Here is a 57,671-nt window from a genome sequence, read left to right on the forward strand (position 1 = left end):
CGCCCCATGTGGTCCCCCAACCCCATGTAGCGCGATCAGAGGATGATGCCCGTGGAAGTGGCCGCCGATCGATGTCCCGCGATGTACGCGAAGGTCGATTAGGCTTCCATTCCGGATCACTACGGACACGCCCGCGCCCGTTCGAACATTGGCGCGTTCGTCCGCGCATGCCGCGATCCTTGTCGCCTGCAGCGCAGCGTTTGCACGCAACCTCGCGCTGGGGAACGTTCGCGACAGGCCGCGCCGGGAGCAGGGGAGCCCTGTCCGGACCAAGTTCCCGTTGCGCGCGTTCCCCGCGTGCGCTATCCGGCCGGAAAGGTCTGAGGCGGCTTCGATTTTTCCGCCCGGCTCAAGCCAACCCGAGGACGGAAACCGCCATGCCAGCCTATCGCTCCCGCACCACCACCCACGGCCGCAACATGGCGGGCGCCCGCGGCCTCTGGCGCGCGACGGGCATGAAGGATGCCGATTTCGGCAAGCCGATCATCGCCGTCGTCAACTCCTTCACCCAGTTCGTGCCCGGCCACGTCCACCTCAAGGACCTCGGCCAGCTCGTGGCCCGCGAGATCGAGCAGGCCGGCGGCGTCGCCAAGGAGTTCAACACCATCGCCGTCGACGACGGCATCGCCATGGGCCATGACGGCATGCTCTACAGCCTGCCGTCGCGCGAATTGATCGCCGACAGCGTCGAATACATGGCCAACGCACATTGCGCCGACGGTCTCGTCTGCATCTCCAATTGCGACAAGATCACGCCCGGCATGCTGATGGCCGCGCTGCGGCTCAACATCCCCGCCGTGTTCGTCTCGGGCGGACCGATGGAGGCCGGCAAGGTCAAGCTCCAGGGCAAGACCAAAGCCGTCGACCTCATCGATGCCATGGTAGCCGCGGCCGATTCCAAGGTCAGCGACGAGGACGTCAAGGTGATCGAGCGCTCGGCGTGCCCGACCTGCGGCTCGTGCTCGGGCATGTTCACCGCCAATTCCATGAACTGCCTGACCGAGGCGCTCGGTCTCGCGCTGCCCGGCAACGGCACGGTGGTCGCAACCCATGCCGACCGCAAGCGCCTGTTCGTCGAGGCCGGCCATACCATCGTCGATCTGGTCCGCCGCTATTATGAGCAGGACGATGCCAGCGTGCTGCCGCGCAACATCGCCAACTCTAGGGCGTTCGAAAACGCCATGACGCTCGACATCGCGATGGGCGGCTCGACCAACACCGTGCTGCATCTGCTCGCCGCTGCCCATGAAGGGCAGGTCGAGTTCACCATGCGCGACATCGACCGGCTCTCGCGTCGTGTGCCGGTGCTGTGCAAGGTCGCACCATCCGTCGCCGACGTGCATGTCGAGGACGTGCATCGCGCCGGCGGCATCATGGGCATTCTCGGCGAGCTCGACCGCGCCGGGCTGATCGACACCTCGGTCTCGACCGTGCACGCCCCGACCATGAACGATGCGCTGGAGCGCTGGGACATCAAGCGCAGCAAGAGCGAGGCGGTGCGCACCTTCTATCGGGCCTCGCCCGGCGGCATCCCGACCCAGGTCGCCTTCAGCCAGGAGCGCCGCTACGACGAGCTCGATGCCGACCGCGAGAAGGGCGTCGTGCGCGACCTTGAGCACGCTTTCAGCAAGGACGGCGGCCTCGCCGTGCTTTACGGCAATCTCGCGCAGGACGGCTGTATCGTGAAGACCGCCGGCGTCGACGCCTCGATCCTGAAATTCTCCGGCCCCGCGCGCGTGTTCGAAAGCCAGGACGCGGCGGTGGAAGGGATCCTGGGCGGCAAGGTCGTTGCGGGTGAGGTCGTTGTGATCATCTACGAAGGCCCGCGCGGCGGCCCCGGCATGCAGGAGATGCTTTATCCGACCAGCTATCTGAAATCGATGGGTCTCGGCAAAGCCTGCGCGCTCGTCACCGACGGCCGCTTCTCCGGCGGCTCGTCCGGCCTGTCGATCGGCCACCTGTCGCCGGAAGCGGCCGAAGGCGGCAATATCGGTCTCGTGCGCGACGGCGATCGTATCGCCATCGACATCCCTAACCGCAGCATCAGCCTGCAGGTCTCCGACGAGGAGCTGGCCAAACGCCGCGCCGCGGAGGAGGCGAAGGGCGATGCCGCCTGGCAGCCGCAGAACCGCAGGCGCAACGTCTCGACCGCGCTGCAGGCTTACGCCGCGCTCACCACCAGCGCCGCGCGCGGCGCCGTGCGCGAGGTGAAGCGGCGTTCGAGATAGCGCCTGATCGACGCGCCACCGGCTGGGCGGAGTCTTCCGGAATGACCCGCGGTCTCGACGCGAGCGGGCGGGCGTACTGTTGCGGGACAGAGAGCCGGGACAGCGGTCGCAAAAGAAACGGCCCCGCCTCCTGGGGTGTGGGCTTTTGGGGGTGGAGGCGGGAGCCGTTTTGCAAAGTGGGCACCCGACGTGCGGGCTCGCCCGCCAGGCCCCTGTGAATTTAGTGTCTTTGCGCCCATTTTGCCATTTAATTTTTATTTATTTGTACTTTGTTTGTGATTTAATCGCGCCACTTAAGAAAATAGCCGAAATCCATTTTTCCGAATCCGGCCGGGCGGACGCCGTATCCTCCGCAACGGTCCGGATTGCCAGTAGCGGGGTAAGCCATGAGTCACTCTCCATCGCTCGTGCCGCACATTGCGACAGACCGGGACGTCTATCTCGTACTTGATGATTTCGGCCGGCGGCTGGGCCGCGCCTGGTGTGAGACGGCTGAGGAGGACGCCAATCGGGCGACCCTGCTCAGGAATCTCGTCGAGGGGCAATATCTCCATCCAGTACGTGTCGTGGCTTTCAATACCGCGGAAGGATGGTCACGAGATGCCACCGCAGAAATCGCAGACGAACTGCGCCGCCGCTTTGTCGAATTCGAGGAGACCGATCCCTCGCTGCTGGAGTTTTTGGAAAGAGCAGCGAGGCGCTGAAGCGCGAGCCGTCGGAGGCGGATGAACGGCAAGCGCACGTCGCGCGTTAATGCGCGTGGTCAATGAGTTCTTACCTGTCGGCCGCGATTGGCCGTTCGCATTAAGGATGCCCCGACGAAGTTCGGCAGCCCAGGATTTTGCGGCATATACTGCTAGCGACCTTCGCACATCCATTTCGGGCAACTGGGGCACCACGCAATGTCTCGTACTTTCGCCGTTGTTTTCTCCACCGCGGTCGCCGCGATTTCCATGGCGGGCGCAGCCTCCGCCGGCTGCTACAATTGTTATACGCCGCCGCCGTGCACGACCTGCTACCAGCAGCAATACGTCGCGCCGCAATACCGCACTTTCGACGAAACCGTGATGGTGTCTCCCGGTTCTGTGGTCGCGCACCGCACGCCGGCGCAGTACCGCACGGTAATGGTGCCGCAGACCGTGATGGTGGCCCCGCCCAGCGTCCAGTACGAGCGCATCCCCCCGCAATATGCCACGCGCCAGCGCGTCGAGATGGTGTCGCCGGGCTATTCGTATTACGCGCCCGTGCAGATGGGCTGCGCGTCCTGCGGGTACTGAGCTGGCGCAACGAAGACAGTCTCGCGCGGCGCTCCTTGCGGGGCGCCGCTTTCTTTTGCGCATCAGCAAACGAGGCCCGGATATGGAGACGAATCCAACCGGGCCTCGCAACCGGCAACGCCCTGGGAGATGTCGCCGGTATCTGGGATTGCCGAGACGTCGGCGCGTGGCGGCGCCGAACCTGCGCCAAGCTAGCGGAACAGGCTGACACTCGCCTGACAGAGGGCGGGCTGAAGGGGTTGAGGCGAGAGTGCAAACTTCGCATTGCCTTGCGCGGTGACTGCGTTAAGCGACACCCATTCCAGGCTTGGACGGGTGGCCGAGTGGTTTAAGGCACCGGTCTTGAACTTTAACTCTGAAAATGGTCGGTAGAATTAAGCTCCTAGGAGCGGGCGATCTCGTCATGGGAAAGGGTCAGCTCGGGAAGTTTTCGGGTCCCATATGACCAACCGGGCCCCTGCGACCGGCCGCGCGGGCGGACCATTGAGCGGCCGCCGACTGAGGCGGCGCCCTTCAGCAAGCTAGTGAGAAGAAGAAACCAGCGCAGCCATGCCGAACGCTAGAGCGCCTAGAGACCACAGGGCAATAGCAGCCTGCTTCGACCTGGAAAATGAACGCTGATCGCTAGGCACGTTCCTACGCCAACCAAGTTGGCCTTGCTTCGCTTACTCATCATTTTTGCTCGCTTCGTCCGCTCTCACGTTGCGAGCCGGCAATCTCGACAATGGTGTTCAGTTCCTCTCCAGGCGGGTCCGGAAGTTCACAACTCTGTCCATGTCGCTGGAAGCTGATTGCCTAGCTTGTTGCTTCACCACCTGCTCGAGTTCAAGAGCTTCTATTGCAAGCTCATCTGCCAAGCGTCCGAAGAGTTCGCGCTTTTCCGGATCGCTTGCCCGCCTGCTCATAAGGGCCAAATCCGCGGCATCGGCGCGGAGTTTGTCCAATCTCTTTTTGAGGTCCGCCATTATCGGCATGTCCTAAACCCACCTCGTGTCGCGGTGGGGTGCAAGTCAACGGCGGAATATTCTATTGGTTCTTCGTTAACCGTTGATTAGGCCGACAGGCGTCGCGAAGAAGACCCGCCAGCGTGAACCGGCGGGCCAGGATCCCGGTCGCGAATCCTTTGCCGGGATTTCGGACCAAAGCGGAGTCAGATCAGCGGCTTAGCCCGCGATTTCACTGGCGCTCGGCGCGATGCCGGGCCCACCGGTGGAGCACCCACAGCGGGCGGATCAGACGCATTTGGTTAGCAACAGCCACGCCAGCCATATGCTGGCCTCGAATATCCATTCCAAGATCGTGCAGCAGCGGCTAGGCCATTCCTCAATCGCGATCACGATGGAGATTACAGCCACCTGAGGCCGAACATGCAGGGGGAAGCCGCCGCAGCGGTTGACGTCGCCATGCGCGCCGCCATAAACAAGCGAACCGAAGCGACGAAAAGCTAAACAACTTCCAGACTTGGAAGGGTGGCCGAGTGGTTTAAGGCACCGGTCTTGAAAACCGGCGTGCCCGCAAGGGTACCGTGGGTTCGAATCCCACCCCTTCCGCCACAATCCAATAAAATCAACCGCTTAGATGCGGTTTCAGACGTGGCGTCCAACTCAACAGAGAATACGGCCTCTCGTTACCGCGTTCAGCTGAGCTCGACGTAGAGGGCGCAATCGCGGATGAGTTGAAGCGAGACGAAATCTTGTCGGCCTCGCTGCGCCGCTCGAGATCGCAACTCCAGGCGAGGCGGGCCTGGTGTGCCTTAGCTGTGTTCCGCGGACGATTGATCATCCCAGAGCAGTTCACCGCACCGGCATTGATAAACCCGGATGAAGCGGGCTGCCTTCATGTCCCATAGCTTCTCCGCCAGGCTGAGCGGTTCGCGGCATTTGGGGCAGCGGAGCAGGGTTGGGCTCGGGGGCGTGGCTGGAGGCATGGGCACGTCTCATTTTTTCAGAAGACGCGAAAGCGCAGCAAGCGTTCCTGGACATGATCCGGAAAAGTGTGAAGCGGTTTTCCGAAAAGATCGGGCTCAAACACAACGTCAAGCGCGATGACGATTATTCCCAATCTCATTGCGCTTTAGCTCCGGTGGAGGCCGTTGCAAAAATAGGAACGCTTGCGGCCCACGTACTTTGATCCGCATGCGCTTAGGCGCATCAGGCTATCTAACCCGTAGCCCGAGCGGCCCCAGCCCTGGGTCCTTGATCCAGGCCTGGGTCGTTCTTTCTCCCGCAAACGGCTGCGCGTGGACCGGCGGGCCTTCGTTGAAGGACCAGGCCTCCAAGCTGCACGTGCGAACGAGCGGCGCCTGTGGCGGAGGTATCGCTCGATATCGGCCAGCGGCATTGCGTTCAGCACCCGCTCTGCGGGGACGCCGCCTTTTCGCGCCATCTCGACGCCCCAATGCATGTGATCGAGCTCGGCGATCGAGTGCGCGTCCGGATTGATGCTCAACATGCAGCCATATCCGAGCGCAGCCTGATGCCAGCGCCAGTCCAGATCGAGCCGCCAGGGATGAGCGTTGATCTCGACTGCAACGTCGTGCTTGGCGCAGGCGCGCAGCACCTTTTCGACATCGATCTCATAGCCTGGACGGCGCTGAAGCTGGCGGCCGGTCATGTGGCCGACGATGGTGGTGTAGGGGTTGGCGATCGCCCGCAGCAGGCGTTCGGTCTGTGCCTTCCGATCCAGCCTGAAACGCCCGTGGATGCTGGCGACCACGAAGTCGAAGCCGTCGAGCACCTCGTCCGGATAGTCCAGCGATCCGTCCGCCAGGATGTCGGATTCGACGCCCCTCAGGATCCGAAAGCCCTTGCCAAACTTTCTGTTGAGCCGCTCGGCCTGCCGATGCTGCTCCTTGATCTGCTCGAGCGAGAGACCCCCGGCGTAGTGCGCCGACTGCGAGTGGTCGGCGACACCGAAATATTCGAAGCCGCGCTTCAACGTTGCCTTTGCCATGGTCTCGAGCGTCTCGGTCCCGTCGGAGGCGTCGGTATGGCAGTGCAGGATGCCGCGCAGGTCCTGGTCGGTGACGAGCCTCGGCAGCTTTTTCTTCAAGTGCCCGCTCAATCTCGCCGCGACCCTCGCGCAGTTCGGGCGCGATGAAGGGAAGGCCGAGCGCCCGGTAGATGTCTTCCTCGGTCTCTGCGACAACGCTCCGCGCCTTGTGCAGCCCGTACGGCTCGAGGCGCATTCCTTTCTTCTCGGCGAGCGCCCGAAGCTGATCAAGATGAATCGGTGAACCTGTCGCGTGGAGCAGGGCGGCGCCAAAATGCTTGCGATCGGCGAGGTGGACTTGCAGCCCGCCTGATTCGATAACGCTGCCGCTCCCGGGGGCCTCGGCGACGATCGCGAGGTCGGCGACGAGTTCGCAACCACGCCTGAAGTCGCCGGCAATCGTGAGCCGTTTGAGCTCGGGCCGCGCCTTCCGCAGCGAGTCCGTTGCATGCTCGAGCAGGGCCGCGGCGCGATGCAGGTGCAGGCGTCCCTTGCCGCTTTTGGCGATCGCAAGGTTCTCCACGATCTTGGTCTGCAGCGCGGCCCCAAGCCCCTTGGCCTTCTTGATGCGGTCTTGCTTGGCTGCCGTTTCCAATTCGGATAGGGAGGTAATACCGAGATCCTTGTAGAGCTTGAGCACCTTCTCAGGCCTTAAGCCCGGCACCGTCAGCAGTTCCAGGACCCCCGCGGGAATTTCCTTGCGCAGCTTCTCAAGGCTCGGATGAGTGCCCGTGCGATACAGCTTGGTGATGATGTCCGCGATGGCTTCGCCGACCCCGGGAATCTCGGTGAGGCGGTCTTCCTCGATCAGCACGTGGAGCGGGACGACGAGCGCGGCAAGATTATCGGCGGCGCGGGCATAAGCCTTCGCACGATAGGGGTTGCCTCCACGCAGCGCAGTTCGCTGCGCGTATTCCCTCAGGAGTTCAGTCACCTTTGGGGTGTCAGCGACCGCCACTCACCTCACTCCAGGCCTTCAATCAATTGACTTCTCGACCTTCTGGGCTGCCCGGAAGTCGTCCAGATGCTGCAGGTTCGGCCCGTAGGCGGCCTCCTTGGTGAGCAGATGGTAGATCCGGGCTACTACGATTTGGAGATGCTTCATTCGCCCGCGGGGCATCGTCCGGGCCTTGCAAAGGGCTCGAACCGCGTGCGCTCGGAAATAGTCAAAGGCGTCGGACATCGTGGGTTCAACGTCTCGCTCAAAGATTGGTTCTATCCGTCTCTTCTAGAAGCACCAGTTCAAGCGCTGGCTGTAGGTGGGAGCCGCTCGACAATCAGGACGAACAAGAGCGCATCCGGAACGCTATCGAACTTGAAAAATTAGCCCGGCAGGAAGCTTCACAGCGGGCCAGGCATGTTCTTCTTTTTCTCGAACCGGCTCGGGTGTCTCGGCTCGTTGCTGATCTCCGGCCTGGTCACTCTCGCGCTCCTCTTCCTGCTCGGGATAATCCGGTTCTGAACCCCCGGCGCGTGGTCCAAATCGACCATCCATGCATTTGAGATGCAGGTCGCCAGCTTCTGGAACTTGGCCAGTGCTGGCCTGTTGTACGCACTCTCGTCCACCTAGGGAGAGCTGTCTTGGAAAGCACGATCATCGGAGAATTCGACACTCGCCGCAGCGCCGAGCTTGCCATTGAGCACGTCGTCCAGGAATGCGGCGTATCCCGAAGCGACGTCTTCGTCCAACCGGCCGGCGGCGCGAACACGGCGGGGACACATCCGGCCGGTGCTGACGTCAAATCCGCGCCCGCGCCGGAGGGTCAGCAGAAGCTGGAGGGTCTGATCGAGGTCTCCGTGGATTTCCACGGCGATGCCCCTGAGAAGATCGCCGACGTCTTGAGGGGCGCCGGCGCAAAGACTGTCCGAACCAAATAACGCAAGTGCGCTTGTGCCGCGTAAGCTCTGTGGCTCAGCATTCTCACACCGAGCATAGCCCGTTTGCGGGCCGCGGAACCCGTTGAGCATTCACAGCGTTTTAGACACGAATGCGATTTGCGAGGTCCACCTGCTTCAGAGTTCATCGACCCTGATCCCCGGCAATACGGTCTGGCGGCGGTGCGAAGCGCGCCGCGTCGCGGTTCTGAATGATGCTGCCGCTTATTTCGCGGCCCTGCGGGACGCGCTGCTGGAGGCGCAAGACCAAGTTTATGTGATCGGATGGGATATCCATAGTGCAACCAGGCTGGTCGGAGCTTCCGGAGGAGCGGATGATGGTCTGCCGGAACAGCTTGGCCCATTCCTCCGCGCGCTCGTTCAACGCCGTCCCGCCCTGTGGATCAATATTCTGACCTGGGACTTTGTCTCGTTTTACGCGTCCGAAAGGGAATGGAATTCCGCAGCAAAATTCACTGCCGGAACATGTGGCCGCGTCCGATTTCATCTGGATTCCACACTTCCGTTTGGTTCCGCCCAACACCAGAAGATCGTCTGCGTCGACGGTTCATTGGCGTTCGTTGGCGGGCTCGACCTGACGATCAGGCGCTGGGACACGAGCGACCATCGCGCCGATCACGCGTTGCGCTGCGACCCTGCGGGTAAGCCATACCCGCCGTTTCATGATGTTCAATGCATGGTCGACGGGGATGCTGCGGCATGGCTATCCGACCTCGCGGAGGAACGCTGGCGTGCGGCAGGTCAACAGGTTCATCCTCGGCGCGCGCTGAAGAGCATTCGCTGGCCGGCGAATGTGCCGGTTGAGGCGGAGCACGTGCCGGTGGGTATCGCCAGGACAGAGATCGTGTGTCCGGCAGGTTCGAGGATCAAGGAGGTCGAGCGCTCACTGGTTGCAGCGATCCGGTCAGCGACGAGCTTCGTTTACATCGAAAACCAGTTTACCAGCGCTATCAAGATAGCGCGGGAATTGGCCGAGCAGATGCTTCGCGCGCCTTCGCTTCGGGTTCTCGTCGTCACTCCCAAACTGCATTCGTCCTGGGTAGAATCCCAAGCCATGCAAAACGGCCGTGGTGCCTTCATCGACTGCTTCAATCAGGCCGGAGTGGCAGATCGTATCCGCTTCGTCTACCCGGTCTCAGGCAGCGCGGATACCGAAGCTGCCGTGATGGTGCACAGCAAGCTCATGACCGTCGACGATCGGATCTTGAGGATCGGCTCGGCTAACCTGAACAATCGGTCGATGGGTGCCGATAGTGAGTGTGACCTTATTTTTGAAGCTGCATCCGACGAGCATAGAAACTTCATCGCTTCGGTCCGCCGTCGCCTGATTGCCCATTTTTGCGCTCTCGACGAACAGACCATAACGCGAAATGAGGATCGTCTTTTTGCGCTCCTGGACGACGTGTCGAGAGCTGATGGGGCGAAGGCGCTGCGGGAAGTGGAGTCCTCGGTTCTGACCAGTACTCTGGCCACAATGGTTCAGCCGGTGGCCGACCCCGAGCGGCCTCTTCATCTCGAGCGGGCGGCATCTCGCATGTGGAGCACGAAGACTCTAATAGGGATCGTATCGATAGCCGTGGCGCTTTTTGGACTGGGGGTGGCTTGGTCGTACACGTCTTTGAGCGATTTCGCCGACGCGGGTCGTATTTCGACGTTCCTGTCTGCCTACTCGCAGTCTATCTGGGGGCCGCCATTCGCGATCGCAGCTTTCGTCGTCGGCGGGCTGGTCGTGTTTCCGGTTCTCGTACTCATTGCAGCGACTGCTGCCGCGCTTGGGCCCTGGCTGGGCTTCATCACCGCAATGGCCGGCGTCTTGCTCAGCGCGCTCGTGCTTTTTGCGATCGGGCGGGCACTCGGACGACAGCGACTCCAGCGTTTACTCGGACGACGTGCAGCGCGCATCCAGGAACGCGTCGTAGGCAAGGGTATTCTGGCTGTCGTCGTCATCCGGATGATTCCCATAGCACCGTTCTCGGTGGTGAATGTCGTGGCTGGTGCGAGCACGCTGCCTCTCCGCGACTTCATGGTTGGAACTCTGCTGGGCATGATGCCTGGTATTCTCGCCATGGCAGTTCTGGGGGCTCAAATCGCAGATTTGGCCAGGGATGCATCCTGGAGCAACATATTGCTATTGGTCTTGGCGTTTTTGGGCTGGCTCGGAATCTGCGTGGGCGCACAATTCGTCGCGACCTGGCTCGCCGGGAGGCGCTGATGGCGGCGATGCGTTTCATGACTTGGAATGTGCATGGCACGTTCAATCTCAATTCGAAGTTCGATTTGGAGGGTGTTTGCTCGATCATTCGCAGGTGGGCCCCCGATGTCGTCGCGCTTCAGGAGGTGGATTCGCGATCGCGGTCAGACGATCCATTCGCGAAGTTGGCGATTGCTGTCGGCGACCACCGCGTTCACGCGAAGTCGATTGTCACTCAGGATGGCGACTACGGTCAGATGCTCCTGAGCCGCTTTCCGTTCTCTGATGTGCCAGAGATCGTCGACGTGTCGTATCGGGAGCGGGAGCCCCGTAGGGCGATTGCCACGGGACTGCTGACACCTGTCGGCCATGTGCGCGTGGTGGCTACTCATCTCGGCTTGAGTATCCATGAGCGGTATGCGCAAGCTCAGGCCCTGGTCAGCCTTGTGAAGCCCGGAAAGACCGTCGTCCTCGGCGACTTCAATGACTGGTTCTGGGTCAAATCGGTGCGGCGCGTGCTCGCGCAGGTTTGCCCAAACCGGACACGCTTGCGGACTTTCCCGGCGCGTTTGCCCGTTCTACGCCTTGATAGAATCTATGCGACGCCCGACAGCCGGTTCGGGAAAGTGTGGACCGACCGGGAGGCAGGAGCCTATTCAGACCATTTGCCGGTGATTGCAGAAATAGAGATCTGAATATTTCCCCGAGGGAAGCTGATCTTCTCGCTCGCCGCTTGCCCCAAAGTGCGATGAGATTAGGATGAATCGTCATCGCGCTTTAGGTTGTTGTCTCGAACATGAGCTTTTCGGAAATCCGCTGCGCACTTTTCCGGATTATTCTCTAGCGTTCGAGAAGGGATCCAGATCAGCCTTCTTGCCGATTTTCCGAAGATGGCAGAATGCCACTGTTTTGCCCGACGGGTCAACCGGCTTTTGCGCGAATGCAAAAGGCGTTGTGCCAACAAGACTTAGCTACGGTGCATGGGGTTGTTTTCGCAAACTTTGATGGTCAGAGCCTATGCTTCAGCTCAGGCATGCGGAACTTTTTCCTCGCCGCCACGTTGTGTTGCCATGACTGAAGACCTTTCCTTCCGACGCAAACCTCTGACCCCCGAGCAGCGCCAGGCACGTGATGCAGCGCGCCGGCTCGAGGCCGAAAAGGCCATGCGCGATCATGAGGCGGCGCAGAAGGCGTTTTACGCCAACAAGGAACGGCTGAAGGCCGAACGCCTCGCGCGGGAAGCGGCCGCGGCGAAGGGCTGACCGAGCGCGGTCGGCGCCAACAATCTCTCATACCGATCTTTCAAACCGATGCCGCCGGCGTCTCACGGCGGTTGGCGTTCCCCGCTCAAGACCAGCTTGCGCGCGCCCGGTCCCACGCCCATCGGCGGGCTTGACGGCGTTTGCCTTCCGGGAGGAAGTTTAGGGTGATCCTCACCTGACGTGAACCACGGAGACGTTCGCTCCCAGCCAGTATGTCGCATCAGCGAAACGAGAATGGAGCTGACCATGACCACGTTCGACAAGCGCGAGCACGGCTTTGAAGCAAAGTTCGTCCACGACGAGGAGCTGATGTTCAAGGCGACGGCCCGGTCCAACAGGCTGCTCGGGCTTTGGGCCGCAAGCCAGCTCGGCCTCAGCAACGACGAGGCGGCAAGCTACGCAACAGCGCTGGTCACGGACAATCTGGAGAGACAGACCATCGACGACATCGTGAGCAAGGTGTCCGGCGATCTCGCCGCCAAGGGGGTGACGCGCGAGCAGGTCGCGCAGAAGCTTGTGGAATACCTGCGCCAGGTCATGCAGCAGCTCGAAGCTGGCACATGAGAGGCTGGTCGTTGTGCCTCATTCGGCGTGCTTGCGCGCCCCGGCAACGCTGAGCTTGTCGACATAGGCGATGCCGATCGCCGAGATGACGAAGGTGAGGTGGATCAGCACCTGCCACATCACGCCAGTCTCGGTAAAGCCGGCGCGGTTCGAGCCGAGATTGCCGGCCTCGATGAAGGTGCGCAGCAGCGCGATCGAGGAAATGCCGATGATGGCCATGGCGAGCTTGATCTTGAGAACGCTGGCATTGACGTGGCCGAGCCATTCCGGCTCGTCGGGATGACCCTGGAGATCGAGCCGCGAGACGAAGGTCTCGTAGCCGCCGACGATCACCATCACCAACAGATTGGAGATCATCACGACGTCGATCAGGGCCAGCACGCTCATCATGATCTGTTGCTCGGTGAGATCGAGCGAGTGCCAGGACAGATGCCAGAGCTCCTTGAGGAACAGCGCGATGTAGACGCACTGCGCCACGATCAATCCGAGATACAGCGGCAGCTGCAGCCAGCGCGAGCCGAAGATGATCATCGGCAGCAGGCCCAGACGCGGCAATGGCCGTCGGGGTTCGGTGCGGCGTTCGGACTGGAATCCAGGCTCAACCGACATTCAGGCAGCATCCTCGCATCGAGATGATCTTGCTGCCATGTAGCCCGGCAAGATGGCCGGCGGAAGACGCGGCGCAACCGGTCATTTTCCAGGGATCGCGCCGTTTCGTGCTAACGTGCTGGGCGGGCGTCGCGCGCTCGGCCAGCACCGGAATCAGAGCGGCGGGTGACTGGGAAAGGCGAGCGGGCTATTTCTGGCTCGGCAGCTTCACCGGTACGTGCGGGGAGGTGCTGATGACCCTGGGGCTTCCGTCCGGATAGGTGCGATCGCCACGGATCAGGGATTCAAGGACAAGGAAAAACTTCTCGGCAAGCATGTGACTCACCCAGGTTGGTGATGGCCTCTTGAAATTAAGTCGAGGCGCCGAATGCGGAAATTCAATCAACTAAACGGGAGCGGGACAATCCCCGGGCAAACACTGTTTGCAGCGCAGTGTGGTCGTTGTCGGGAAAGCGAAGATTGCGCCCGAGATCAGCCGAAGGCCAGTGCCACGAGGCTCGAGCAGAGCAGGACCAAGCCGCCCGCGGTCAATGCCAGGAAGCCATCGGATACGAGGTCATGGTTGCGCATGGGACACCTGCCGCTCTCGTCCTCGATGCTCGATCGGATCGATTGAAATTGTCCGAACGTGCCGCCTTGAAAGAGGTGAATGCTTGCCGTCCCGCGCGAGTGCCTTCAGGCCCTCGTGCGGTAACCTTCAAACGCATGGGCAAGGAAGATCGCCGCGCTTACCAGACCCATCAGTGCCGAAACCGTCTCGATCATCGCTAAATTCCAAATCCCGCCCTGCATCCGAGAGAACGCGTGCGGCCTTGCACAGTCAAAAGAATTTCCGTGAGCGGCGTGACAATGGGGATGGAGTGAGGATTTGGCGCAACAGAATGTCCAGCCTTGGCACAGAGCAGGGCGCCTGCGCTCCGTAGATCGACGGGGGAAGCGAACGTCCCGTTTACCATGCCGGCGTGATCGCTGTGGGCTCCCCATTTCCGCCGTGTTCGGGTTGCGTTATCGTTACTGCTTCCGATGCGGTGGTGGGCCGCCTCGGATCAAAGGACCGGACGGCGCTCCCGTAGCCAATGCGGGTTGGGCATGCCGCCGGCGGAATGGTATTTGGGGCAAATGGGGATCCGACGGTCAGATTCGGTTTTGCGGGCCGCGCGCGGTGTTGCGGCGGTCGCGACCTGCCTTGCGCTCGCCAATTGCGCCTCGTCGAACAAGTTCGCCAGCCGCGTCGATCCGAAATATGGCGTGTCCTCAAGCCCAAGGGTGGTGGCCTGGGGTGATCCGGTCCCGAAGGGTGGCGGCACCTACCGCGTCGGTAAGCCCTATATCGTGGCCGGCCGGACCTACGTGCCGGAGGAGGACGTCAACTATCGTGCCGAGGGCATGGCGTCCTGGTATGGCGATGATTTCCACGGCCGCCTGACCGCCAACGGCGAAGTGTTCGACATGACCTCGCTCACGGCGGCGCATCCGACCCTGCCGATGCCGTCCTATGCGCGGGTGACCAATATTTCCAACGGCAAGTCGCTGATCGTGCGCGTCAACGACCGCGGGCCCTACCACGGCAACCGGCTCATCGACGTCTCGAACAAGGCCGCCGAACTCCTTGAATTCAAAGGCAATGGCGTCGCCAAGGTCCGGGTCGAATATGTCGGTCGGGCGCCGCTCGAAGGCTCCGACGATCGCCAGCTGATCGCGACCTTGCGTACCGGCGTTCCGGCGCCGACCCCCTCAATGGTCCGGGTCGCTTCGGCCAAGCCTTTCGTGCCGGAATTACCCTCGTCGAGCCGCGGTGCCATTCGCGGCGAGGTTCCGATGCCGGAGGGGCGGCCCTACAATCTCGGCAACAGCTCGGCTGACATGGCCTCGCTCAACGCGACCTCGGAAATCTCGGCTTCGAGCCGCAGCCGGGGCCGGGCCCTCCAGAACGCCCGTGCGGTGTCCTATGACGAGGACGGCCGCTATGCGACCGAGAGCGCGCCTTCCGGCGCCTACGCCTCGGATGGCGCGGCCGAGGCCCGCAGCATCCTGAGTGGCCGCGGCCTCTACTGAGTTGGGCTCGCCGTCAGGAATTTCACCAGCGCCGCGTTCACCTCCTCGGGCCGCTCCTGCTGCACCCAATGGCCGGCGCCCTCGAGGATCAGCTTGCGCTTCAGATTGGGCAGCACGCGCTCGAGCTCGTTGACACGCTTGGCCCCGATCAGGCCGGTGATGACGGCGTCCTTCGAGCCGGCGATGAACAGCGACGGCTGGTGGATCTGCGCATCCTGCCAAGGCGCCGTCAGCTCCCAATTGCGGTCGATGTTGCGGTACCAGTTCAGCCCGCCGCGGAAGCCGCACTTTCGAAAGCTTTCGGTGAAATAGGCGAGGTCAGCCTCGCTCAGCCAGCGGGGCAGTGGCTCCTCGGCGCCCGCATGGCCGAGAAAGCCCTTGCCCTCCTGCACGAACATGGCCGCGGAGGGATCGGCGAGGCCGCGGCCGCCGAGCACGATGCGCATGGTGCGGGCGACGTCGCGCTCGAGCTCGGCCTCGGCGACGCCCGGCGTCTGGAAATATTGCCAATAGAAATTGGTGATGCCGCCCTGGCGCAGCAGATCGAGCGGCTTGCCGCGGCCACGGAACGGCGGCGGCACGCTCAGGCCCGCGACCGCCGTGAAGATGTCGGGGCGGAACAGCGCCGCGTGCCAGGCGACCGGAGCGCCCCAATCGTGGCCGACCACCATTGCCTTGCTCTCGCCCAGCGTCTGCACCAGGCCGACGACATCGCCGACTGTGTCGAAGATGGAGTAGGCGGCCGCATCAGGCGGCGCCGCGCTCTGGCCGTAGCCACGCATATCAGGAGCGACCACGTGAAACCCGGCGTCCGCGAGCGCGGGGATCTGGTGGCGCCAGGAATAGGACAGTTCCGGCCAGCCATGGCACAGCACCACCAGCGGACCTTGGCCCTGCTCGCGGATGAAGAGCTCGATCCCGTTGGCCTTGATCATACGGCTGGAGGACATTCGCTTTTCCGCCTTGTTTCAGGGGTTTGGTCGGGAAATATAAGATGCCACGATAGGGGCGCGAGGAGAATCGTGCAATCTCAGGGACAGGCGTCCACCTCCGTGTTGTTCGCATCTGTTCCAACTGGTAGAACGCCGCTCTCAGGGCTTGACCATGGCAGTTCGTCCTTCTTTGCTTCGTCGCCCCCGGTTCACCGCCGGTGCGCTGGCGCGCGGGCTGATCGCGGCGATTCTGGTCGCGGCCATCGGCTGGGGCGGGGCGCTCTACGCCGCCAACCAGAGCGTGCAGGGTGCCAAGAAGGCGGAAGACACCGGCTTCGACGGCGACGCCCCGACTGCGATCCTGATCGAGGCCTCCTCGGGCAGCGTGCTGTTCGAGAAGAACGCCGACGAGCTGCGCGCGCCCTCCAGCATGATGAAGCTGATGACCGCAGAGGTCGTCTTCAACGCCATCAAGAAGGGCGACATCAAGCTGACCGACGAATATCGGATCAGCGAGAACGCCTGGCGCCGGGGCGGCGCGCCCTCCGGCGGCTCGACCATGTTCGCCGCCATCAACAGTAAGGTCTCGGTCAGCGATCTCCTGCATGGCGCGATCATCCAGAGCGGCAACGATGCCTGCATCGCGCTCGCGGAAGGCATGGCGGGCAACGAGCGGATTTTCGCGGCCGAGTTCATGACCAAGCGTGCACGCGAGCTCGGCCTCACCAGATCGACCTTCGCCAATTCCAACGGCTTGCCTGATCCCGGCAACAAGATGACGGTGCGCGAGCTCGGCATCCTCGCCCGCCACATCATCCTGGACTTCCCCGAGTTCTACAAACTGTTCGGCGAGAAGGAGTTTACCTGGAACAAGATTCGCCAGCCCAACCGCAATCCGCTGCTCAATTCGATGGAGGGCGCCGACGGGCTCAAGACCGGCTACACCAAGGAAGGCGGCTACGGCATGGTGGGCTCGGCCGTGCAAAACGGCACGCGATTGATCGTTGTCGTCAACGGGCTCGATGATCCCGAGGACCGCGCCACGGAAGCCAAGAAGATGCTGGAATGGGGCTTTCGCAATTTCGAGACCCGCACCCTGATCGCAGCCGAACAGCCCGTCGGCTACGCCAAGGTGTTCGGCGGCGAGAGCCGCTCGGTCAAGCTCGTGGCCAAGACGCCCGTGAAAGTGATGGTGCACAAGAACGGCAGCGACAAGCTGATCGCCCGCATCGTCTATCGCGGCCCGGTGCGCGCGCCGGTCGAGGCCGGCCAGCAGGTCGGTGTGGTCAAGGTCTGGCGCGGCGGCACCATCGCGGTGGAGACGCCGGTCTATGCCGCCGAAGCGATCGGCACCGGCTCGACCATGCGCCGCGCAATCGACGGCGCCAGCGAGCTCGTGATCGGCATGTTCCGCGCAGGCGCCGAGAAGCTCTGATCATGAGTGAAAGCGCGGTACGGTGGCCGTCGGGACGCGGACGCTTCATCACCTTTGAAGGTGGCGAAGGGGCGGGCAAGTCGACCCAGATCAACAAGCTCGCCGACCGCCTCAAGGCGGCAAGAATGCGCATCCTCGTCACGCGCGAACCGGGCGGCTCGCCTGGCGCCGAGATCATGCGACATCTGGTGCTGTCAGGCATGGGCAAGCTGCTCGGCCCCGAAGCCGAGACGTTGCTGTTCGCCGCTGCCCGCGACGACCACGTCCGCACCGTGATCCAGCCCGCGCTCAGCCAAGGCGTCTGGGTGCTGTGCGACCGTTTCGCCGACTCGACGCGGGCCTATCAGGGCAGCCTCGGCCGCGTGCCGGACGGCCTGATCAACGCGATGCAGCGGGTCACGATCGGCGATCTCAAGCCGGATCTCACCATCATCCTCGACCTGCCGGTCGAGATCGGCTTGCAGCGAGCAGCCACGCGCCGCGGCAGCGCCGCACCCGACAGGTTCGAGGGCGAGGATCTCAAGTTCCACCAAGGCCTGCGCGACGCCTATCGCAAGATCGCCGCGGAAGATCCCGCGCGTTGTGCGCTGATCGACGCCAATTCCGATCCTGACACGGTTGCCGGGCGCGTCTGGACGGCGCTGCGCGAACGTCTCCTTCCCACGCCCGCATCGGTGATTTCCGCATGAGCCCGCGTCGGACCGAGCGCGAAACCGCCATTCCGCATCCGCGCGAGACATCGAAGCTGTTTGGGCACCGCGAGGCCGAGACCGCGCTGCTCGCAGCCTATCGCAGCGGGCGCATCCCGCATGCCTGGCTGATCGGCGGACCGCAAGGCATCGGCAAGGCAACGCTGGCCTACCGCATGGCGCGCTTCGTGCTCGCCCACGGCAAGCCGCTGGCGCCGTCCGTGCAGCGCGCCGAAGACCTTGCGATCGATCCCGACAATGCCGTGGCGCGGCAGGTTGCGGCGAGTTCGCATGGCGGGCTGTTGACGCTGGAGCGCACCGCGAATGATCGCGGCGTGATGCGCACCGTGATCACCGTCGACGAGACGCGCGAGACGATCGGCTTCTTCGGCTCGACGGCCGCCGCCGAAGGTTGGCGCGTCTGCATCGTCGACACTGTCGACGAGCTCAATCCAAACGCGGCCAACGCGCTTTTGAAGATCCTCGAAGAACCGCCGCAGCAATCGCTATTCCTGTTGGTGAGCCACGCGCCGGCACGCGTGCTCGCCACCATCCAGTCGCGTTGCCGCAAGCTGCGCTTGCGCCCGCTCGCCACCGATGACGTGATCAGTGCGGCGGCTTCGGCCGGCGACCTCGATCCGAATGATCCGGCGCTGCACGAAGCGGCGGAGGCTTCCGAGGGCAGCGTGGCGCGGGCACTGACGCTGCTCGGCGGTGACGCGCTCAAGCTCCAGCAGCGCACGGCGGCACTGCTCGCGCGTCTGCCGCAGGTCGATCCGCGCGAACTGCACACGCTCGGCGATTCGCTCGGGACCAGCGACCGTGTCGCGCTTGCCGCCTTCATCGACGGCATCGATCGCTGGATCGCCGAACGCCTGCATGCGGACGAAGCCAATACGAACCAGAATCTGCCGCGCCTTGCGCGTCTAGCTGAGGTATGGGAAAAGATCGTCCGCGCCGCGCGCGACACCGAAACCTACAATCTGGAGCGCAAGCCCTTGGTTTTCTCGGTGTTCGGCTGGCTGGCGGACGCAACGCGCTAGGCGCAGGTTCGTTTCCAATTTTCGAGAAGCCGGTAAAGGAATTCGTGGTGGCAACGCGAGCTAAAAAAACCGCCAAGGGCAAGAAGAAGGCTGCGAAGAAAGCCGTCAAGAAAGCCACGAAGAAGGCTGTGAAGGCGCGTGCGCGCAAAGGTGCCAAGACGGTCAAGAAGACCAAAAAGGTTGCCGCCAAAAAAGCCGTGAAGAAGAGCGCAGCGAAGACGGCAAAGAAGGCCGGCCGGGCGGCGAAGAAGCAGGTCGCCACCAACAAGGCTTCGAAGAAAACCGCCGTCAAAGCGCCGGCCAATGCTCCGGCGAAAAACGTAGCCAAGAAGGCGAGGGTGACTGCGCCTGCCGTGATCGCCGCGCCAGCTCCTGTCGCCGCCCCGCAAAAAGCTGCCAAGCCGAAGGCGCCGCGCGCGCCAAAGCCCGTCGCAGCGCCACAAACGGCCGCGCCCGTTGCCACCCCCGCGCGCGATAACGTCTTCTACATCACGACCGCCATCGCCTATCCCAACGGCAGCCCGCATATCGGCCACGCCTATGAGGCGATCGCGACCGACGTGCTGGCGCGCTTTGCGCGGCTCGATGGCAAGGACGTGTTCTTCCTGACCGGCACCGACGAGCACGGCCAAAAAATGGTGCAGACGGCGGCCGGTGAAAACATGTCCGTGTCCGCGCTCGCGACCCGCAATGCCGGCCGCTTCAAGGAGATGGACGAGCGCCTGAACGTGTCGTTCGACCGCTTCATCCGCACCACCGAGGAGCAGCATCATCGCTCCAGCCAGGAGATCTGGCGGCGCATGGAAGCGAACGGCGACATCTATGCCGACACCTATTCGGGCTGGTACTCGGTCCGTGACGAGGCGTATTACGCCGAGGACGAGACGCGCCTGAACGATGATGGGTTGCGGCTCGGACCGCAGGGCACGCCGGTCGAATGGGTTGAGGAGAAGAGCTATTTCTTTCGTCTGTCAGCGTACCAGGACAAGCTGCTCAAGCTTTATGCGGACCATCCCGATTTCATCGGGCCGGACTCCCGCAGGAACGAGGTGGTGAGCTTTGTCAGAGGTGGCCTGCGCGATCTCTCGATCTCGCGCACGACCTTCGACTGGGGCGTCAAGGTGCCCGGCGATGAAGAGCACGTGATGTATGTCTGGGTCGACGCGCTGACCAATTACATCACCGGCGTAGGCTTCCCCGACGAGAGCGACGAAAACTGGCGCTACTGGCCGGCCGACGTGCACATCATCGGCAAGGACATCATCCGTTTCCATGCGGTGTATTGGCCGGCGTTCCTGATGTCCGCGGGCATTCCGCTGCCGAAGCGGATCTATGCCCACGGCTTCCTGTTCAACAGGGGCGAGAAGATGTCGAAGTCGGTCGGCAACGTCGTCGATCCCTTCAACCTCGCCGACCAGTATGGCGTCGATCAGATGCGCTATTTCTTCCTGCGCGAGGTGCCGTTCGGCCAGGACGGCAACTACAATCACGAGGCCATCGTCGCGCGCATTAACGCCGATCTCGCCAACGATCTCGGCAACCTTGCGCAGCGCTCGCTGTCGATGATCGCCAGGCAGCTCGGGGGCGTGCTGCCGGAGCCCGGCGAGTTCAGCGACAACGACAACGCAATCTTGGCGATGGCCGACGGCATGATCGCCACGTCGCGTGAAGCCATGGCGACGCAGCAGATCCACCAATGGCTCAACGCCGTGTGGGCCGTGGTGGCGGAGACCAACCGCTATTTCGCGGGCGAGGCGCCGTGGGCGCTCGCCAAGACCGATCCCGCCAGGCAGAAGACGGTGCTTTACGTCACTGCGGAAGTCGTGCGCCAGATCGCGATTCTGACGCAGCCGGCGATGCCGACCGCCTCGGGATTGCTGCTCGACAGCCTCGGCATCCCGGAAGCCGAGCGCAGCTTCGCCGCCCTGGGTGGCACCTCGCGCATCGCGCCGGGCTCGACGCTGCCGGCGCCGAAACCGGCGTTCCCGCGCTACGTCGAGCCGGCGGCCTGAGGCGGACGCGCGATGCTGGTCGACAGTCATTGCCACCTGGATTTTCCGGACTTCGCGGAAGATCTCGACGGGATCGTGTCGCGTGCGCGTGCAGCCGGCGTCAAACGCATGGTCACGATCTCCACGCGGGTGCGGAAGCTGAACGATCTTGTCGCCATCGCCGAGCGCTACGACGATGTCTATTGCTCGGTCGGCACTCACCCGCACAATGCGGATGAGGAGGACGGCATCGCGTCGGACGAGCTGATCGCGCTGACGCAGCATCCCAAGGTCGTCGCGCTCGGTGAAGCCGGGCTCGATTATTTCTACGACAACAGCTCACCGGAGGCGCAGGCGAGAGGCTTTCGCGCCCACATCGCCGCCGCCCGCGCTACCGGCCTGCCGCTGGTGATCCACACCCGCGAGGCGGACGAGGACTGTGCCAGCATCCTGGAGGATGAGGCCGCACGCGGATCGTTTCGCGCGGTGCTGCATTGTTACACCGGCGGGCGCGAGCTGGCGCTGAAGGCGGTCTCGCTCGGGCTGTATATCGGCTTCACGGGTATCCTGACCTTCAAGAAGTCGGAATCCCTGCGCGCGCTTGCGGCCGAACTGCCGCCCGATCGTATTCTGGTTGAGACGGACTCGCCTTATCTTGCACCGGGAAAATTCCGGGGCAAACGCAACGAACCGGCCTATGTGGTCGAAGTCGCAAAGGTGCTCGCCGAGACACGCAGCGTGTCGACCGAGGAAATCTCGCGCCAGACCACCGAAAACTTCTTCCGTCTATTCTCGAAGGTGAAAGCTTGAGACTGGGAGCCGCATGACACTGACGCTGACGATCCTGGGCTGCGGCTCCTCCGCCGGCGTGCCGCGCCCGGCGCTCGGCTGGGGCGCCTGCGATCCCAACAACCCCAAGAACCGCCGTCGCCGCTGCTCGCTGCTGGTCGAACGAACGTCCGAGCACGGCACCACACGCATCTTGATCGACACCTCGCCGGACCTGCGCGAGCAATTGCTTTCGACCAACGTCGACCACATCGATGCCGTGTTCTTGACCCACGAGCATGCCGACCAGACCCACGGCATGGATGATCTGCGTTCGGTGGTCATGCACATGCGACGGCGCATCCCGACCTACTTCAACCAGTCGACAGCGAAGGACATCCTGTCGCGGTTCTCCTACTGCTTCATCTCGCCGGAGGGCAGCGACTATCCGCCGATCCTGACGCGGCATTCGATCGAGGCGGGCGAAAGTCAGACGATTTTGGGGAAGGGCGGCGCGGTGACGATGACCGCCTTCCTGGTGCAGCACGGCAATATTCCCGCGCTCGGCTACCGCATCGGGGATGCCGCCTACACACCCGACCTCAACGACATCCCGCGCGAGAGCTGGGGCGCATTGGAAAATCTGGACCTCTGGATCGTCGACGGCCTGCGCTACACCAGTCATGTCAGCCATTTCAGCATCAACGATGCGCTGTCGTGGATCGAACGTTTCAAGCCGAAGCGCGCGGTCATCACCAACATGACCGCTGACGTTGATTACGAGGTCATCAGGCAGTCGCTGCCCGCGGGCGTGGTGCCGGCCTATGACGGGCTGCGGCTGGAGACGCACTAAACCCGCGGTGGAAATTCTCCTGCCAGCCGGCATATACCTTGCTTGCGCCGGCCCCATCATGTTGATCTAACGTCTGAAAGACAGGCGTTGGACTGGGCGATATTCAAGCAGGACCAGCACCTGACGTGCAATCGCCGGGGTCGGTTGAATCGCCTCGTGTGAAGATGGGGATTGCGTTGGCAGCGGACGATCTAGCGACTCGAGGACTGGTGCGACGCGCTCTGGACCTCCTTTATCTCGGCGCGGGCTACGCCGCGGGCGTCTTCCTGGTTGCGATCTTTGCAATCATGATGGTCATGTCGGTCGGGCGTCAGTTTGCGATCAACATTCCCGCCGGCGACGATTTCGCGTCCTGGTGCATGGCCGCGATGGCTTTCCTCGGACTCGCGCACACTTTCAAGCGCGGAGAGATGATCCGGGTCGGCCTGCTGCTGGAGCGCCTGCACGGGCGGACCAAGCAGGTGGCCGAGATCGTTGCGCTCGGCATTGCCGCGGCATTCATCCTCTATTTCACCTGGCATGCCGTGCAGATGACCTACGATTCCTGGCGCTTCAACGACGTGGCGCAGGGCGTCGTCGCGCTTCCGCTCTGGATTCCGCAGCTCGGCTTTGCCGGCGGCCTTGCGATCCTGTCGATCGCGCTGATCGATGAAATGGTCAATGTCGTCGGCGGCAACCGGCCGAGCTACGAGAAGGGCTCGCCGGACGAGACGCCCGACGAATTCATCGAGCGCATCTCGCAGGGCGGCGGAGGTTGAGCATGGCCAATCTCGGCATGATCGAGCTGTCGTTCATCCTGCTCGGCGTCATGATCCTGCTGCTCGGCAGCGGCGTCTGGATCGCGGTCTCGCTCGGGCTCGTCGGCTTTGTGGCGATGGCGCTGACGACGAGTTTGCCGCTCGGTACCGTGCTCGCCACCACGACCTGGAGCGCGAGCGCGTCCTGGACGCTGGCTGCACTGCCGCTGTTCATCTGGATGGGAGAGATACTTTTCCGGACAAAATTGTCGGAAGAGATGTTCCGCGGTCTGTCGCCTTGGGTGCAGTGGCTGCCGGGACGGCTGACGCATGTGAATGTGATCGGCTGCGGCATCTTCGCGGCGGTGTCGGGCTCGTCGGCCGCGACCTGTGCGACCATCGGCAAGATCGCATTGCCGGAGCTCGACAAGCGTGGCTACGACAAGGGTCTGAGCCTCGGATCGCTCGCGGGCTCCGGCACGCTCGGCCTCTTGATTCCGCCCTCGATTCCGATGGTGGTCTATGCGGTCACGGCGAACGTCTCCGTGCTCCAGGTGTTTCTCGGCGGCTTCCTGCCGGGCGTGCTCGTGATTGTGCTCTATTCCGGCTACATCATCATCTGGTCGCTGCTCAACCCAAAGAAAATTCCCCCGCGCGATCCGCCGATGCCGTTCCGGCAGAAGCTCCGCGAGTCGGCCAAGCTGGCGCCCTGCCTGCTGCTGATCCTGGCGGTCTTCCTGTCCCTCGTGCTCGGCTTCGCGACGGCGACGGAATGCGCGGCGTGGGGTGTCTCAGGCGCGCTGCTGCTGGCGTGGTGGAGCGGCACGCTCACGCGCAAGAACTTCCTCGAGAGCATCATGAGCGCGACGCGCCTGACCTGCATGATCATGTTGATCCTGGCAGGCGCGGCCTATACGACAGCTGCGATGGCCTATACGGGTATTCCGGCGGCGCTCGCCACCTGGGTCCAGGGGCAGCAGCTCACACCCGGCATGCTCGCCCTCTATCTCAGCATCATGTACATCATCCTGGGATGCCTAATCGACGGCATCTCGATGATCGTCCTGACCGCCGTCATCGTACTGCCCATGGTCAGGCAGGCGGGCCTCGATCTGGTCTGGTTCGGCGTCTATCTCATCATCCACGTCGAGATGGCGCAGATCACGCCGCCGGTCGGCTTCAATCTGTTCGTGCTCCAGAACATGAGCGGCCGCGATACGTTCACCGTTGCACGGGCGGCCTTCCCATTCTTCGTCCTGCTGCTGGCCGCCGTGTTCATCATCACGGAGTATCCGCAGATCGTGATGTTCTTGCCGAAGCTTGCTTTCCCAGACTGAGCATACCCGTTTTTCAGATTGACCTTAAGGAGAAGCCCGATGATGTCTCGTTTAGTCCGCGCGTCCCTGATCGCCGGCGTCGTGATGGCCGCGGCACCTGCTTTGGCCCAGACCAAATGGAATTTGCCGGCAGCCTATCCTGCCGACAATCCGCACTCCGAAAATCTGATCGCCTTCGCCAAGGACGTCGAGGCCGCCACGTCCGGCAAGCTCCAGATCACCGTTCATCCGGGGGCCTCACTGTTCAAGGCGCCCGACATCAAGCGCGCGGTGGTGACCGGGCAGGCGCAGATGGGTGAGGTGCTGCTGTCGATCCACGAGAACGAGGACCCGCTCTTCGGCGTCGACGTCGTGCCGTTCCTCGCGACCAGCTTCCCTGACGCGATGAAGCTGTATCAGGCCTCCAAAGCCGCGATCGCCAAGAAGCTCGATGCGCAGGGCCTCAAGCTGCTGTTCGCCGTGCCGTGGGCGCCGCAGGGCGTCTACGTCAACAAGCCGCTCGCGACGATCGAAGACATGAAAGGCTTGAAGTGGCGCGCCTATAATGTCGGCACCGCGCGCATCGGCGAGTTGGTCGGCGCACAATCGGTCACGATCCAGGCTGCCGAACTGCCGCAGGCACTTGCGACCGGCGTGGTGAACTCCTTCATGTCGTCGGGCGGCACGGGTTACGATGCGAAGGCCTGGGAGTCGCTCAAATACTTTTACGACGTGCAGGCCTGGATTCCGAAGGACTACACCTTTGTCAACAAGGCCGCGTTCGAGGCGCTCGACAAGCCGACGCAGGAGGCGATCCTCAAGGCGGCTGCGACGGCGGAAACCCGCGGGTGGAAGGCCTGGCAAGACAAGAGCAGCTGGTATCTCGATCAGCTCAAGGCGAAAGGCATGAATGTCGAGCCGCCGAGCCCGGCACTGAAGGCCGGCTTCCAGAAGATCGGCGAACAGCTGACCGCCGATTGGCTCAAGAAGGCCGGCGCTGACGGGCAGGCGATCGTCGACGCCTACAAGAAGATGTGACGACCGCGAAGCTTCCGCCCGCCACCTTCAGGTGTGCGGGCGGAAGGTCTTCCACAGTCAGCCTCAGGCCGAGATCGCCTTGGCTGATCCGACCTCGTTGCGCAGCAGGAATTTTTGGATCTTGCCGGTCGAGGTCTTCGGGATCGGTCCGAACACGACGGCCTTCGGCGTCTTGAAGCCACTCATCTGCGAGCGGCAGAACGCGATGATGTCAGCCTCGCTCGCGCTGGCGCCGTCCTTCAGCTCGACGAAGGCGCAGGGCACCTCGCCCCATTTCGGATCGGGCTTGGCAACCACGGCGGCGAACAGCACGGCTGGGTGCTTGTAGAGGATGTCCTCGACCTCGACGGATGAGATGTTCTCGCCGCCGGAGATGATAATATCCTTGGAACGGTCCTTGATGATGACGTAGCCGTGCTCGTCGAGCACGCCGAGGTCGCCGGTGTGAAACCAGCCGCCCTCGAAGGCTTCCTTGGTCGCCTTCTCGTTCTTGAGGTAGCCCTTCATCACGATGTTGCCGCGGAACATGACCTCGCCGATGGTCTCGCCGTCGCGCGGCACCTCTTGCATCGTCTGCGGATTGATGACGGTGACGGCTTCCTGAAGCGGGTAGGGCACGCCTTGCCGGCGCTTCATGCGCGCGCGTTCGGCGGGCGGAAGCTCGTCCCACCCGGGCTGCTCGGCGCAGACGGAGGCGGGGCCGTAGACCTCGGTCAGCCCGTAGACATGCGTCAGCTTGATGCCGATGCTTTCGGCGCCTTCGAGCACGGCGACGGGTGGCGCCGCACCTGCGATCAGGCCGACGACGCGGCGCGCGGCCTCGCCCTTTGGCGCGTCGGGCGCATTGATCAGCGTGTTGTAGACGATCGGCGCGCCGCACATGTGGGTGACGCCGTGCTGCCTGATCAGCTCGAAGATTTTGGTCGGCTCGACCTTGCGCAGGCAGACATTGGTGCCGGCCGAGGCAGCGATGGTCCAGGGGAAGCACCAACCGTTGCAATGGAACATCGGCAGCGTCCAGAGATACACCGGGTGCTGACCGAGATTGCCGGCCAGGATGTTGCTGACGGCATTCAGATACGCGCCGCGATGATGGGTGACGACGCCCTTGGGATTTCCCGTGGTGCCCGAGGTGTAGCTCAGCGCGATCGCATCCCATTCGTCGGTGGGCAGGACGGCCTCGAAGTTCGGATCGCCTTGCGCGACGGCGTCCTCGTACTCGATCTCGCCGATGCGCTTGCCGCCCTTGAAGGCGGCATCGTCGACATCGATCACGAACGGCTTTGGCCCGGTCATCTGTGCGAGTGCGTCACTGATGACACCGGAGAATTCCGGGTCAACCAGGATGATGTTGGCCCCGCCATGGTCGAGCTGAAACGCGATGGAAGGCGCATCGAGGCGGATGTTGAGCGCATTGAGCACGGCGCCCGTCATGGGGACGGCGAAGTGCGCCTCGTTCATCGCCGGAACGTTCGGCAGCATTGCAGCAACGGTGTCACCGACGCCGATGCCCTTGCCCGCCAGATAAGAGGCAAAGCGCCGGCAGCGCTCGTGCGTCTGCGCCCAGGTGAAGCTGCGGCCCTCATAGACAGTGCTGACGTGATCGGGATAGACGGCGGAGCTTCGCGCGAGGAAGCTCAACGGGCTCAGGGGCACATAATTGGCGGGGGTCTTGTCGAGGCCGATATCGTACTTGTTCTGCCGCTTACTCATCGACACCTCCTGAAAACGCCTCAAAGGAATCCGATCGATATCCAGGGGAAGATCGCGACGATGATCAATCCCACCAGCAGCGCCAGCAGATAGCCCCAGATCGGCCTGATGCCTTCGGCCGGGTCGACGCGTCCAATGGCGCAGGCGGCATAATAGCCGACGCCGAAGGGTGGGGCGAATAGCCCGATACCCATGGCGAGAATGATCACCATCGCATAGTGCACCTCGTGCACGCCGACGGCGCGGGCGATCGGGAACAGCAGCGGCCCGAACAGCACGATCGCAGGGATGCCCTCCAGCACGCTGCCGAGAATGGTGAAGGCCAGGATTGAGACGGCGATGAAGGTCGCCGCCCCGCCGGGCAATCCCGTCATGGCCGCCGCCAGCGAGCGCGAGAAGCCGGATTGGGTCAGGCCCCACGCCATACCGGTCGCGGTGCCGATGATCAGCAGGATTGCGCCCGACAACGCTGCGGTCTCGACCAGCATTGGAAACAACCGCCGCCAGTCGAAGCGGCGGTACACTAGAACGCCGACCAGGGCGCCGTAGACGATGCCGATGGTGGAGACCTCGGTGGCGGTCGCGATGCCCTCGACCACGGCGTAGCGGATCACGAAGGGCAGCGCGAGCGCGGGCAGGGCGATGATGAAGGTCCTGCCGATCTCGGATGCCTTGGCGCGGCGGACGTGGCTCATGTCCTCGTGGCGGTAGCGCCACCACACCAGCATGCAGAGCGTGATCGCCAGCACCACGCCGGGCAATAGACCGCCGGTAAAGAGGGCGGCGATCGACACGCCCGTGACCGAGCCGATCGTGATCAGCACGAGGCTCGGTGGAATGGTCTCCGTCTGGGCCCCCGTCGCCGCAAGGAGCGCGACGAGGTCGCCGGGCTTGGCGCCGCGCTGCTTCATCTCCGGGAACAGCACCGGTGCGACCGCGGCCATGTCGGCGGCCTTGGCGCCGGAGATGCCGGAGACCAGGTACATGGCGCCGACCAGTACATAATGCAGGCCGCCGCGGACATGCCCGAGCAGGCTCGCCAGGAACGCCACCATGGCCCGCGCCATGCCGGTCATCTCGATTAGCAGCCCCAGAAAGACGAAGAGCGGCACCGAGAGTAGGATGAGGTGGCTCATGCCCTCGTCCATCCGCCCGACCAGCACCATCAGCGGCGTGCGCGTGGTCAGCGCCAGATAGCCGAAGATCGCAAGGCCAAACCCGAACGCAATGGGAACGCCGGCAAAGACGCAGAAGCCGGCAACGCCGACGAAGAAGATGACGAGGTTGAGATTGCCGAGGGGGCGCAGCGACGGCTCCGCCAGCCAGAATGCGCCGATCAGGACTGCAACCGACAGCACGGCGGCCGCGACCATCCGGTAATCGGCGGCGCGCAGCAGCCGCAGCAAGGCGAACGCCGCCATCAGGCTGATGCCGGCCGGCAGCGCCGCAGCGCGCCACATATTCGAGATCTGGAGCGCCGGTGTGGTGATGTAGCTCTCTTCGTAGGCATAGTCGCAGGACGGCCAGACGATCAGCACGAGGAACGCCAGCGCGGCCGATGTCGCGACCAGATCGAGATAGGTCCGCAACGCGGGCCGGGCACTGGCGACGACCGCGGTCATGCGCATGTGCTCGGAGCGGCGGAACGCGACTGCCGCGCCCAGCATGGCGAGCCACAGGAACAGGATCGAGGCGAGCTCGTCTGACCAGATCAGCGGCCGATGCAGCCCGTAGCGCGCAACCACGCCGGCAAACAGGATCACGATCTCGGCGATGACCAGGATCGCCGCCGGGATCTCCACAAGAAGGCCAAGTGTGCGCTCCAGCCAAGCCAGCAACGAAGGTCGGCGAGGGGACTGAACAGTCGCCTCGCCCGCCACTTCGATCACCTCGACTTCGACATGAGCCATGACGCGGCCTAACGCGTTACGACAGCTTGCCCACGGCTTTTTCCAGGAGGTCCCAGGCTTGATCGCCGTACTTGCCCTTCCATTCGGCATAGAAGCCGGCGGACCGCAGCTTGTCGCGGAACGGGGCCACCGCCGGCTGGTTGAAGGTCAGGCCCTTGCCCGCCAGCTCCTGCTGGAGATTGGCGTTGAGCTTGGCGGTATCCTCACGCTCCTTGACGGCGGCGGCGTTGATGTTCTTGGCGACGACAGTGCGCACGTCCTGCGGCAGTTTTTCCCAGGCACGGCGGTTGGCCAGGAACCAGAAGCCGTCCCACATGTGGTTGGTCAGCGAGCAGTACTTCTGCACCTCGTACAGCTTTGCGGTCGAGATGATCGCCAGCGGGTTCTCCTGGCCCTCGACGATCTTGGTCTGGAGCGCCGAATAGACCTCGGCGAAATTGATCGAGGCGGGCGCTGCGTCGAATGCCTTGAACATCGAGGTCCATAGCGGCGACACCGGCACGCGGATTTTGAAGCCCTTGAGATCGTCCGGACCGGCGATCGGCTTGGTCGACGATGTGGTCTGGCGGAAGCCGTTGTCCCAGATCTTGTCCATGACCTCGAGCCCGGCCTTCTTGATCTCGCCGCGGACGAAGGCGCCGAGGTCTCCATCCATGGCCTTCCAGACCGTGCCGTAGTCCGGGAACGCGAAGCCGATGCCGTTGATGGACGCGGCCGGCACCAGGGTCGAGAGGATCAGCCCCGACAGCGTGAAGAACTCGACGCCGCCGGAGCGGATCTGGCTCAGCATGTCGGTGTCGGACCCGAGCTGGTTGTTCGGGAAGATCTGGAGGTCGAACTTGCCGTTGGTCTCGCTCTTGATGGCCGCGGCCATCTCCTTGGCGCGCACGTTCAGCGGATGGCTGTCCGGCAGGTTGTTGGCGTATTTGTAGGTGAACTCGGCGCTCTGGGCGCGGGCCACATGGGGCGCACTGAGGCCGCCCAGGACCGCGGTCGCGGCGGAGGCCTTGAGAAGCGTGCGTCGGGAAAAGCTCATGGGTCTGCTTCCTCGGAAGGTTTGTTGTTGTTCTGAGATGCAAACCTATACGGACGTCAGGTCAGAAGGTCATCTGCGATCTCGCGAAGCCTCGCTTATTGCAGCCGGACAACGTCGCGGCAATATCGGCTTTCGGAGAGATGGCCGCACAAAAAAATGCGAAAACAACCCCATGCACAGTAGCCGTCAAAGAGCTGGGACGGCGGCCCGGCGTAAGCCCAAAAACGGCTTGGAGCGAAGGTGCAGTGGCAGGAATTTCATCTAAATGACTGATCAAATTGCACATAAAAATATTCCATAATATACCTTATGCGAATTACGGATATGGGGCGAGCCGGCCATCTCAGTGTGCTCGGCACCGTTCTCCAGGGGTTGGACTCGACTCTGACAACGCTTGCGGGCAACGAAGATCTTGCCCGCGACGTCCTCTTCGGCTGGGCCCTCACCCAGCGGCCGCATTGTCCGGGCGTTGAGTGGCCCGCAACGTCGGGATCTGAGGCGCGGTCCTGAAATTGGCTAGGCGTAATCGATATGACTCTGAGCCTCAGACAACTCCGATACTTCGTGGCCATCGCGGATGCAGGTGCGCTCGCGAGAGCCGCCGAAATCCTGAACGTCGCTCAATCGGCGCTGAGCCATCACGTGTCGGAGATAGAGGCCGTCCTTGGGGTCCAGCTCCTACATCGGCGTCCGCGCGGAATATTGCTGACACCTGCCGGGGAACGTCTTTACGAGCATGCCACTGCGATCCTAGCTGCGGTGGTGAAGGCGGAGACCGACGTCAAGGCATTCACCGAGGAGGCGACCGGGGCGATTTCGGTCGGCCTCACGCACACGGTTGCTGCAGCCTGCGGGCTTGAGATCATGCAGGCTGTCGGGACCGGCACCCCGGCAGTGCATCTGACGCTGGCCGAGGGTTTGAGTCCTGGACTGACAGATCGGCTGATTGCGGGCGAACTCGATTTCGCGCTCGTTTTCAATCCCCCCGTGGATGCCAGACTGATCCGTGAGCCCCTGCTCAGGGAGGAACTATTCCTCGTCGGGCGTGCGGACGTCATCGGTCCCCCCGATACGCCGATTGCCTTCGCCGAAATCCCGCAGGGTACGGTTCTCGGCTTAATCCCGTCACGAGCCATCATTCAGGCGCAGATTCTGCGCAACAAGGTCACGCGCAGCCCAAAACTTGAGATCGACTCGCTTGGCCTGATGCGGCGGGCGCTGGAGGCCGGGCTTGGCTGCGCCATTCTGGCGCGGTCGACCGTAGCAGCGGATCTGCCGAACAAACGCATCCGCGCCCGGCAGATTGTCGAGCCGACCATTACAAGAGATCTCAATCTGATCATGCGGTCCGACCACCCGCAAACGCGTGGCTTCACCGAGGTGCGCCGCGTCCTGAATGAGGTGTTTTTTCAGGAGGTGGTCAGCGGACGCTGGCCAGCGGAGTCGCTGGCCAAAGCGACGCAGAGCTGAGCCGAGCACGACGCTGTAAGAGCCCTGAACGGCAATGCAGCCGGGTACCGGCTTCGGCGGCATTGGTTGGCTCGGGCGAAACAGGCCTCCCCGACATGCCCCGCATGGGTCGAGCCAAATCAACGCGTTGAACTATCTGGTCGCGAGATAGCTGCGTTAGGAAAGGTGTAATTGTCACTTTCCGCAGGCGCGAGCATCGTCTGGCGGCAAACAGCAGGCAAACTGCCGACGCGATGGGAGCGCACGTGGAGAGATGAGCAATTTCCCCACCTCGGTGGAGATCGTCGAGGAAGGTCCTCGCGAGGGCTTCCAGATCGAGCCCGGGCCAATTTCGACCGCTGCAAAGATCGAGCTGATCGATGCCTTGTCACAGACAGGCGTCAAGACGATCCAGGTCGCTTCGTTCGTCAACCCGAAGGCCGTGCCGGGCTGGGCTGACGCCGAGGCGGTCGTTCGGGGATTCACGCCGTCTCCGGGCGTCGCCTATACGGCCCTCTGGTTCAATGAGCGCGGAATGGAACGCGCCCTCTCCCATCGCGATCGTCTCGTGAATGCCGCAGCCATCGCCTTGAGCGCCTCCGAGGCGTTCTCTCTGCAGAATCTCCGGCGAGATCGGCAGGGCCAGATTGAAGCCATGAGATCGACAGTGGCGGCTCATCTCGCCGCGAACGTGCCGGTTGATCGAGTGATCGTCATGGCGGCATTCGGATGCAATTTCTCCGGAGAAGTGCCGCTCAGCGCGGTGATCTCCACCATCAAGGATGGGCTCGGCATCGCCGAGGAAACTGGGACCCGCATTTGCGCCATCGGGCTCGGAGACAGTATGGGCTGGTGCACGCCGAGGAGGATTCAGGAGACCGTCACCGCTATCCGCGAGCGCTGGCCGGAGTTGGAGCTGTCACTGCATCTGCACGATACACGGGGTCTCGGCATCGCATCTGCTTATGAGGGGCTGCGGCTCGGTGTATCCAAGTTCGACGCCGCCGTCGCCGGCCTGGGAGGCTGCCCCTTTGCTGGGCAACCTGGAGCGCCCGGGAATATTGCCACGGAAGAGCTGGTGCTCCTCTGCGAACAACTCGGCATACCGACCGGCATCAATCTTGATCGGCTCATTGACGTTGCTCGGCTCGCCGAGCAGATCGTCGGGCACCGCCTGCCAAGCGCGCTGCTCAGATCGGGGCGACCGAAGATGATAGGGACCCAATGACATGACCGCAGATGCTGCAAAGCCGCTCCAGAACATTCGCGTTCTGGATTTCGGTCACACCATTATGGGCCCCTGCGCCGGACTGATCTTGGCCGATCTCGGCGCCGATGTGATCAAAGTCGAACCCTACGAAGGCGACTCCACACGTCGAATGCCCGGCTTCGCCGCGGGATTCTTTGCCACGTTCAATCGTAACAAGCGCTCGATCGCGCTTGATCTGAAAACACCCCGTGGCCAGGCAGCTCTTCACCGCCTGGTGGCTGGTGCAGACGTGCTACTGGAGAATTTCGGCCCCGGCACGATCGAGCGTCTTGGCTGCCGGTGGGAAGACCTCGCGAAGATCAATCCGCGTCTGATCTTCCTGTCGATGAAGGGATACTTGAAAGGACCCTATGAGCACCGAGGAGCTCTGGATGAAGTGGTCCAGATGCAAAGCGGCATCGCCTATATGACCGGCCCGCCCGGCCAGCCGTTACGGGCCGGCGCTTCGATCATCGACATTCTCGGCGCCGTTTTCGGGGTCGTTGCCGTGCTCGCAGCCATCAATGAGCGCGCGATCACCGGACAGGGCAAGCGGGTCGGCTCCTCCCTGTTCGAGAGTGCGGCATTCCTCATGGCGAGCCACATTGCCGGCGGCGCAGTAACCGGCGAACCAATGCGTCCGTTTCCTGCGCGCACCAACGCCTGGGGGGTCTACGACGTTTTCGAGACGCGAGACGGGCAGGTTTTCATAGGCATCACCAGCGACGCCCATTGGAGTCGGTTCTGCAAACAATTCGGCTTGGCGGAGCTCGGGGGCGATCCGCGCTTGCAATCAAATACCGATCGCTGCGCCAACCGCCACTGGATGCTGCCAGTTCTCAAGCGGCTATTTGCCGAGCAGGCAATGGCTGACGTTCTCGCCGCCTGCGACACGGCCATGCTGCCTTATGCCAAGGTGGGACATCCCGACGAGCTTCCACAAGACCCGCATCTTGCTGCAGGAGGGCTGGTCGAAACTGCGATCTCCGCTCTGGGCAAGCATCTTATCGCGCGCCTGCCCGGCCTGCCCATGGAGTTCGGCGAGCTCAGGGAAAGAACAAGGCTGGAGCGGCAACCGCCCGGCATTTCGGAGCACGGCGAGCAGGTCCTTAGGGAGGCCGGGCTGAGTCCGGCCGAAGTCGAGGCTTTGGTGCAGGATAGAATTCTGCGTCGACCAGACGCTCAGGTCGCGGCACGCGACGAGAACGTTGCCTGAGATGCCAAAGCGCCTGCCGCATGGGGCGTCGGGGTCTGGCTTGACGCTGCGCGCACGTCGCCTCGCCTTCTCGCTTCCAGAACGATCCCATCGCTAAGTTCTACTGGTGCCCTTCACGTCATTCGGAGAACCTTTCGGCAAGCTGGCGTGCTCGCGCGGTAAAGCGCGTTGTTCCGCACAAAAACGTACGAGAAATCGGGAGGGATAGATGACCACTGCGGATCTGGCCGGCTCGACAGCCGATCAATTGGACGCTCCTAGCGCCGCAGCCAGGGACGCTCGTTCCTTGTCGGTCGACCATGCCGTTGCCGAGGTTGCAGCCCGCCTCGAGCGGCTTCCCGCAAGTCGCTATTTCTGGAAGATCATTATCCTCGTTTCCCTCGGCGGCTGGTTCGAATACTACGATCTCATCTTCACGGGTTATATCGCGCCCGGCCTGACGAAATCGGGATTGCTGACCACCACAACCACGACTTTCTTCGGCTACACTGGAATTGCCGGCTTTATCGCCGCAACTTTTGCCGGGCTCTTCGTAGGAACTTTCTTCTGCGGCAGATTGATCGATCGGTTCGGCCGACGCGCGGCCTTCACCTGGTCGATGGTGTGGTATTCTTTCGCCTTGCTCATCATGGCGTTTCAGCACACGCCTGAGGGCCTGCTGGTCTGGCGCTTCGTCGCCGGGATTGGCATCGGGGTCGAGATCATCACGGTGACGACCTTCATCATCGAGCTGGTCCCCGGCCATATGCGGGGCAAGGCCATCGCACTGAACCAGGCAATCATGTTCACGGCGGCACCGATCGCCGCCCTCCTTTCATCCTGGCTCGTTCCGGAAACCTATTTCGGCCTGGACGGCTGGCGCTGGATCGTCCTGATCGGATCCACCGGCGCAATCGTGGTCTGCTTCCTGCGCGCCCGCCTTCCCGAAACGCCGCGATGGCTTGCACAGCATGGCCGATCGGAAGAAGCTCTTCGCGTCGTCGAGCGTATCGAACAGCAGATTATACGCGAGACCGGAAATTCCTTGCCCGAGCCGGCGCGCATCCGGAACGCCGCTCCCGAGCGAGAGCCTCACTTCTTTGAACTATGGACGGGCCCCTGGCGCTCGCGCGTCTTGATGTTGCTTGTCTTCAATCTGTTCCAGGCAATCGGATATTACGGTTTCGCGAACTGGGTGCCTTCCTTCATGATCGCCAAGGGAGTCCTGGTCACCAAGAGCCTGCTCTATTCTTCGGCGATTGCGATCGCCAGCCCTGTCGGACCACTGTTAGCCATGATGATCGCCGATCGCATCGAGCGCAAATGGCTCATCGTGATTGCCGCGGCGTCAATCTCCGTCTTCGGGCTGGCGTTTGCTCAATCATCCGCGCCCTTCTTGCTCATTACGTTTGGCCTCCTGGTCAATCTCGGCAACTCAATCATGTCGCTCAGTTTCCACACCTACCAGAACGAGGTCTTCCCGACTCGAATCCGGGCACGAGCAGCAGGCACCGTCTATTCGGTCAGCCGATTGACTGCCATGTTCTCCGGCTTCCTGATCGCCTTTCTGCTTCGAGACTACGGTGTGACGGGCGTGTTCGGTGCGATCGTGGGAGCCATGGTCGTGGTGATGATCGTCATCGGCGTATTTGGGCCGACAACGAACAACAAGCCGCTCGAAGAGATCGCCTAGGGCATCTCGCGCCACGCTGCAGCCGTTGCTGCCGAACGTCGAAGATCGAGAAACCAATGGCAACGGACCTAGCGGGTAGACCCAAACATTGTTCGAAAAGATCTGGCGACCTCACGTCGCCACGCGGCGCGGCACGCGAAACCTGCTGACCATCGATCGCATCTTCCTGCACGATATGACGTCGATTCCGGCGTTCGAGCAGCTTCGCGAGCGCAACCTCTCCGTCGCGGAGACAGCGCGTACCCTCGCCGTTATCGATCACGCGGTCGCGACCGCGCCCGGTCGAACGGAGGAGACCTATCCGGTCATGGCGCCGATGGTAAGGTCGTTTCGCCGGGAGGTGACTGAGCGCGGAATTCCGCTGTTCGGTCTTGGAGATCCGCGGCAAGGCATCGTGCACGTCGTTGCCGCGGAGCAAGGTGCCATCCTGCCGGGAATGACGGCTGTTTGCGGTGACAGTCATACCTGTACAAACGGCGCTCTGGGCGCGATCGCCTTCGGCATCGGAAGCACCGAGATTGCGCACAGCCTCGCCTATCAGGCGCTGTGGCTTCCTCAACCAAAGACCCTACGCGTGACGATCGACGGCGTACTCGATCCCAGGGTGAACGGTAAGGACATCGCGCTTGCGATCATTTCCCGCTTCTCGACCGATGGCGGAACGGGCTGCGCAGTAGAGTACGCCGGCACCGCTATCCGCAGCCTTCCCTTGGAACAGCGCATGACGTTATGCAACCTGTCCATCGAGTTCGGATCGCGGATTGGGTTGATTGCGCCCGACGAGGCGGTCTTCACCTACCTCAACGGCCGGCCGCAAGCACCAAAGGATTCGGCGTTTGACGCAGCCGTTGCATCGTGGCGCAGGCTTGCAAGTGATGACGATGCAATTTTCGACAAGGAGTATTCGCTACCGGCAAGCACGATAGCACCGATGGTGACCTGGGACACGAGCCCGGAAGACGCGATCGCCGTCGACGGAACCATTCCACGCTTGTCCGACGCCCGCGATCAGGCGCAGAGATCGCGCTGGGAGCGTGCATTTTCCTACGTCAACTTGCGGCCCGGCGAGCCTATCGCGGGCACGCCGGTCGATGTCGCCTTTATCGGCTCCTGCACCAATTCACGTCTATCCGACCTTCGGGCCGCCGCCCGTGTTGTCGACGGACGAAAGGTTGCAGGAAGTGTGCGTGCGCTAGTGGTCCCCGGCTCCAGCGACGTAAAGCGACGGGCCGAGGCAGAAGGTCTCGATCGGATCTTCCGCGATGCAGGCTTCGAGTGGCACGAATCTGCATGCTCGCTTTGCGTTTCGCTTGGACCCGATAACGTCGGCCGCGGAAAAAGGTGCGCGTCGACCTCGAACCGCAATTTCGAGAATCGACAGGGTCCCGGTGCGATCACGCACCTGATGAGTCCGGCTATGGTGGCGACCGCGGCGATCACCGGCGAGATCACCGATGTCAGGACCCTCGCATGAGCGGGAAAATCACAATTATTCGTGGGATCGCCGCTCCCCTGCTCTGGGACAACGTCGATACCGACGCCCTCACCCCCGTTGCCCCTTACAAGCGGCTTGGCGGAGGACGTGACTGCTTACGTGAGGTTCTGTTCTACGAGTTCAGGTTCACCGCAGACGGCACACCAAAGCCTTACTTTGTTCTGAACGAGCCGCAATTCACAGGCGCCGCCATTCTGGTCGCGGGCGAGAATTTCGGCTGCGGCTCGTCGCGCGAGGTAGCGGTGTGGTCGCTGATTGACTACGGCTTTCGCGCGGTGATCGCACGCAGTTTTGCCGAGATATTCGAGCAAAATGCCTATAAGAACCACCTCCTGCCCGCGACCGTCGATGCCGAGACACATGCACGGCTGGTACGATCCCTGGATTGCCCGACCCCTCCGGTCACGGCGATCGATCTCATCCGGCAATGCATCACGATCAATGACCACAATGTCGGAGCATTCCGAGCCGACGAGATGGGTTTGGAGATGATCGTCAACGGCATGGATGAATTTGCGCTCACCGCCCGCTACGTGCCCGACATCCAGGCTACGCAGCGCCGGCTGGATGACGCATTCCCTTGGCTCGACCCATACAAAAGGTCCTGAACGAATCTCACCGGCATCCTCATCGCATGCGTTCGCCACGAAACTTGGGCTAGCCAAAACTCTGCTCCCGGCTCAGAGTTGTCTGCCGCAAGCGAGACAACAGAACGCCGGCTTTCAAGCCGCGCCAGCCTTGGGAGATCATCATGCAGGAGCACGCCCCCCGCGGAGCGGGGTCCCGCGCCATTCCGTTCGATGCCGCCAAGCTCGACCGTCTCATGGAGATCGCCGGCCTCGACGTCGTGATCGCGACCTCCAAGCACAATGTGCAGTATCTGCTGGGCGCCGAGCGCGCGATCTTCTTCGACTACATGGACGCGCTCGGCGTCAGCCGCTATTTGCCGGTCCTGATCTATCCCAAGGGCGCACCTGAGAAAGCGGTCTATGTCGGCCACCGGCTGGAGACCCATCAGCGCGCGGTCGCCCCGCCCTGGGTGCCGCAGGTCCGGACCGAATCCAATGGTTCGGTGGACGCCATTGCGCAGGCTGCGGACCTGATTCGGCAGGCCGGCGTGCCATTGAAGCGGATCGGGATCGAGATGCCGTTCATGCCGATGGACGCCGGGAGGGCGCTGGCCGACGCCCTGCCCGGTGCCGAGCTCAAGGATGCGGTGCTGGTGCTGGAGCGGCTGCGGGCAGTCAAGTCGGCGGAGGAATTGGCGAAGCTGAAGACGGCGTCCGAGCTCGTCGTCGCATCCATGCTGGCGGTCATCGCCGGGCACGGTCGGGGCACGACCAAGCGGCAATTGTCGGAGGCGTTGCGCCTTGCCGAAGCCAACCGCGGCCTGACCTTCGAGTATTGCCTGCTGGCCTGCGGCAGCAGCCACAACCGGGCGCCATCGGCGCAGCATTGGGAGCAAGGCGAGGTGCTGTCGCTGGACTCCGGCGGCAATTATCACGGCTATATCGGCGACGTCGCGCGCATGGCCGTATTGGGCGCGCCGGATGCGGAGCTGAAGGATTGTCTGGCCGAAATCGAAGCGGTCCAGCGCGCCGCCTTCGCGGCGGTCCGGCCGGGCGCCTTGGGCGGCGACATCTACGTCGCGGCCGAACGCCAGCTCGCCCAGATCACCCAGCGCGACTGCACCGATTTCCTCGCTCACGGCATGGGGCTCGTCAGCCACGAAGCCCCTCGCCTGACCGCCAAGGGTCCGATTCCCTACGACGACACCGACGCCCGTCAACCGCTCGAAGCCGGCATGGTGGTCTCGATCGAGACCACCATGAAGCATCCGAGGCGCGGCTTCATCAAGCTCGAGGATACAGTTGCGGTGACGTCGACGGGCTACGAAATTTTCGGCGAAGGTGGCCGGGGGTGGAATCTTGGCGGCAGCGCCTTAGGGTAGCGGCAGTTGATCGAGCTGGCGCTGCGCCTCTGACGACCGCCGCGAACCAGCTCTGGCTCGGCGTTTCCTTGGCGCAGCATTTCGCGCAGATCGAGATAATGCCGCTCGGCGCGGCCGCATAGGCGGGTGATGCCACGCCCTACTCTGCTGGCGTGAGCTGCTGCCCGCCGAGGCGCATCGCCGCGGTCTGGCGCGCGCGGACGCGGGCACGGCGCTTGCGCCACCAGATCACGACGCCGGTGACCGAGAGTGTCGCCACGACGAGGCCCATGATCGAGATCAGGATGCGGCCGAACAGCCCGACGATGCGGCCCGAATGCAGCGGGAATTGCGCCTGCACGAAGATGTCGGCGGCGGTGCCGACCCAGGGCAGCCGTTCGCCAATGGAGCGGCCATCCTCGCTGTCGTAATAGAGCTGGGCCGGGCCGACGCCGCCGGCGCCGTGATCGTCGCCAGGATGGAAAAAGGCGGCGGCATAGACGCCATGGGCCGGGCCGTAGCTGATCGCGCCGACCGGGGTGGTCCACCCTCGCCCCTTGCCGTCCGCCGCCGCGCGCGCCGCGATCTCGGCAAAGGTGACCTTGGGCTCGATGGGATCGTCGAGATCGCGATAGGGCCGCTGCTCATAGGGCGTCGGGGTGTAGTTCGACACCATCTTCATCAGCGGCGAGAACACCTCGAAATAGAGGTTCAGCGAGAAAGCCGTAAAGGCGATGACGAACAGCACGCCCCAGGTCCACAGGCTGAAGGCACGGTGGATGTCGAAATTGATCCGGTAGGCGCTGCCGGAGGTCTTGATGGTCCAGGCCGGCGCCCAGCGCGCCCAGAAACCGCGCTCGAGCTGGCGCGTGACTTCCGGGGCCCGCGCCGCCCTGGCGCGCCTGCGCGAGGGCAGCGTCAGATAGAAGCCGACGAAGCAATCGATGGTCCAGATGATGGCGATCACGCCGAGCACGCGCATGCCCCAGCGGTCGCTGCCCCAGAATTCCGGGATGTGCATGGTGTAGTGCAGCTTGTAGAGGAAGGAGACGAAATTCTCCCGCGTCACCGGCCATACCGCGCCCCAATAGCGCCGGCCGAGCTCCGCGCCGGTGTTGGGATCGAGGAAGACCTGATTGTAGTCGAGCGGGTAACGCTTGCCGGTTGCGGGATCGATCCGCGGCATGACGAAGAACCAGAGCGAGTGGCCTTCCTCCGGCGTCATGAAGAGATAGACGACGCGCGCGCGGGGATCGCGCTGCTCGATCATCTTGGCGAGCTCGATCGAGGGAATCGCCGGACCCTTGCTGCTGACGTCGAACAAGCGGCTGTTCAGGACGTCATCGATCTCGTGATCCCAGGAGATGATCGCCCCGGTGATGCCGGAGAAAAACAGGAATCCGGCCGTGAGCAGTCCCGCCCAACGATGCAGCCTGCCGAATATCGCCCTCATCGTGTTGCACTCTCATCAGCAGGGTCCGACTTCCCATCGCCGGACCGTCCTCGATTTCACCAGCGGTAGGTCAGCTTGCCGATCGCCTTGCGTCCCTCCGCATACATGCAGCCCGACAGGCCGTAGCACGCCGCGACATAGCGCGTGTCCGCGAGGTTGGTGACGTTCAGCGACAGCCGCCAATTATCCCTGGTGTAGGCAAGCAGCGCGTCCAGCACCGTGGCTGATCCAACCTTGAACGTGTTGGCATCATCGCCCCACGTCGCGCCGACATAGCGAATGCCGCCGCCGAACTGCAAGCCCGCCAATTGCCCGGTCTGAAGCGTGTAGTCGCTCCACAGCGACGCGCGGTTGAGCGGCACCGTGACCGGCGCCTTACCGACATTGACCGGATCCTGCGTAACCATGGCATCGACATAGGCATAGGCCGCGCGCAGGTTCCAGCCGTCGGCCAGCGACATCGTACCTTCGAGCTCGATGCCGCGCGACTTCACCTGCCCGATTTGTTCGTAAAAGGTGGTTGCAGGCACGTACACAGCGACATTGTCACGCGTCAGGTCGAAGGCGGCGAACGTGAACAGCGCATTCCAGCCCAGCGGCTGGTACTTGACGCCCACCTCGTATTGCACGCCGGTCTCGGGATTGAGCATCTGTCCTGACGGACTTGTCGCGAGCTGCGGCAGAAACGACTCGGAATAGCTGAAATAAGGCGCGATGCCGTTGTCGAAATTGTACATCACGGCGGCGCGGCCGGTGAACGCCGATGCGTCCTTCGACGTCGATGTATCGGCCGGGGGCAGATTGGTATCGAGCTGCGTCGTCACGAAATCCTGGCGGCCGCCGAGCTGGAACGACAGCCGGCCGAGCTTGATTTGATCCTGCGCATAGAGGCCGAGCTGCGACTGCTTGACACCCTTGTTGTCGTACATTCCGCCGATGGCCCAGTCATAGCTGTAGACCGGATTGAAGACGTTGATCTCCGGCGCCGATGTGGTGACGGCAAACGCCGTGTCGCGGAACGTGGTGTTGCGATAGTCGATCCCGACCAGCGTGGTATGGCTGAGGATGCCGGTGGTGAACTTGCCCTGGAGCTGGTTGTCCACCGCGAAGGAATTGATGTAGGAGTTGCTGTAGCTGCCGAAACGCCCCAGCTGCCCCGCCGCCTCGTCGGTGTACCCCGTGCCGTAGAAGGTCTTTTCCTCGTTGTGCTGATAGGCGTAGCGCAGGTTCTGCCGGAACGTGATGTTGTCGGTGAAATTGTGCGACAGCTGATAGCCGGCGGTCGCAATTTCGGTGTTGAACGCATTGAAGCTCGGCACGCCCGCGAAGAACGAGACCGGGATGGTGCGGCCGTTGTTCGGCCACACCGTGCCCGAAGCCGGCAGGAACTGAAGGCCCCACCCTGCCCGATCCCTCTGATAGTTGGCGAGCAGCGTGATCGTCGTGTCCTCGTTCGGCTTGAACGTGACACCGGGCGCGATGAAGACGCGGTTGTCCTTGGTGAAGTCGACCTGGGTCTCGCCATCGCGGATGACGCCGGTCAGACGCCATAGCACGGTGCCCTCCTTGTTGGCGGCGCCGCCCATGTCGAACTGGCCCTGATAACGGTTGAAGCTGCCGCCGGAGATTGAGACTTCGCCGAACTGCTGCGCGGTCGGCAGCTTGGTCACGTAGTTGAGGATGCCGCCGGTACCGCTGCCGCCATACATCGCCGACGAAGGCCCCTTGAGAATCTCGAGGCGCTCGGCCCCGTAGGGATCGAGGCCGTTGAAGTGCACGTAGTTGCTGGATGGAATCCGCAAGCCGTCGACGTAGAGGCCTGACATGGTCGTGTCGAAGCCGCGGATCTGGAGGGCGCCGAAGCGGGTGTCAGAACCGCCATTGACGTCGCCGCTGACGCCTGCGGTGTAGCGCAATGCCTCGCCGATCGAGACGGCGCCCTGATTCCTGACCTGGTCGGTGGTGACGACGGACACCGACTGCGGGCTTTCGATCAGCGGCGTATCCGTCTTGGTGGCGGTGCCGCTCCTCGTGGCAACGAAACCGCGCACCGGGCCATTGGCGCGTTCGCCGGTGCCGCCGTTCGATGCCGATGCCGACTGGGTTGGCGCAGCCTGTTGCGCCGGACCGCGACGATTGGCACGTGCGGTGCGTGTCGCCGACGACCGCCGGGACGAGGCAACCGCGGCCGGACGGCCGCGCTGCGCCGGCGCGTCGACAGTGACAGGTGGAATCTGCGTCTGGGCTTGCACGTCAGCGAACGGGACGGAGAGAGCAAATGTGCTGACTGCACCGAAGAAAAGAAGCTGGATCTGTCGGCGACGCGTGTCATCACGCGAAGAAGGTTGGAAATCGGTCACGTCTTCGAGGCCCCACGCACTGCCGGCTTTGCCGGTACCGTTTTTTGATGCCCCGGCCTAACTCAGGCGGTTTCGGAGTGCGATAGGAACAGCGTTAGAATCTCTCCAGACGTGTGCGCAGCAAGTGCGGCGAATGCGCTCAGTCGCGATTCGGAATTTGGAATGTTTCCAGACAGACAAGAATCTGCCTGCCGGCAATATCTCGAAACGGCGTCAGCGATGCCGCAGCCGCCGGTTGACGCGGCGCGCCAGATAGTCGCCCGCGCTCTGAACGAGCTGTACCAACGCAATCAGCACGACGACGACGGCGAGCATCATCTCCGGCATGAAGCGCTGATAGCCGTAGCGAATGCCGAGATCACCTAAACCTCCGCCCCCGACGGCACCGACCATGGCGGAATAGCCGAGCAGGCCGACCACCGCGAGTGTCAGCGCCAGCAGCAAGCCGGGCAGCGCCTCGGGGATCAGCACCTTGAGCACGATCTGGATTGGCGAAGCGCCGAACGAGGACGCCGTCTCGATCAGGCCACCATCGACCTCGCGGATGGCGGCTTCGACGAGGCGTGCGATGAACGGTGTCGAGGCAATCGTCAGCGGCACGATCGCCGCGGTCGAGCCGATCGAGGTGCCGGCGACGAGGCGCGTGAACGGGATGATGGCGACGACCAGGATGATGAAGGGCGTGGAACGCGTCGCGTTGACAATGACGCCGAGCACGCCGTTGATGGCAGGCGCTGCAAACAGCTCCCCCTTCCGGCTGGTCGCGAGAAAGACGCCGAGTGGCAGCCCGAAGATGGTGCCGAGCAGCGCCGCGGTGCCGACCATGAACAGGGTTTCGCCCGTGGCCTGGATGATCAGGTTGATGAGTTCAGGCGACATGGCCGAGACGCTCCGCCGGGAATTGATATCGAGAAAGCCAGGCGAGCGTCCGCGTCACCGTGTCCTCTCCGCCAAAAATGCCAACGGGAATGCCGAGAACGAGTGAGCCGACGTGCTGACCGCTGATCTCGTCGATGCGCGCCGAGAGCAGTGCAACGTCGAGGTCGAGCTCACGGGCAAGCCGCGCCACCAGCGTATCGCCGGCGCCGGCGCCGCGCACCTGGACTCGGATCACGGCCTGCCCGCCTACGACCGGCTCCGGAACAATGCGGCTCGCCAGCGACACCGGCAGGCTGTCGCCGATCACCTCCGCAAGGAAGGACTGCGTGATCGGGTGCCTGGGATGGGTGAAGATGTCGGCGACGTGGCCGCTCTCGACCACATGGCCGGAATCGAGCACCACCACTTGCTTGGCGAGCTGACGCACCACCGACATTTCGTGCGTGATCAGCACGATCGTCACGCCTAGCTCGCGATTGATGCTCGCGAGCAGGTCGAGGATCGCGCGCGTGGTCTGCGGATCGAGCGCGGAGGTCGCCTCGTCCGACAGCAGCACACTCGGCCGCGTCGCCAGCGCCCGCGCGATGCCGACGCGCTGCTTCTGGCCGCCGGAGAGCTCCGAGGGATAGCGATCGTGCTTGTCGGCGATGCCGACCAGCGCCAGCAGCTCGGCGACGCGGGCCTTGGTATCGGCCTTGCCCCAGCCGGCGATTTCGAGCGGCAGCGCGATATTATCGGCAGCGGTGCGCGACGACAGCAGGTTGAAGTGCTGGAAGATCATGCCGATCGAGCGCTGCGCCAGCCGCAGCTCGCGCCCTGCAAGCGCCGAGATGTCTCTGTTATCGACGATGACGCGGCCCGTGGTCGGCTTCTCCAGCCCATTGATCAGCCGGACCAGGCTCGATTTGCCGGCGCCGGAGCGGCCGATCACGCCGGTGATGGAGCCGCGCGGAATCGCGAAGTCGATGTCTTGCAGCGCCTTGACTCCGGGCTTGCCGCGATAGGCCGGATAGGTTTTTGAGATGCCTGCGAACCGGACCATCGCGTCCGGCTCGGTCATGGCGGGTGACATCGCTTCAGGCGTCTGGATCGGCTGTCCGATCGCAGGCGATTGGTGGGCGTTCATGGCGGCGGCCTTCATGCACAATGGTCGCTTGCCCGCAAAAGCGCGCGGGAAGCCGGGTCGCATCACGCGACGGGAGATGGAACCGCGATGAGGGCTCGGAAAGCGCGCTGCATCGCAGCACGCACCATCGCCCTTTCAGACCCTTCTTGCAATCTCAGATATTGGCGGGCAGTTGGACGAAGTTTTCCCGATCGCTCCTTGGCGAAGAAAAATCATCTGCCGGGCTGTCGGCTGATCCGAGCACGGCGGATCCGCACCTGCGGCCCTGGCATCGACCTCACTTTGCGTCCTACTGTGGCGCCAGCACGCATCCTCGACAGGCGGGGACCTTTGCGCCTATCTTTCGTCCCATGAGCCACGATCACGACCACCATCACCACGATCACGATCATTCCGAGCTATCGGAAACCGAGCTGCGGGTGCGCGCGCTCGAGACGATCCTGACCGAAAAAGGCTACGTGGAGCCGGCCGCGCTCGATGCCATCATCGAGGCCTACGAGACCAAGATCGGGCCGCATAATGGCGCGCGCGTCGTCGCCAAGGCCTGGACCGATCCGGCGTTCAAACAGGCGCTGCTGGAGGACGGCTCAAAAGCCATCGGCACGCTCGGGCATGTCAGCCGCGTCGGTGACCATCTCGTGGTGGTCGAGAACACGCCGCAGCGTCACAACATGGTCGTGTGCACGCTATGCTCCTGCTACCCCTGGGAAATGCTGGGATTGCCGCCGGTCTGGTACAAGGCCGCGCCCTACCGCTCGCGTGCGGTGAAGGACCCGCGCGGCGTGCTCGCCGATTTCGGCGTCACGTTGCCGAAGGAGATCGAAATCCGTGTCTGGGATTCCACTGCCGAGACGCGCTTCCTGGTGCTGCCAATGCGCCCCGAAGGTACGGAAGGTTGGAGCGAAGAGCAGCTCGCCGAGCTCGTCACCCGCGACTCCATGATCGGCACCGGCTTTCCCAAGACGCCGGGAGCGCCGTCGTGAACGGCGTGCACGACATGGGCGGCATGGATGGGTTCGGCAAGGTCGAGCCCGAGCCGAACGAGCCGGTGTTCCACGCAGCGTGGGAAGCACGCGTGCTGGCGATGGTGCGTGCGATGGGGGCGGCCGGCGCCTTCAACATCGACACCTCTCGCTTTTATCGCGAGACGCTGCCGCCGCACGTGTATCTCTCGAGCTCCTATTACAAGAAATGGTTCCTCGGGCTCGAGGAGATGCTGATCGAGAAGGGCTATCTCACCAGGGAGGAGGTTGCCGCCGGCCACGCGATGCAGCCCGCAAAGCCGCTCAAGCACGGCAAGTTCGATCTCGCCAATGTCGAGCGCGTGATGGTACGCGGCAAGTTCGCCCGCCCTGCTCCAGCCCCGGCCAAATTTGCGATCGGCGATCGCGTGCGCGCCAAGAACATTCATCCGGCAACGCATACACGGCTGCCGCGCTATGTGCGCGGCCATGTCGGCGTCGTCGAGCTCAACCATGGCTGTCACGTGTTTCCTGACACGGCGGCGATGGAGCGCGGCGAAAATCCGCAATGGCTTTACACGGTCGTGTTCGAGGGCCGCGATCTCTGGGGGGCGGATGGCGATCCGACCTCGAAGGTATCCATCGACGCGTTCGAGCCCTATCTGGATCCGGCGTGATGAGCCGTACGCTTGCGGCCGCCGCGACGGCGGCCATTCCGAGCATTCCCCGTGACGACGACGGCCCGGTGTTCCGCGCGCCCTGGGAGGCGCATGCGTTTGCGATGGCGCTCACCCTGCACGAACGCGGCGTGTTCACCTGGCCGGAATGGGCCGCCGCACTGGCCGACGAGATCAAGCGCGCGCAGGCGGCCGGCGATCCCGATACGGGCGAGACCTATTACCTGCACTGGCTCGCGACACTTGAGGGCTTGGTCGCAAGCAAGGGCGTGGCGTCGAAGGACACGCTGCACTGTTATCGGGATGCCTGGGACCACGCGGCGGATCGCACGCCGCACGGCAAGCCGATCGAGCTCCGGCCGGAGGATTTTAAGGGTTAGTGCTTCGTGCGTGGCGCGGGCAGTGCTTCCCAAACACAGCTGTCATCACCCGCGAAGGCGGGTGTATGACGCTTGTGGGAACGGAGAAGCCGCGGCGTACTGGATTCCCCGCCTTCGCGGGGAATGACAGTGGTGCTCGGAGCCGCTATTTGCGCCCCGCCGCAAACTCCCGCCACCCCTTCGCGCGCAAGCTGCAGGCCGGGCACTCACCGCAGCCATAGCCCCACTCATGCTGCGCGCCGCGTTCGCCGAGATAGCAGGTGTGCGACTGCTCGCGAATGAGATCGACGAGGCCGTCGCCGCCAAGATCGTGGGCCAGCTTCCACGTCGCGGCCTTGTCGATCCACATCAACGGCGTATGCAGCTCGAAGGCTCTCGCCATGCCGAGCGCGAGCGCGGCCTGCATGGCCCGGATGGTCTCGTCGCGGCAATCGGGATAGCCGGAATAATCGGTCTCGCACATGCCGCCGACGATGTGGCTGATACCGCGCCGGTAGGCCAGCGCCGCGGCGAAGGTCAAGAACACCAGATTGCGCCCGGGTACGAAGGTGTTGGGCAGCCCGTCGGCGCCCATCGCGATCGCGACGTCCCGCGTCAGCGCCGTCTCGGACACGGCCGCCAGCGTCGGGATCGACAGCGTGTGGCTGTCGCCGAGCCTTGCGGCCCAATCCGTGCGCAGGCCCTTGATACCCTCGAGCAGGCGGTCGCGACAGGCGAGCTCGATGGCATGGCGCTGGCCGTAGTCGAACCCCAGCGTCTCCACGCGGGCGAAACGGCTGAGTGCCCAGGCGAGGCAGGCGGTGGAATCCTGGCCGCCGGAAAACAGCACCAAGGCGGTCTGTGATGAAAATGCGTCACTCATGGTCCGCGCTTTAGCACTGCGCAGACCACTCGCCAATCGGTGGAAATCGGCCTGTTCCGCCGTGCTCCGCTGGGAACGGGCGCCCGCTTTTGGCATAAGGTTTGGGAGCCAGGAGACTGCCCCGCAATGACCCCTTCCCGCGACATCTCCCGCCTGATCGAGATCATGGCGGCGCTGCGCACGCCGGTGACCGGCTGCCCCTGGGATCTCGAGCAGGATTTCGCGACCATCGCGCCCTACACGATCGAGGAAGCCTATGAGGTGGTCGACGCCATCACCCGGGGCGACCTCGACGATCTGCGCGAGGAGCTCGGCGACCTCCTGTTGCAGGTCGTGTTCCACGCCCAGATGGCTGAGGAGCAGAATGCGTTCGCGTTTGGTGACGTCGTCGAAGCCATCACCCGCAAGATGATCCGCCGCCATCCTCATGTCTTCGCCGACAAGAACGGAAATCTCGCCTCCTCTCACGTCAAGGAAGTCTGGGACCGCATCAAGGCCGAGGAGAAAGCCGAGCGCGCCGCGCGCCGGCCGCCGGAGGACGGGCCGGCGCGCAAATCACTGCTGTCGGGCGTGAAGGCCGGCCAGCCCGCACTGACGCGCGCCATGGAGCTTCAGCGCAAGGCCTCCACCGTCGGCTTCGACTGGAACGATCCGCGCGCGGTCTTGCAAAAGATCCGCGAGGAAGCCGACGAGATCGAGGCCGCGCTCGACCGCAACGACAAGCAGGAATTGGCGGAGGAGACGGGCGACCTGATGTTCGCCCTCGTCAACCTCGCCCGCCATGTCGATGCCGATCCGGAAAGCGCCTTGCGGGCAACGAATGCAAAATTCGAGCGGCGCTTCGCCTATATCGAACGCGCGCTCGAGGCGCAGGGGCGCACGCTGGAGCAGGCCTCGCTCGCGGAGATGGATGCGCTATGGAACGAGGCGAAGGTCGACGAAAAGCCGGCGCCGGAGGGACGCAAAGAAGTTCGCCGTTAACCCAAATGTCGTCCTGGACAAGCGCGCCTCAAGCGCGCGCAGATCCGGGACGACAGCGTCTATGCGGAGAGATGCGGCACCGCATCGAACCTGGACACCACGATATCCCGCTTGGTCTCGTCGACCCGCACGGTCATGTCGAAGCGGCCGTCGTGCAGCTCCTTGGACAGCACCTCGGAATTGCGATGCAGCCAGGAGATGCCGGCGCCGTCGGCGGCGTCGATGGAGAGATCCAGGGTGGTGCGTTTGGCCGCGAGCCGTTCCTCGATCGCGGCGAGCAGTGCTTCCACCCCTTCGCCCGACACGGCCGAGACCAGCATCGCCGGATGGTCTTCCGGCCTGCGTGCGGCGATGTTCAAAAGCTCTTCGCGCTGTTCGGCATCGTAACGGTCGATCTTGTTCCAGACTTCGATGATGCGGCCGGAATCATCAGGGTTGATGCCGAGCTGGCGCAGCACCGCGTCGACGTCGCTCTGCTGCGCTTCGGCATCCTCATGCGAGATGTCGCGGACATGCAGGATGACGTCGGCCTCCAGCACCTCCTCCAGCGTAGCGCGGAAGGCGGCGACGAGCTGTGTCGGCAGATTGGAAATGAAGCCGACCGTGTCGGACAGCATCGCCTTGCCGCCGTGCGGCAGGTTCAGCGCCCGCAGGGTCGGATCGAGCGTCGCGAACAGCATGTCGGCGGCCTGCACGTCGGCGCGCGTCAGGCGGTTGAACAGCGTCGACTTGCCGGCATTGGTGTAGCCGACCAGCGCGACGACGCGATACGGCACGCGCTGGCGCCCGGCCCGGTGCAGGCGGCGCGTCGCCTGCACCTTCTTCAGTTCGCCCTCCAGCTTGGAGATGCGCTCCTGAATCAGGCGGCGGTCGGCTTCGATCTGCGTCTCGCCCGGACCGCCCATGAATCCGAAACCGCCGCGCTGGCGTTCGAGATGGGTCCATGAGCGCACCAGGCGCGAGCGCTGATAGTTGAGATGCGCGAGCTCGACCTGGAGCGAGCCTTCCCTGGTCTTGGCACGGCGGCCGAAGATTTCCAGAATGAGCCCGGTGCGGTCGAGCACCTTCGCGTGCAGCTCCTTCTCGAGATTGCGCTGCTGGATCGGCGCCAGCGCGCAATCCATCACCACGAGCTCGACATCGAGGCTTTTGATCAGCCCCGCGATCTCCTCGACCTTGCCCTTGCCGATATAGGTCGCCGGCCTGATCTGGCTGATCGGCGCGATAATGGCGTCGGCAATGACGAGATCGATCGCGCGCGCGAGGCCCGCGGCTTCATCGAGCCGGGCCTCGGCGTTACGCAGGACTTGATTAGACAAGCCATGGTTTTCCGATTGCACGTCGGCACTGCCCGCGCGCATACGCAAGTAGGGGCCGATGACAAGCACCCGCCCCGTCTGCTTAGCCCCTGCCGGCCGCGGACGGTCGGCATCCCCGTCGAAATTCCGGGGTTCCAATCAGATCACTCTCAAGCCGGCTGATCCTCGCCGCCTTCGAACAACTGGATCGGCGCACCCGGCATGATGGTCGATATCGCATGCTTGTAGACAAGCTGCGAGTGACCGTCGCGCCGAAGCAGCAGACAGAAATTGTCGAACCAGGTCACGATGCCCTGGAGCTTCACTCCGTTGACCAGAAAGATCGTCAGTGGCGTCTTGGTTTTGCGAACGTGATTAAGGAAGGTGTCCTGCAGGTTTTGTGCGCGGTCTGCCGCCATTGTTTTTATCTCGCTTTGAGTTTCTTTTTATTGCGCCGGTTGCGGCCCTCTTTTGAAATTCGGAGCCTCTCCCGGTTGCCGTGCCTCATGAGATCCCCCTCGGAAGGAACAGCTGTGCAATTAGAGGACAGGTGGGCCTATTAGGCAAGCCGCTTCACGCGGCAGCCCCAGCCGTATTGCCCCGAAAAACTACGGAAATCGATGATTTTCCTCGCTTATCTTGATCTCTGCCCGCCACCTGGCCGCGCTAGCCGACACCAAGCGCCTTCAGCTTCCGGTGTAGCGCTGAACGTTCCATGCCAACAAACTCGGCCGTGCGAGAAATATTTCCCGAGAAACGGCTGATCTGTGCAATCAAATAGTCGCGCTCGAATACTTCGCGCGCCTCGCGCAGCGGCAGCCCCATGATGTGCTCGCCATTGTTGCTGGTCGGCATCGCCGGGACCATGGAGCCGACGTCCTGCGGCAACATGTCGGCCGTAATGATGACCTCGGGCCCGCCCGCAGCCAGAATCATGACTCTCTCAACATTGTTGCGGAGCTGGCGCACATTGCCCGGCCAGACGTGCGATTGCAGCACCGCCATCGCATCCTGCCCGATCTGACGCTTCGGCAGGCCGCTGCCGGCCGAGATCTGCTCCATGAAGTAGTCGATCAATTCCGGAATGTCCTCGCGCCGCTCCGACAGCGCGGGCACGCGGATCGGCACCACCGAGAGCCGATGATAGAGGTCCTCGCGGAAATGACCGGCCGCGATCTCCTCTTCGAGATTGCGCGCGGTGGAGGAGATGATGCGGACGTCGACCTGCACCTTTGCGGTGCCGCCGACGCGCTGGAACGACTGCTCGACCAGCACGCGCAGAATCTTGTTCTGGGTCTCGCGCGGCATGTCCGCAATCTCGTCGATGAACAGCGTGCCGCCATGGGCTTCCTCGAGCGCACCGGCCTTGCGCGGCTGTTCGCCGTTGGGCTGCTCGACGCCGAACAGCTCATGCTCCATCCGCTCGGGCGTGATGGCGGCTGCGTTGATGACGACGAAGGGTCCGTCGGCGCGGCCCGAGGCCATGTGCAGCGTGCGCGCCGTCAGCTCCTTGCCGGCGCCGGCGGGGCCGACGATCAGGATACGGCTGTTGGCCTTGGCCGCGCGCTCGATGGTCTGGCGCAGCTGGTTCATGCTCGGCGAGCGGCCGACGAGCTGGCTGGCGCTCGGCGCGAGCTGCTTCAGCTCCTTGACCTCGCGCTTGAGGCGCGAGTTCTCCAGCGCGCGGGTCGCGACCAGGATCAGCCGGTCGGCCTTGAACGGCTTCTCGATGAAGTCATAGGCGCCGCGCTTGATCGCCGCGACCGCGGTCTCGATGTTGCCGTGGCCGGAGATCATCACGACCGGCAGGTCGGCGTTGTCCTTCTTGACCTGCTCCAGGAGCTGCAAACCGTCCAGCTTGGAGCCCTGGAGCCAGATGTCGAGGAACACCAGATGCGGTCTGCGGTTGGCGATCTCGGCCAGGGCCGTATCGCTGTCGCGCGCAGTCCTTGTGACGAACCCCTCGTCTTCGAGTATGCCGGCAACGAGATCCCGAATATCGGCCTCATCATCGACAATCAGAATTTCACTTGCCATGCGTCGCGCCTGCCTTGTCAGCTACCTGTTGAGGCTTCGATTTTCGTTGAATCATTGGTCTTTTCAGTCGGCTCTTTGGTTCCGGCGACCGGACCGTTTGTTTGCGGGTCCTTGATGGATTCCGTAACGGCGTCCTTGTTGTCCGACTTGGTTGCTTCCTTGGCCGCGGCCGCCGGCTCGGCTGTCTCGGACTTCGCAGGTTGCCCGGAGATCGCAAAGCGCAACCGCATCCAGGCGCCGCGCTGGCCTTCGCGGAAGTCGGAAGCGTCCTTCAGCTCGATTCGTCCGCCGTGGTCTTCCAGCACGCGGCCGACGATCGCCAGCCCCAGGCCGGTGCCCTTGGCGCGCGTCGTGACGTAGGGCTCGAGCAACCGCGAGCGCGCGACCTTGGGCAGGCCGATGCCGTTGTCGATGACGTCGATCAGCACGTCCTCGCCCTCGCGCGACACCACGACGTCGATGCGGCCCTTTCCGTTTTCCTTGCCGAGCTCCTCCGGCGGGACCTGCTCGATCGCCTCGGTTGCGTTCTTGACGATGTTGGTGACCGCCTGGGAGATCAGCCGCCGGTCGAACTGGGCGCGCAGCGGATCCTCTTTGAACTCGGCCTCGATGTCGATCTCGGGATGGGCGACCTTCATCAGGAATACCGCCTGCCGCACTGTGTCGGCGACGTCCTCGCCTTCCATCACCGGCTTCGGCATCCGCGCGAAGCGGGAGAACTCGTCGACCATGCGCCTGATATCGTCGACCTGGCGCACGATGGTGTCGGTGCACTGGTCGAAGACCTGCTTGTCCTTGTCCTCGGTGATGGTCTTGCCGAACTTGCGGCGGATGCGCTCGGCCGAGAGCTGGATCGGCGTCAGCGGGTTCTTGATCTCGTGGGCAATGCGGCGCGCCACGTCGCCCCAGGCCGAGGTGCGCTGCGCCGACACGAGCTCGGTGATATCGTCGAGCGTGATGATGTAGCTGTCGCGCGGCTGGCTGGTCTTCTCGGCGCTGACGCGGACCGAGAGATTGCGCTCGGTGCCGTCGCGGGTGATCGTGATCTGGCCCTGCACCAGGCGCTGGGTCCCTTCCCGTGCCGCCTTCATCATTTCGTCAAGCTCGGGCAGCACGTCGGAGAGCGGGTGGCCGAGCGTCTCCGCTTCGGAGTGCCCGATCAGCTTCTCGGCGGAACGGTTGAGGATGCCGACGCTGCCGGAGGTGTCGACGCCGATGATGCCGGCGCTTGCCGATGACAGCACGGCCTCGATGAAGCGGCGGCGGCTGTCGATGAGGTCGCTGGCGTTGACGAGCTCATCGCGCTGGCTGCGCAATTCCTGCGTCATCTTGTTGAAGGTCTCACCGAGCTGGGCAAGGTCGCCTTCCGACTGGTGCACGGGCACCTGGACATGCAGATCGCCGGTCGAGACCGTGTGGGCTGCATTCATCAGCCGCCGGATTGGCGAGACCAGCGAGTTGGCGAAGTTGAGGCCGATCAGCACCGAGGCCATCAGGATGGTCAGCGCGATCACCGCAAACATCAGCGCAAACGCGACCTGGATACCGAGCCGTCGCGACTCGATCTGAGCGTATTCGGCGACGCTGACCTCGGTCTGCTTGAGCTGGTTGACGACGTTCGGATCGAGTGGCCGGGCGACGTAGAGGAACGTGTCGCTGAAGGCGCGCAGGCGGATCACCGCAGCGACGAAGCTCGCGTCCGGCAGCACCGCGATCTCGGGCTCGGACTCGTTGACGTTGCTGAGAAAGTCGGGCGCCGGCGGCGAATAGGCGAGCCGCATGCCGGTGTCGGCGGATTCCAGAATGTTGGTGTTCTTGTCGATGATCATCGCGCCCGGCAAATTGCGGGAGCCGGCGCTGGCGGTCAGCATCTCGCGGAACGAGCGGCGGTCCTGGTCGTAGAGCGGCCGGGCGTGCGCGATGTCGTTGGCCATGCCGAGAATGTCGCCCCGAATCAGCTGCGCATGGTCCTGCATGTAGGCCCGCGCGATCGTCAGCGAATTCTGGATCACCTCCTTGGTCGGCCCCGAGAACAACCGGTCGAGGCCGCGCTCGATGGTGACGTTGGCGACCACGGCGACCAGCACCGCTGGCAGCACCGCCACGATCGAGAACAGGCTGACGATCTGGACATGGAGGCGCGCTGCCGCCCTGCCCCGCCGTCGCGCCAGGATCAGTTGCCAGAGTTCCCGGACGATGATCCCGACCAGGAGCAGGATCGTGGCCGCATTGATCAGATAAAACGAGCGGACCACCTCCGGCGTCGGCTCGATCTTGGTGAGGCCGGTCAGAACCAGGAAGGTCAGGAGGGCCGACAGCAGCGCCAGGGCCACGGCGAAGGGTGCCAGCCAGCGCCGCAGCGACCAGCGCTTGGGCTCTTCGGCTGGGGCCGTGTCAAAGGATGCGGCCGAGGTATCTGCGCTGGTCATTCCGGCAATGGGTTGCTGAAAACGGGTCCGCGGGCGGGCGGATACTGATGTATTCGTACCACATTGTTGCCGAATTGCGACAATTCCGCGGCGTCTCCGCCGCGACGGACGGCACATCCACAAGGAGATTCCGGTTGGACGGGAACGGATTCCCGCCGTCCCGGCTTGACGGGAATGGATAGATTTTTTCTCGCGACGATGGTCTCGGCCGTGCTTCTGCTGATCGTTGCCGCCGACCTCCTGGTTAACGGGCTCGGCCTTCAGCAGCCGCTGGTGAATGTCGCCAGCGTGATGCCGGCATCCAGCCGACTTGTCAGGTAGATGATGCAGCGCCTTGCGGCCGAATGACCAATTTGTGGGTGCGAGCGGAACATTTCAGTCCGATACGGACTTCTGCCCACCGCGTCAGCCACAACGGCCAGCGCGATCCGGACAGGCTCAGCTCTGCCTTGGTAGGGGGAGCTGAGCCACCGTCCGTCCAGAACGACTATGCCCCGCTGCGGTAGACCTGGATGTCCAGATCCCGGATCTTCTTGCGTAGCGTGTTGCGGTTGAGGCCGAGCAGGTCTGCGGCGCGGATCTGATTGCCGCGGGTGGCCGCGAGCGCGGCCGTGAGCAGCGGCACCTCGATCTCCTTCAGGATGCGGTGATAGAGACCCGGCGGCGGCACGCCGTTCGGGAAGCCCTGGAAGTGCGAGGATAGATAGGCCTCCACCGCGCCGCCCAGATTGTCGACGCCCTGCTGGACCGCCGCACCCGGGCTGACCGAAGGCGGCGCGAGCTCGCCGTCGATGACGGAGGCCGTGATCACGTCCTGCGGATAGAGCGCGGCCAGGCGCCGGGCGAGGTTTTCGAGCTCGCGCACATTGCCCGGCCAGCGGTGCTGCTTCATCCGCTCCAGCGCCAGCGCGTCGAGCTTCTTCGGCGGCAATCCGTCCTTCTCGGCCAGCGTGAAGAAGTGCCGCACCAGATCCGGCAGGTCCTCGATACGCTCGCGAAGCGGCGGCAGCCGCAGCGGCACGACGTTGAGGCGGAAGAACAGGTCTTCGCGGAACAGGCCCTGCTGGATCAGGACGCGCAGATCCTTGTTGGAGGCCGCGACGATCCGCACGTCGGTCTTGATCGGGGTGCGGCCGCCGACGGTGGTGTATTCGCCTTGCTGGAGCACGCGCAACAGGCGGGTCTGCGCCTCCATCGGCATGTCGCCGATTTCGTCGAGGAACAGCGTGCCGCCCTCGGCCTGCTCGAACCGGCCCGAGGCGCGGGTGTTGGCGCCGGTGAAGGCGCCGCGCTCATGGCCGAACAGCTCGGATTCGATGAGGTCGCGCGGGATCGCCGCCATGTTGACGGCGACGAAGGGGCCGTTGCGCCGCTTGCCGTAATCGTGCAGCGCGCGTGCCACCAATTCCTTGCCGGTGCCGGACTCGCCCGTGATCATCACGGTGAGGTCGGTCTGCATCAGACGCGCCAACACGCGATAGATCTCCTGCATCGCCGGCGAGCGGCCGACCAGCGGGATCGCTTCCATCTCGGCGTCGTCGTCCGGCGTCGAGACTCGCTCCTTCGGCTCGGCGAGCGCGCGGCCGACGATGGCGATCAGCTCCTTCAAATCGAAGGGCTTTGGCAGATATTCATAGGCGCCGCGCTCGGAGGCGCGGATCGCCGTCATGAACGTGTTCTGTGCGCTCATGACGATGACGGGCAGATTCGGCCGCATCTTCTTGATCCGCGGCAAGAGGTCGAAAGCGTTCTCGTCAGGCATCACCACGTCGGTGATGACGAGATCGCCCTCTCCCTGGCTGACCCAACGCCATAAGGTTGCGGCATTGCCGGTGAGCCGCACTTCGTAGCCGGCGCGGGACAGTGCCTGATTGAGAACGGTGCGGATGGCGGTATCGTCATCAGCTACGAGAATGCTACCTGCGGGCATCGTTAATCCTCATGTTGCCCCCTGTGATGCAGGCGACGGCTTCCCGGCAGAGTCGGCGCGACTGCTTTGATCGGCATGTTTCGCCGATGTGGAATACATCGGCATCAGCACGCGGAAGGTGGTCTTGCGCGGCTGAGATTCGCATTCGATGATGCCCCCGTGATCGCCGACGATCTTTGCGACCAGCGCGAGGCCCAGCCCCGAGCCGGTCTGCTTGGTGGTCACGAAGGGATCGAACAGGTTGGGCAGAAGGTCGTCTGGCACGCCTGGTCCGTTGTCTCTCACGCAGAATTCCAGCGGCAGGGATACCCGGGATTTTTGACCGGGGACTGACAGGCGCACGCCGGGGCGGAACGCGGTGGTGAGCTGGATCTCGGCGTCGGGCGCGTCGATCAGGGCTTCGGCGGCGTTCTTGACGAGATTGAGGAACACCTGGACCAGCTGGTCCTGGTTCGCCAGCACCGGCGGCAGCGAGGGATCGTAATCCTCGATGAAGCGGATGTTGCGGGCAAAGCCGGACTGCGCCAGTCGCTTCACGTGATCGAGCACAGAGTGAATGTTGACGGGACCGCGCACCACGGGGCGCTCGTCGCCGAACACCTCCATGCGGTCGACCAGCGTCACAATGCGGTCGGCCTCGTCGCAGATCAGGCGCGTCAGCATGCGGTCCTCGGACGAGGCCTGCTGCTCCAGCAATTGCGCCGCGCCGCGGATTCCCGAGAGCGGATTCTTGATCTCGTGCGCCAGCATCG

49 protein-coding genes, 1 tRNA gene and 1 pseudogene (1 of these 51 running past the window's edge) are annotated in these 57,671 nt (G+C 63.5%); 31 read left to right on the forward strand and 20 right to left on the reverse strand.

Translation table 11 applies throughout. The features are described from left to right. The first annotated feature begins 377 nt into the window (after positions 1-377). From ilvD to IVA87_RS01540, 3 genes are all read left to right on the forward strand, one after another. Positions 378-2,228, forward strand: a complete 1,851-nt coding sequence (gene ilvD / locus IVA87_RS01530; protein WP_247297596.1) for a dihydroxy-acid dehydratase — start codon at positions 378-380, stop codon at positions 2,226-2,228. Positions 2,229-2,614: 386 nt separating this feature from the next. Then, positions 2,615-2,932, forward strand: a complete 318-nt coding sequence (locus IVA87_RS01535; RefSeq protein WP_247332436.1) for a hypothetical protein — start codon at positions 2,615-2,617, stop codon at positions 2,930-2,932. Between the two features lie 249 nt (positions 2,933-3,181). After that, a complete protein-coding gene (locus IVA87_RS01540) occupies positions 3,182-3,505 on the forward strand; it encodes a hypothetical protein (protein WP_247297688.1) in 324 nt (107 codons plus the stop codon). Between the two features lie 731 nt (positions 3,506-4,236). Here IVA87_RS01540 and IVA87_RS01545 read toward each other — a convergent pair. Beyond that, positions 4,237-4,470, reverse strand: coding sequence for a hypothetical protein (locus IVA87_RS01545; RefSeq protein ID WP_247297599.1), 234 nt, complete (start codon positions 4,468-4,470; stop codon positions 4,237-4,239). 498 nt (positions 4,471-4,968) lie between these two features. Here IVA87_RS01545 and IVA87_RS01550 point away from each other — a divergent pair. Beyond that, positions 4,969-5,058 (forward strand) — tRNA-Ser (locus IVA87_RS01550). A 724-nt stretch (positions 5,059-5,782) separates the two neighbouring features. Here the strand turns inward: IVA87_RS01550 and IVA87_RS01555 are convergent. Together IVA87_RS01555 and IVA87_RS35070 are read right to left on the reverse strand one after the other, a co-directional pair. Further along, positions 5,783-7,454, reverse strand: a pseudogene (locus IVA87_RS01555) (PHP domain-containing protein); the annotation flags it as partial. 18 nt (positions 7,455-7,472) lie between these two features. After that, positions 7,473-7,601 (reverse strand): hypothetical protein, encoded by a 129-nt coding sequence (locus tag IVA87_RS35070; protein ID WP_256466437.1) that lies wholly within the window; start codon positions 7,599-7,601, stop codon positions 7,473-7,475. A gap of 476 nt (positions 7,602-8,077) precedes the next feature. Between IVA87_RS35070 and IVA87_RS01560 the strand changes: the two genes are divergently transcribed. The 5 genes from IVA87_RS01560 (at position 8,078) to IVA87_RS01580 (ending at position 12,409) form a co-directional block, all read left to right on the forward strand. Next, a complete protein-coding gene (locus IVA87_RS01560) occupies positions 8,078-8,374 on the forward strand; it encodes a hypothetical protein (RefSeq protein ID WP_247332437.1) in 297 nt (98 codons plus the stop codon). 82 nt (positions 8,375-8,456) lie between these two features. After that, a complete protein-coding gene (locus IVA87_RS01565) occupies positions 8,457-10,604 on the forward strand; it encodes a VTT domain-containing protein (protein WP_247332438.1) in 2,148 nt (715 codons plus the stop codon). Then, positions 10,604-11,278, forward strand: a complete 675-nt coding sequence (locus tag IVA87_RS01570) for an endonuclease/exonuclease/phosphatase family protein (RefSeq protein ID WP_247332439.1) — start codon at positions 10,604-10,606, stop codon at positions 11,276-11,278. The genes IVA87_RS01565 and IVA87_RS01570 overlap by 1 nt, the downstream gene beginning before the upstream one ends. A 375-nt stretch (positions 11,279-11,653) precedes the next feature. Continuing rightward, positions 11,654-11,845 carry a hypothetical protein gene (locus IVA87_RS01575; protein WP_247281133.1) on the forward strand — a complete coding sequence of 64 codons (192 nt, stop codon included), beginning with the start codon at positions 11,654-11,656 and terminating at the stop codon, positions 11,843-11,845. Between the two features lie 246 nt (positions 11,846-12,091). Further along, complete coding sequence (locus tag IVA87_RS01580; RefSeq protein ID WP_247297613.1) at positions 12,092-12,409, forward strand: DUF1476 domain-containing protein; 318 nt, start codon at positions 12,092-12,094, stop codon at positions 12,407-12,409. 18 nt (positions 12,410-12,427) lie between these two features. Here IVA87_RS01580 and IVA87_RS01585 read toward each other — a convergent pair whose 3' ends face one another. Further along, on the reverse strand, positions 12,428-13,018 hold the full coding sequence (locus IVA87_RS01585) for a TIGR00645 family protein (RefSeq protein WP_247332440.1): 591 nt from the start codon (positions 13,016-13,018) through the stop codon (positions 12,428-12,430). 187 nt (positions 13,019-13,205) lie between these two features. After that, the gene (locus IVA87_RS35075) at positions 13,206-13,334 is read right to left on the reverse strand and encodes a hypothetical protein (RefSeq protein ID WP_256466438.1); all 129 of its coding nucleotides are present in this window, start codon (positions 13,332-13,334) and stop codon (positions 13,206-13,208) included. 803 nt (positions 13,335-14,137) lie between these two features. On the opposite strand from IVA87_RS35075, the gene IVA87_RS01590 reads away from it, so the two are divergent. Continuing rightward, on the forward strand, positions 14,138-15,073 hold the full coding sequence (locus tag IVA87_RS01590) for a septal ring lytic transglycosylase RlpA family protein (protein ID WP_247297617.1): 936 nt from the start codon (positions 14,138-14,140) through the stop codon (positions 15,071-15,073). Here the strand turns inward: IVA87_RS01590 and IVA87_RS01595 are convergent. Continuing rightward, on the reverse strand, positions 15,067-16,023 hold the full coding sequence (locus IVA87_RS01595) for an alpha/beta hydrolase (RefSeq protein ID WP_247332441.1): 957 nt from the start codon (positions 16,021-16,023) through the stop codon (positions 15,067-15,069). The genes IVA87_RS01590 and IVA87_RS01595 overlap by 7 nt on opposite strands. A gap of 154 nt (positions 16,024-16,177) precedes the next feature. On the opposite strand from IVA87_RS01595, the gene IVA87_RS01600 reads away from it, so the two are divergent. The 9 genes from IVA87_RS01600 to IVA87_RS01640 all read left to right on the forward strand — a co-directional run bounded on the left by IVA87_RS01600 (position 16,178) and on the right by IVA87_RS01640 (position 25,875). Beyond that, entirely contained in the window at positions 16,178-17,440 is a 1,263-nt protein-coding gene (locus tag IVA87_RS01600) for a D-alanyl-D-alanine carboxypeptidase family protein (RefSeq protein ID WP_247297621.1), read from the forward strand. 2 nt (positions 17,441-17,442) lie between these two features. Beyond that, positions 17,443-18,129, forward strand: a complete 687-nt coding sequence (tmk, locus tag IVA87_RS01605; protein ID WP_247297623.1) for a dTMP kinase — start codon at positions 17,443-17,445, stop codon at positions 18,127-18,129. Then, the gene (locus IVA87_RS01610; protein ID WP_247297625.1) at positions 18,126-19,172 is read left to right on the forward strand and encodes a DNA polymerase III subunit delta'; all 1,047 of its coding nucleotides are present in this window, start codon (positions 18,126-18,128) and stop codon (positions 19,170-19,172) included. Before tmk ends, IVA87_RS01610 begins: the two co-directional genes overlap by 4 nt. 47 nt (positions 19,173-19,219) lie before the next feature. Further along, entirely contained in the window at positions 19,220-21,184 is a 1,965-nt protein-coding gene (gene metG / locus IVA87_RS01615; protein WP_247332442.1) for a methionine--tRNA ligase, read from the forward strand. A gap of 12 nt (positions 21,185-21,196) precedes the next feature. Then, on the forward strand, positions 21,197-21,973 hold the full coding sequence (locus IVA87_RS01620; protein WP_247297629.1) for a TatD family hydrolase: 777 nt from the start codon (positions 21,197-21,199) through the stop codon (positions 21,971-21,973). A 13-nt stretch (positions 21,974-21,986) separates the two neighbouring features. Further along, complete coding sequence (locus IVA87_RS01625; protein WP_247332443.1) at positions 21,987-22,784, forward strand: MBL fold metallo-hydrolase; 798 nt, start codon at positions 21,987-21,989, stop codon at positions 22,782-22,784. Between the two features lie 164 nt (positions 22,785-22,948). Then, positions 22,949-23,542, forward strand: coding sequence for a TRAP transporter small permease (locus IVA87_RS01630; RefSeq protein ID WP_247297632.1), 594 nt, complete (start codon positions 22,949-22,951; stop codon positions 23,540-23,542). Positions 23,543-23,544: 2 nt separating this feature from the next. Then, the gene (locus IVA87_RS01635; protein ID WP_247297634.1) at positions 23,545-24,858 is read left to right on the forward strand and encodes a TRAP transporter large permease subunit; all 1,314 of its coding nucleotides are present in this window, start codon (positions 23,545-23,547) and stop codon (positions 24,856-24,858) included. A 39-nt stretch (positions 24,859-24,897) separates the two neighbouring features. Then, the gene (locus IVA87_RS01640; RefSeq protein WP_247297636.1) at positions 24,898-25,875 is read left to right on the forward strand and encodes a TRAP transporter substrate-binding protein; all 978 of its coding nucleotides are present in this window, start codon (positions 24,898-24,900) and stop codon (positions 25,873-25,875) included. Between the two features lie 63 nt (positions 25,876-25,938). Here the strand turns inward: IVA87_RS01640 and IVA87_RS01645 are convergent, their stop codons facing one another. Genes IVA87_RS01645 through IVA87_RS01655 form a run of 3 tightly spaced genes read right to left on the reverse strand, consistent with a single transcriptional unit; the run spans position 25,939 to position 30,534 of the window. After that, entirely contained in the window at positions 25,939-27,588 is a 1,650-nt protein-coding gene (locus IVA87_RS01645) for an acyl-CoA synthetase (RefSeq protein WP_247297638.1), read from the reverse strand. Between the two features lie 20 nt (positions 27,589-27,608). Beyond that, a complete protein-coding gene (locus tag IVA87_RS01650; protein WP_247332445.1) occupies positions 27,609-29,498 on the reverse strand; it encodes a TRAP transporter large permease subunit in 1,890 nt (629 codons plus the stop codon). A 16-nt stretch (positions 29,499-29,514) separates the two neighbouring features. Further along, the gene (locus IVA87_RS01655; protein ID WP_247297643.1) at positions 29,515-30,534 is read right to left on the reverse strand and encodes a TRAP transporter substrate-binding protein; all 1,020 of its coding nucleotides are present in this window, start codon (positions 30,532-30,534) and stop codon (positions 29,515-29,517) included. Positions 30,535-31,065: 531 nt separating this feature from the next. On the opposite strand from IVA87_RS01655, the gene IVA87_RS01660 reads away from it, so the two are divergent. The 7 genes from IVA87_RS01660 (at position 31,066) to IVA87_RS01690 (ending at position 39,566) form a co-directional block, all read left to right on the forward strand. Further along, on the forward strand, positions 31,066-32,004 hold the full coding sequence (locus IVA87_RS01660) for a LysR substrate-binding domain-containing protein (RefSeq protein ID WP_249816779.1): 939 nt from the start codon (positions 31,066-31,068) through the stop codon (positions 32,002-32,004). A 253-nt stretch (positions 32,005-32,257) separates the two neighbouring features. Continuing rightward, positions 32,258-33,211 carry a hydroxymethylglutaryl-CoA lyase gene (locus tag IVA87_RS01665; RefSeq protein ID WP_247332450.1) on the forward strand — a complete coding sequence of 318 codons (954 nt, stop codon included), beginning with the start codon at positions 32,258-32,260 and terminating at the stop codon, positions 33,209-33,211. A gap of 1 nt (position 33,212) precedes the next feature. Continuing rightward, a complete protein-coding gene (locus IVA87_RS01670) occupies positions 33,213-34,448 on the forward strand; it encodes a CaiB/BaiF CoA-transferase family protein (RefSeq protein ID WP_247332452.1) in 1,236 nt (411 codons plus the stop codon). A 208-nt stretch (positions 34,449-34,656) separates the two neighbouring features. Continuing rightward, positions 34,657-36,120 (forward strand): MFS transporter, encoded by a 1,464-nt coding sequence (locus tag IVA87_RS01675; protein WP_247332455.1) that lies wholly within the window; start codon positions 34,657-34,659, stop codon positions 36,118-36,120. 88 nt (positions 36,121-36,208) lie between these two features. Then, positions 36,209-37,594 (forward strand): 3-isopropylmalate dehydratase large subunit, encoded by a 1,386-nt coding sequence (locus IVA87_RS01680; protein ID WP_247332459.1) that lies wholly within the window; start codon positions 36,209-36,211, stop codon positions 37,592-37,594. After that, positions 37,591-38,223: a 3-isopropylmalate dehydratase small subunit gene (gene leuD / locus IVA87_RS01685; RefSeq protein ID WP_247332462.1), complete on the forward strand. Its 633-nt coding sequence runs from the start codon at positions 37,591-37,593 to the stop codon at positions 38,221-38,223. The genes IVA87_RS01680 and leuD overlap by 4 nt, the downstream gene beginning before the upstream one ends. A 143-nt stretch (positions 38,224-38,366) precedes the next feature. Next, positions 38,367-39,566, forward strand: a complete 1,200-nt coding sequence (locus IVA87_RS01690) for a Xaa-Pro peptidase family protein (protein WP_247332466.1) — start codon at positions 38,367-38,369, stop codon at positions 39,564-39,566. Between the two features lie 139 nt (positions 39,567-39,705). Here IVA87_RS01690 and fsrB read toward each other — a convergent pair whose 3' ends face one another. The 4 genes from fsrB to IVA87_RS01710 form a co-directional block, all read right to left on the reverse strand. Continuing rightward, the gene (gene fsrB / locus IVA87_RS01695; protein ID WP_247332469.1) at positions 39,706-40,998 is read right to left on the reverse strand and encodes a siderophore utilization protein FsrB; all 1,293 of its coding nucleotides are present in this window, start codon (positions 40,996-40,998) and stop codon (positions 39,706-39,708) included. 56 nt (positions 40,999-41,054) lie between these two features. Beyond that, on the reverse strand, positions 41,055-43,049 hold the full coding sequence (locus IVA87_RS01700; protein WP_247332603.1) for a TonB-dependent siderophore receptor: 1,995 nt from the start codon (positions 43,047-43,049) through the stop codon (positions 41,055-41,057). 522 nt (positions 43,050-43,571) lie between these two features. Beyond that, a complete protein-coding gene (locus IVA87_RS01705) occupies positions 43,572-44,237 on the reverse strand; it encodes a methionine ABC transporter permease (RefSeq protein WP_247332471.1) in 666 nt (221 codons plus the stop codon). Then, positions 44,227-45,378: a methionine ABC transporter ATP-binding protein gene (locus IVA87_RS01710; RefSeq protein WP_247332473.1), complete on the reverse strand. Its 1,152-nt coding sequence runs from the start codon at positions 45,376-45,378 to the stop codon at positions 44,227-44,229. Before IVA87_RS01710 ends, IVA87_RS01705 begins: the two co-directional genes overlap by 11 nt. Positions 45,379-45,713: 335 nt before the next feature. On the opposite strand from IVA87_RS01710, the gene nthA reads away from it, so the two are divergent. Genes nthA through IVA87_RS01725 form a run of 3 tightly spaced genes read left to right on the forward strand, consistent with a single transcriptional unit; the run spans position 45,714 to position 47,382 of the window. Next, on the forward strand, positions 45,714-46,346 hold the full coding sequence (gene nthA, locus IVA87_RS01715) for a nitrile hydratase subunit alpha (protein WP_247332475.1): 633 nt from the start codon (positions 45,714-45,716) through the stop codon (positions 46,344-46,346). Continuing rightward, positions 46,343-47,002, forward strand: coding sequence for a nitrile hydratase subunit beta (gene nthB, locus IVA87_RS01720; RefSeq protein WP_247332477.1), 660 nt, complete (start codon positions 46,343-46,345; stop codon positions 47,000-47,002). The genes nthA and nthB overlap by 4 nt, the downstream gene beginning before the upstream one ends. Beyond that, positions 47,002-47,382, forward strand: a complete 381-nt coding sequence (locus tag IVA87_RS01725) for a nitrile hydratase accessory protein (protein WP_247332479.1) — start codon at positions 47,002-47,004, stop codon at positions 47,380-47,382. Before nthB ends, IVA87_RS01725 begins: the two co-directional genes overlap by 1 nt. A 145-nt stretch (positions 47,383-47,527) precedes the next feature. Here IVA87_RS01725 and queC read toward each other — a convergent pair whose 3' ends face one another. Continuing rightward, positions 47,528-48,244, reverse strand: coding sequence for a 7-cyano-7-deazaguanine synthase QueC (gene queC, locus IVA87_RS01730; RefSeq protein ID WP_247332481.1), 717 nt, complete (start codon positions 48,242-48,244; stop codon positions 47,528-47,530). 126 nt (positions 48,245-48,370) lie between these two features. On the opposite strand from queC, the gene mazG reads away from it, so the two are divergent. Next, positions 48,371-49,225, forward strand: coding sequence for a nucleoside triphosphate pyrophosphohydrolase (mazG, locus tag IVA87_RS01735; protein ID WP_247297670.1), 855 nt, complete (start codon positions 48,371-48,373; stop codon positions 49,223-49,225). A gap of 59 nt (positions 49,226-49,284) precedes the next feature. Here the strand turns inward: mazG and hflX are convergent, their stop codons facing one another. The 4 genes from hflX to IVA87_RS01755 form a co-directional block, all read right to left on the reverse strand. Beyond that, positions 49,285-50,682 (reverse strand): GTPase HflX, encoded by a 1,398-nt coding sequence (gene hflX / locus IVA87_RS01740; protein WP_247297671.1) that lies wholly within the window; start codon positions 50,680-50,682, stop codon positions 49,285-49,287. Between the two features lie 11 nt (positions 50,683-50,693). After that, positions 50,694-50,942, reverse strand: a complete 249-nt coding sequence (hfq, locus tag IVA87_RS01745; protein WP_007591126.1) for an RNA chaperone Hfq — start codon at positions 50,940-50,942, stop codon at positions 50,694-50,696. Positions 50,943-51,189: 247 nt separating this feature from the next. Further along, positions 51,190-52,560, reverse strand: a complete 1,371-nt coding sequence (locus tag IVA87_RS01750; protein WP_247297674.1) for a sigma-54 dependent transcriptional regulator — start codon at positions 52,558-52,560, stop codon at positions 51,190-51,192. 17 nt (positions 52,561-52,577) lie between these two features. Next, positions 52,578-54,989 (reverse strand): PAS domain-containing sensor histidine kinase, encoded by a 2,412-nt coding sequence (locus tag IVA87_RS01755; RefSeq protein WP_247332483.1) that lies wholly within the window; start codon positions 54,987-54,989, stop codon positions 52,578-52,580. A 174-nt stretch (positions 54,990-55,163) separates the two neighbouring features. On the opposite strand from IVA87_RS01755, the gene IVA87_RS01760 reads away from it, so the two are divergent. After that, positions 55,164-55,310, forward strand: a complete 147-nt coding sequence (locus IVA87_RS01760; RefSeq protein WP_247281085.1) for a hypothetical protein — start codon at positions 55,164-55,166, stop codon at positions 55,308-55,310. A 166-nt stretch (positions 55,311-55,476) separates the two neighbouring features. On the opposite strand, the gene ntrC is transcribed toward IVA87_RS01760, so the two are convergent. Then, the gene (gene ntrC / locus IVA87_RS01765; protein WP_247281084.1) at positions 55,477-56,919 is read right to left on the reverse strand and encodes a nitrogen regulation protein NR(I); all 1,443 of its coding nucleotides are present in this window, start codon (positions 56,917-56,919) and stop codon (positions 55,477-55,479) included. A gap of 9 nt (positions 56,920-56,928) precedes the next feature. After that, positions 56,929-57,671, reverse strand: the 3' portion of a protein-coding gene (locus IVA87_RS01770) for a nitrogen regulation protein NR(II) (RefSeq protein ID WP_247332485.1). It continues 427 nt past the right edge of the window; 743 of the gene's 1,170 nt are visible here — the last part of the coding sequence; the start codon falls outside the window, past its right edge — the gene reads right to left on this strand; it ends in the stop codon at positions 56,929-56,931.

Origin of the sequence: Bradyrhizobium sp. 147 (assembly GCF_023073935.1) — a bacterium.
Taxonomy (GTDB): Bacteria; Pseudomonadota; Alphaproteobacteria; order Rhizobiales; family Xanthobacteraceae; genus Bradyrhizobium.

Excerpts from the sequence above, each read along its gene's own strand:
- IVA87_RS01660 (WP_249816779.1), top strand. The coding sequence starts at position 31,066 with ATGACTCTGAGCCTCAGACAACTCCGATACTTCGTGGCCATCGCGGAT.
- IVA87_RS01610 (WP_247297625.1), top strand. The coding sequence starts at position 18,126 with ATGAGCCCGCGTCGGACCGAGCGCGAAACCGCCATTCCGCATCCGCGC.
- IVA87_RS01640 (WP_247297636.1), top strand. The coding sequence starts at position 24,898 with ATGATGTCTCGTTTAGTCCGCGCGTCCCTGATCGCCGGCGTCGTGATG.
- ntrC (WP_247281084.1), bottom strand. The coding sequence starts at position 56,919 with ATGCCCGCAGGTAGCATTCTCGTAGCTGATGACGATACCGCCATCCGC.
- IVA87_RS01675 (WP_247332455.1), top strand. The coding sequence starts at position 34,657 with ATGACCACTGCGGATCTGGCCGGCTCGACAGCCGATCAATTGGACGCT.
- queC (WP_247332481.1), bottom strand. The coding sequence starts at position 48,244 with ATGAGTGACGCATTTTCATCACAGACCGCCTTGGTGCTGTTTTCCGGC.
- IVA87_RS01665 (WP_247332450.1), top strand. The coding sequence starts at position 32,258 with ATGAGCAATTTCCCCACCTCGGTGGAGATCGTCGAGGAAGGTCCTCGC.
- IVA87_RS01540 (WP_247297688.1), top strand. The coding sequence starts at position 3,182 with ATGGCGGGCGCAGCCTCCGCCGGCTGCTACAATTGTTATACGCCGCCG.
- IVA87_RS01595 (WP_247332441.1), bottom strand. The coding sequence starts at position 16,023 with ATGTCCTCCAGCCGTATGATCAAGGCCAACGGGATCGAGCTCTTCATC.
- IVA87_RS01545 (WP_247297599.1), bottom strand. The coding sequence starts at position 4,470 with ATGGCGGACCTCAAAAAGAGATTGGACAAACTCCGCGCCGATGCCGCG.
- IVA87_RS01670 (WP_247332452.1), top strand. The coding sequence starts at position 33,213 with ATGACCGCAGATGCTGCAAAGCCGCTCCAGAACATTCGCGTTCTGGAT.
- fsrB (WP_247332469.1), bottom strand. The coding sequence starts at position 40,998 with ATGAGGGCGATATTCGGCAGGCTGCATCGTTGGGCGGGACTGCTCACG.
- IVA87_RS01590 (WP_247297617.1), top strand. The coding sequence starts at position 14,138 with ATGGGGATCCGACGGTCAGATTCGGTTTTGCGGGCCGCGCGCGGTGTT.
- IVA87_RS01600 (WP_247297621.1), top strand. The coding sequence starts at position 16,178 with ATGGCAGTTCGTCCTTCTTTGCTTCGTCGCCCCCGGTTCACCGCCGGT.
- IVA87_RS01710 (WP_247332473.1), bottom strand. The coding sequence starts at position 45,378 with ATGAAGGCCGCCGCCATGAACGCCCACCAATCGCCTGCGATCGGACAG.
- IVA87_RS01760 (WP_247281085.1), top strand. The coding sequence starts at position 55,164 with ATGGATAGATTTTTTCTCGCGACGATGGTCTCGGCCGTGCTTCTGCTG.
- IVA87_RS01580 (WP_247297613.1), top strand. The coding sequence starts at position 12,092 with ATGACCACGTTCGACAAGCGCGAGCACGGCTTTGAAGCAAAGTTCGTC.
- IVA87_RS01755 (WP_247332483.1), bottom strand. The coding sequence starts at position 54,989 with ATGACCAGCGCAGATACCTCGGCCGCATCCTTTGACACGGCCCCAGCC.
- IVA87_RS01645 (WP_247297638.1), bottom strand. The coding sequence starts at position 27,588 with ATGAGTAAGCGGCAGAACAAGTACGATATCGGCCTCGACAAGACCCCC.
- IVA87_RS01650 (WP_247332445.1), bottom strand. The coding sequence starts at position 29,498 with ATGGCTCATGTCGAAGTCGAGGTGATCGAAGTGGCGGGCGAGGCGACT.
- IVA87_RS01570 (WP_247332439.1), top strand. The coding sequence starts at position 10,604 with ATGGCGGCGATGCGTTTCATGACTTGGAATGTGCATGGCACGTTCAAT.
- IVA87_RS01725 (WP_247332479.1), top strand. The coding sequence starts at position 47,002 with ATGAGCCGTACGCTTGCGGCCGCCGCGACGGCGGCCATTCCGAGCATT.
- IVA87_RS35070 (WP_256466437.1), bottom strand. The coding sequence starts at position 7,601 with ATGAAGCATCTCCAAATCGTAGTAGCCCGGATCTACCATCTGCTCACC.
- IVA87_RS01635 (WP_247297634.1), top strand. The coding sequence starts at position 23,545 with ATGGCCAATCTCGGCATGATCGAGCTGTCGTTCATCCTGCTCGGCGTC.
- IVA87_RS35075 (WP_256466438.1), bottom strand. The coding sequence starts at position 13,334 with ATGCTTGCCGAGAAGTTTTTCCTTGTCCTTGAATCCCTGATCCGTGGC.
- IVA87_RS01750 (WP_247297674.1), bottom strand. The coding sequence starts at position 52,560 with ATGGCAAGTGAAATTCTGATTGTCGATGATGAGGCCGATATTCGGGAT.
- IVA87_RS01690 (WP_247332466.1), top strand. The coding sequence starts at position 38,367 with ATGCAGGAGCACGCCCCCCGCGGAGCGGGGTCCCGCGCCATTCCGTTC.
- leuD (WP_247332462.1), top strand. The coding sequence starts at position 37,591 with ATGAGCGGGAAAATCACAATTATTCGTGGGATCGCCGCTCCCCTGCTC.
- IVA87_RS01630 (WP_247297632.1), top strand. The coding sequence starts at position 22,949 with ATGGGGATTGCGTTGGCAGCGGACGATCTAGCGACTCGAGGACTGGTG.
- ilvD (WP_247297596.1), top strand. The coding sequence starts at position 378 with ATGCCAGCCTATCGCTCCCGCACCACCACCCACGGCCGCAACATGGCG.
- IVA87_RS01705 (WP_247332471.1), bottom strand. The coding sequence starts at position 44,237 with ATGTCGCCTGAACTCATCAACCTGATCATCCAGGCCACGGGCGAAACC.
- tmk (WP_247297623.1), top strand. The coding sequence starts at position 17,443 with ATGAGTGAAAGCGCGGTACGGTGGCCGTCGGGACGCGGACGCTTCATC.
- IVA87_RS01620 (WP_247297629.1), top strand. The coding sequence starts at position 21,197 with ATGCTGGTCGACAGTCATTGCCACCTGGATTTTCCGGACTTCGCGGAA.
- nthA (WP_247332475.1), top strand. The coding sequence starts at position 45,714 with ATGAGCCACGATCACGACCACCATCACCACGATCACGATCATTCCGAG.
- hfq (WP_007591126.1), bottom strand. The coding sequence starts at position 50,942 with ATGGCGGCAGACCGCGCACAAAACCTGCAGGACACCTTCCTTAATCAC.
- IVA87_RS01575 (WP_247281133.1), top strand. The coding sequence starts at position 11,654 with ATGACTGAAGACCTTTCCTTCCGACGCAAACCTCTGACCCCCGAGCAG.
- mazG (WP_247297670.1), top strand. The coding sequence starts at position 48,371 with ATGACCCCTTCCCGCGACATCTCCCGCCTGATCGAGATCATGGCGGCG.
- IVA87_RS01535 (WP_247332436.1), top strand. The coding sequence starts at position 2,615 with ATGAGTCACTCTCCATCGCTCGTGCCGCACATTGCGACAGACCGGGAC.
- IVA87_RS01655 (WP_247297643.1), bottom strand. The coding sequence starts at position 30,534 with ATGAGCTTTTCCCGACGCACGCTTCTCAAGGCCTCCGCCGCGACCGCG.
- IVA87_RS01625 (WP_247332443.1), top strand. The coding sequence starts at position 21,987 with ATGACACTGACGCTGACGATCCTGGGCTGCGGCTCCTCCGCCGGCGTG.
- IVA87_RS01585 (WP_247332440.1), bottom strand. The coding sequence starts at position 13,018 with ATGTCGGTTGAGCCTGGATTCCAGTCCGAACGCCGCACCGAACCCCGA.